The sequence below is a fragment of the Aromatoleum diolicum genome (assembly GCF_012910955.1).
In the GTDB taxonomy this organism is placed as follows: domain Bacteria; phylum Pseudomonadota; class Gammaproteobacteria; order Burkholderiales; family Rhodocyclaceae; genus Aromatoleum; species Aromatoleum diolicum.
Genome location: NZ_WTVQ01000034.1, coordinates 1 through 51,162, shown reverse-complemented (window position 1 = coordinate 51,162; position 51,162 = coordinate 1). Strand labels below are relative to the sequence as shown.

47 protein-coding genes are annotated in these 51,162 nt (G+C 63.0%); 22 read left to right on the top strand and 25 right to left on the bottom strand.

Annotation, left to right across the window (positions count from 1 at the left end; all coding sequences use genetic code 11):
• Nucleotides 1-2: 2 nt before the first annotated feature.
• The 4 genes from msrP to GPA25_RS24225 all read right to left on the bottom strand — a co-directional run bounded on the left by msrP (nucleotide 3) and on the right by GPA25_RS24225 (nucleotide 2,473).
• Nucleotides 3-947, bottom strand: a complete 945-nt coding sequence (gene msrP / locus GPA25_RS17495) for a protein-methionine-sulfoxide reductase catalytic subunit MsrP (protein WP_169261692.1) — start codon at nucleotides 945-947, stop codon at nucleotides 3-5.
• A gap of 99 nt (nucleotides 948-1,046) precedes the next feature.
• Nucleotides 1,047-1,823 carry an anti-sigma factor family protein gene (locus GPA25_RS17490; RefSeq protein ID WP_246265801.1) on the bottom strand — a complete coding sequence of 259 codons (777 nt, stop codon included), beginning with the start codon at nucleotides 1,821-1,823 and terminating at the stop codon, nucleotides 1,047-1,049.
• Entirely contained in the window at nucleotides 1,820-2,323 is a 504-nt protein-coding gene (locus GPA25_RS17485) for a sigma-70 family RNA polymerase sigma factor (protein ID WP_169261691.1), read from the bottom strand. The genes GPA25_RS17490 and GPA25_RS17485 overlap by 4 nt, the downstream gene beginning before the upstream one ends.
• A gap of 15 nt (nucleotides 2,324-2,338) precedes the next feature.
• Nucleotides 2,339-2,473: a hypothetical protein gene (locus GPA25_RS24225; protein WP_281357734.1), complete on the bottom strand. Its 135-nt coding sequence runs from the start codon at nucleotides 2,471-2,473 to the stop codon at nucleotides 2,339-2,341.
• A gap of 167 nt (nucleotides 2,474-2,640) precedes the next feature.
• Here GPA25_RS24225 and aroG point away from each other — a divergent pair, with 167 nt between their 5' ends.
• Nucleotides 2,641-3,726, top strand: a complete 1,086-nt coding sequence (gene aroG / locus GPA25_RS17480) for a 3-deoxy-7-phosphoheptulonate synthase AroG (RefSeq protein ID WP_169261690.1) — start codon at nucleotides 2,641-2,643, stop codon at nucleotides 3,724-3,726.
• Nucleotides 3,727-3,748: 22 nt separating this feature from the next.
• On the opposite strand, the gene GPA25_RS17475 is transcribed toward aroG, so the two are convergent.
• Entirely contained in the window at nucleotides 3,749-4,795 is a 1,047-nt protein-coding gene (locus tag GPA25_RS17475) for a cache domain-containing protein (RefSeq protein WP_169261689.1), read from the bottom strand.
• 62 nt (nucleotides 4,796-4,857) lie between these two features.
• Nucleotides 4,858-5,409 carry a cob(I)yrinic acid a,c-diamide adenosyltransferase gene (locus GPA25_RS17470; protein ID WP_169261698.1) on the bottom strand — a complete coding sequence of 184 codons (552 nt, stop codon included), beginning with the start codon at nucleotides 5,407-5,409 and terminating at the stop codon, nucleotides 4,858-4,860.
• Nucleotides 5,410-5,562: 153 nt separating this feature from the next.
• On the opposite strand from GPA25_RS17470, the gene alaS reads away from it, so the two are divergent.
• Nucleotides 5,563-8,184: an alanine--tRNA ligase gene (gene alaS / locus GPA25_RS17465; RefSeq protein WP_169261688.1), complete on the top strand. Its 2,622-nt coding sequence runs from the start codon at nucleotides 5,563-5,565 to the stop codon at nucleotides 8,182-8,184.
• 281 nt (nucleotides 8,185-8,465) lie between these two features.
• Here alaS and GPA25_RS17460 read toward each other — a convergent pair whose 3' ends face one another.
• The 5 genes from GPA25_RS17460 to GPA25_RS17440 all read right to left on the bottom strand — a co-directional run bounded on the left by GPA25_RS17460 (nucleotide 8,466) and on the right by GPA25_RS17440 (nucleotide 12,990).
• The gene (locus GPA25_RS17460) at nucleotides 8,466-9,857 is read right to left on the bottom strand and encodes a phosphomannomutase/phosphoglucomutase (protein ID WP_169261687.1); all 1,392 of its coding nucleotides are present in this window, start codon (nucleotides 9,855-9,857) and stop codon (nucleotides 8,466-8,468) included.
• A gap of 156 nt (nucleotides 9,858-10,013) precedes the next feature.
• Nucleotides 10,014-10,445, bottom strand: a complete 432-nt coding sequence (locus tag GPA25_RS17455) for a nuclear transport factor 2 family protein (protein ID WP_169261686.1) — start codon at nucleotides 10,443-10,445, stop codon at nucleotides 10,014-10,016.
• A gap of 91 nt (nucleotides 10,446-10,536) precedes the next feature.
• Nucleotides 10,537-10,737: a zinc-finger domain-containing protein gene (locus GPA25_RS17450; protein WP_169261685.1), complete on the bottom strand. Its 201-nt coding sequence runs from the start codon at nucleotides 10,735-10,737 to the stop codon at nucleotides 10,537-10,539.
• A gap of 13 nt (nucleotides 10,738-10,750) precedes the next feature.
• Entirely contained in the window at nucleotides 10,751-11,671 is a 921-nt protein-coding gene (locus GPA25_RS17445) for a branched-chain amino acid transaminase (RefSeq protein WP_169261684.1), read from the bottom strand.
• Nucleotides 11,672-11,784: 113 nt separating this feature from the next.
• Complete coding sequence (locus GPA25_RS17440; RefSeq protein WP_169261683.1) at nucleotides 11,785-12,990, bottom strand: citrate transporter; 1,206 nt, start codon at nucleotides 12,988-12,990, stop codon at nucleotides 11,785-11,787.
• 219 nt (nucleotides 12,991-13,209) lie between these two features.
• On the opposite strand from GPA25_RS17440, the gene GPA25_RS17435 reads away from it, so the two are divergent.
• The 3 genes from GPA25_RS17435 to mnmA all read left to right on the top strand — a co-directional run bounded on the left by GPA25_RS17435 (nucleotide 13,210) and on the right by mnmA (nucleotide 15,478).
• Complete coding sequence (locus tag GPA25_RS17435; protein ID WP_169261697.1) at nucleotides 13,210-13,665, top strand: NUDIX hydrolase; 456 nt, start codon at nucleotides 13,210-13,212, stop codon at nucleotides 13,663-13,665.
• 108 nt (nucleotides 13,666-13,773) lie between these two features.
• Nucleotides 13,774-14,364 carry a hypothetical protein gene (locus GPA25_RS17430; protein WP_343034988.1) on the top strand — a complete coding sequence of 197 codons (591 nt, stop codon included), beginning with the start codon at nucleotides 13,774-13,776 and terminating at the stop codon, nucleotides 14,362-14,364.
• 16 nt (nucleotides 14,365-14,380) lie between these two features.
• Complete coding sequence (mnmA, locus tag GPA25_RS17425; protein WP_169261695.1) at nucleotides 14,381-15,478, top strand: tRNA 2-thiouridine(34) synthase MnmA; 1,098 nt, start codon at nucleotides 14,381-14,383, stop codon at nucleotides 15,476-15,478.
• Between the two features lie 51 nt (nucleotides 15,479-15,529).
• On the opposite strand, the gene GPA25_RS17420 is transcribed toward mnmA, so the two are convergent.
• The 5 genes from GPA25_RS17420 to glnE form a co-directional block, all read right to left on the bottom strand.
• Complete coding sequence (locus GPA25_RS17420) at nucleotides 15,530-15,706, bottom strand: hypothetical protein (RefSeq protein WP_169261682.1); 177 nt, start codon at nucleotides 15,704-15,706, stop codon at nucleotides 15,530-15,532.
• 73 nt (nucleotides 15,707-15,779) lie between these two features.
• A complete protein-coding gene (locus GPA25_RS17415) occupies nucleotides 15,780-16,712 on the bottom strand; it encodes a hypothetical protein (RefSeq protein ID WP_169261681.1) in 933 nt (310 codons plus the stop codon).
• A 178-nt stretch (nucleotides 16,713-16,890) separates the two neighbouring features.
• The gene (locus tag GPA25_RS17410) at nucleotides 16,891-17,343 is read right to left on the bottom strand and encodes a SixA phosphatase family protein (protein WP_169261680.1); all 453 of its coding nucleotides are present in this window, start codon (nucleotides 17,341-17,343) and stop codon (nucleotides 16,891-16,893) included.
• Nucleotides 17,344-17,450: 107 nt separating this feature from the next.
• Complete coding sequence (locus GPA25_RS17405; RefSeq protein ID WP_169261679.1) at nucleotides 17,451-18,968, bottom strand: CYTH and CHAD domain-containing protein; 1,518 nt, start codon at nucleotides 18,966-18,968, stop codon at nucleotides 17,451-17,453.
• 125 nt (nucleotides 18,969-19,093) lie between these two features.
• Nucleotides 19,094-21,778 (bottom strand): bifunctional [glutamate--ammonia ligase]-adenylyl-L-tyrosine phosphorylase/[glutamate--ammonia-ligase] adenylyltransferase, encoded by a 2,685-nt coding sequence (gene glnE / locus GPA25_RS17400; RefSeq protein ID WP_169261678.1) that lies wholly within the window; start codon nucleotides 21,776-21,778, stop codon nucleotides 19,094-19,096.
• A gap of 141 nt (nucleotides 21,779-21,919) precedes the next feature.
• Here glnE and GPA25_RS17395 point away from each other — a divergent pair, with 141 nt between their 5' ends.
• From GPA25_RS17395 to tldD, 3 genes are all read left to right on the top strand, one after another.
• The gene (locus tag GPA25_RS17395) at nucleotides 21,920-25,825 is read left to right on the top strand and encodes a YhdP family protein (protein WP_169261677.1); all 3,906 of its coding nucleotides are present in this window, start codon (nucleotides 21,920-21,922) and stop codon (nucleotides 25,823-25,825) included.
• A gap of 4 nt (nucleotides 25,826-25,829) precedes the next feature.
• Complete coding sequence (locus GPA25_RS17390; RefSeq protein WP_169261676.1) at nucleotides 25,830-26,675, top strand: nitrilase-related carbon-nitrogen hydrolase; 846 nt, start codon at nucleotides 25,830-25,832, stop codon at nucleotides 26,673-26,675.
• Nucleotides 26,676-26,778: 103 nt separating this feature from the next.
• Nucleotides 26,779-28,224 carry a metalloprotease TldD gene (tldD, locus tag GPA25_RS17385; protein ID WP_169261675.1) on the top strand — a complete coding sequence of 482 codons (1,446 nt, stop codon included), beginning with the start codon at nucleotides 26,779-26,781 and terminating at the stop codon, nucleotides 28,222-28,224.
• 36 nt (nucleotides 28,225-28,260) lie between these two features.
• Here tldD and GPA25_RS17380 read toward each other — a convergent pair whose 3' ends face one another.
• From GPA25_RS17380 to GPA25_RS17365, 4 genes are all read right to left on the bottom strand, one after another.
• Nucleotides 28,261-28,632 (bottom strand): BON domain-containing protein, encoded by a 372-nt coding sequence (locus tag GPA25_RS17380; protein ID WP_169261674.1) that lies wholly within the window; start codon nucleotides 28,630-28,632, stop codon nucleotides 28,261-28,263.
• A 220-nt stretch (nucleotides 28,633-28,852) separates the two neighbouring features.
• Complete coding sequence (locus GPA25_RS17375; protein WP_169261673.1) at nucleotides 28,853-30,283, bottom strand: sigma 54-interacting transcriptional regulator; 1,431 nt, start codon at nucleotides 30,281-30,283, stop codon at nucleotides 28,853-28,855.
• A complete protein-coding gene (locus GPA25_RS17370) occupies nucleotides 30,280-30,855 on the bottom strand; it encodes a permease (protein ID WP_169261672.1) in 576 nt (191 codons plus the stop codon). The genes GPA25_RS17375 and GPA25_RS17370 overlap by 4 nt, the downstream gene beginning before the upstream one ends.
• A gap of 58 nt (nucleotides 30,856-30,913) precedes the next feature.
• Entirely contained in the window at nucleotides 30,914-32,317 is a 1,404-nt protein-coding gene (locus GPA25_RS17365; RefSeq protein WP_169261671.1) for a sensor histidine kinase, read from the bottom strand.
• 337 nt (nucleotides 32,318-32,654) lie between these two features.
• Between GPA25_RS17365 and GPA25_RS17360 the strand changes: the two genes are divergently transcribed.
• The gene (locus GPA25_RS17360) at nucleotides 32,655-33,281 is read left to right on the top strand and encodes a bactofilin family protein (protein WP_169261670.1); all 627 of its coding nucleotides are present in this window, start codon (nucleotides 32,655-32,657) and stop codon (nucleotides 33,279-33,281) included.
• 77 nt (nucleotides 33,282-33,358) lie between these two features.
• Here the strand turns inward: GPA25_RS17360 and GPA25_RS17355 are convergent, their stop codons facing one another.
• The 3 genes from GPA25_RS17355 to GPA25_RS17345 all read right to left on the bottom strand — a co-directional run bounded on the left by GPA25_RS17355 (nucleotide 33,359) and on the right by GPA25_RS17345 (nucleotide 36,233).
• Nucleotides 33,359-33,727 (bottom strand): PilZ domain-containing protein, encoded by a 369-nt coding sequence (locus GPA25_RS17355; protein WP_169261669.1) that lies wholly within the window; start codon nucleotides 33,725-33,727, stop codon nucleotides 33,359-33,361.
• A gap of 89 nt (nucleotides 33,728-33,816) precedes the next feature.
• A complete protein-coding gene (locus GPA25_RS17350; protein WP_169261668.1) occupies nucleotides 33,817-34,464 on the bottom strand; it encodes a lytic transglycosylase domain-containing protein in 648 nt (215 codons plus the stop codon).
• Nucleotides 34,465-34,484: 20 nt separating this feature from the next.
• Complete coding sequence (locus GPA25_RS17345; protein ID WP_169261667.1) at nucleotides 34,485-36,233, bottom strand: proline--tRNA ligase; 1,749 nt, start codon at nucleotides 36,231-36,233, stop codon at nucleotides 34,485-34,487.
• Nucleotides 36,234-36,462: 229 nt separating this feature from the next.
• Between GPA25_RS17345 and GPA25_RS17340 the strand changes: the two genes are divergently transcribed.
• The 7 genes from GPA25_RS17340 (at nucleotide 36,463) to coq7 (ending at nucleotide 41,666) form a co-directional block, all read left to right on the top strand.
• Nucleotides 36,463-36,993: an RNA pyrophosphohydrolase gene (locus tag GPA25_RS17340; protein ID WP_169261666.1), complete on the top strand. Its 531-nt coding sequence runs from the start codon at nucleotides 36,463-36,465 to the stop codon at nucleotides 36,991-36,993.
• A gap of 297 nt (nucleotides 36,994-37,290) precedes the next feature.
• The gene (locus GPA25_RS17335; protein WP_169261665.1) at nucleotides 37,291-37,884 is read left to right on the top strand and encodes a CBS domain-containing protein; all 594 of its coding nucleotides are present in this window, start codon (nucleotides 37,291-37,293) and stop codon (nucleotides 37,882-37,884) included.
• Between the two features lie 158 nt (nucleotides 37,885-38,042).
• Complete coding sequence (locus GPA25_RS17330) at nucleotides 38,043-38,462, top strand: rubrerythrin family protein (RefSeq protein WP_169261664.1); 420 nt, start codon at nucleotides 38,043-38,045, stop codon at nucleotides 38,460-38,462.
• 86 nt (nucleotides 38,463-38,548) lie between these two features.
• Nucleotides 38,549-39,895 carry a heterodisulfide reductase-related iron-sulfur binding cluster gene (locus tag GPA25_RS17325; RefSeq protein WP_211163191.1) on the top strand — a complete coding sequence of 449 codons (1,347 nt, stop codon included), beginning with the start codon at nucleotides 38,549-38,551 and terminating at the stop codon, nucleotides 39,893-39,895.
• Nucleotides 39,896-39,907: 12 nt separating this feature from the next.
• Complete coding sequence (locus tag GPA25_RS17320) at nucleotides 39,908-40,504, top strand: DUF3501 family protein (RefSeq protein WP_169261663.1); 597 nt, start codon at nucleotides 39,908-39,910, stop codon at nucleotides 40,502-40,504.
• Between the two features lie 32 nt (nucleotides 40,505-40,536).
• Nucleotides 40,537-41,025 carry a CNP1-like family protein gene (locus tag GPA25_RS17315; RefSeq protein WP_425486406.1) on the top strand — a complete coding sequence of 163 codons (489 nt, stop codon included), beginning with the start codon at nucleotides 40,537-40,539 and terminating at the stop codon, nucleotides 41,023-41,025.
• Nucleotides 41,026-41,045: 20 nt separating this feature from the next.
• A complete protein-coding gene (coq7, locus tag GPA25_RS17310; protein ID WP_169261661.1) occupies nucleotides 41,046-41,666 on the top strand; it encodes a 2-polyprenyl-3-methyl-6-methoxy-1,4-benzoquinone monooxygenase in 621 nt (206 codons plus the stop codon).
• An 89-nt stretch (nucleotides 41,667-41,755) separates the two neighbouring features.
• On the opposite strand, the gene GPA25_RS17305 is transcribed toward coq7, so the two are convergent.
• Complete coding sequence (locus GPA25_RS17305) at nucleotides 41,756-42,175, bottom strand: OsmC family protein (RefSeq protein WP_169261660.1); 420 nt, start codon at nucleotides 42,173-42,175, stop codon at nucleotides 41,756-41,758.
• 528 nt (nucleotides 42,176-42,703) lie between these two features.
• On the opposite strand from GPA25_RS17305, the gene rplM reads away from it, so the two are divergent.
• The 4 genes from rplM to erpA all read left to right on the top strand — a co-directional run bounded on the left by rplM (nucleotide 42,704) and on the right by erpA (nucleotide 45,141).
• Nucleotides 42,704-43,132 (top strand): 50S ribosomal protein L13, encoded by a 429-nt coding sequence (gene rplM / locus GPA25_RS17300; RefSeq protein WP_169261659.1) that lies wholly within the window; start codon nucleotides 42,704-42,706, stop codon nucleotides 43,130-43,132.
• Between the two features lie 13 nt (nucleotides 43,133-43,145).
• Nucleotides 43,146-43,538, top strand: a complete 393-nt coding sequence (gene rpsI, locus GPA25_RS17295; RefSeq protein WP_169261658.1) for a 30S ribosomal protein S9 — start codon at nucleotides 43,146-43,148, stop codon at nucleotides 43,536-43,538.
• Nucleotides 43,539-43,671: 133 nt separating this feature from the next.
• A complete protein-coding gene (gene argC / locus GPA25_RS17290; RefSeq protein WP_169261657.1) occupies nucleotides 43,672-44,700 on the top strand; it encodes an N-acetyl-gamma-glutamyl-phosphate reductase in 1,029 nt (342 codons plus the stop codon).
• Nucleotides 44,701-44,790: 90 nt separating this feature from the next.
• The gene (gene erpA, locus GPA25_RS17285) at nucleotides 44,791-45,141 is read left to right on the top strand and encodes an iron-sulfur cluster insertion protein ErpA (RefSeq protein ID WP_169261656.1); all 351 of its coding nucleotides are present in this window, start codon (nucleotides 44,791-44,793) and stop codon (nucleotides 45,139-45,141) included.
• 76 nt (nucleotides 45,142-45,217) lie between these two features.
• On the opposite strand, the gene GPA25_RS17280 is transcribed toward erpA, so the two are convergent.
• Nucleotides 45,218-46,618, bottom strand: coding sequence for a peptidoglycan DD-metalloendopeptidase family protein (locus GPA25_RS17280; RefSeq protein WP_425486405.1), 1,401 nt, complete (start codon nucleotides 46,616-46,618; stop codon nucleotides 45,218-45,220).
• Between GPA25_RS17280 and tyrS the strand changes: the two genes are divergently transcribed.
• Both tyrS and GPA25_RS17270 read left to right on the top strand, forming a co-directional pair.
• Nucleotides 46,617-47,816: a tyrosine--tRNA ligase gene (tyrS, locus tag GPA25_RS17275; protein WP_169261655.1), complete on the top strand. Its 1,200-nt coding sequence runs from the start codon at nucleotides 46,617-46,619 to the stop codon at nucleotides 47,814-47,816. The two genes, GPA25_RS17280 and tyrS, sit on opposite strands and share 2 nt — an antisense overlap.
• Before the next feature lie 188 nt (nucleotides 47,817-48,004).
• A complete protein-coding gene (locus tag GPA25_RS17270; RefSeq protein WP_169261654.1) occupies nucleotides 48,005-50,965 on the top strand; it encodes a bifunctional diguanylate cyclase/phosphodiesterase in 2,961 nt (986 codons plus the stop codon).
• Nucleotides 50,966-51,162: the final 197 nt, after the last annotated feature.

Sequence of the window (51,162 nt, the reverse complement as noted above, 5' to 3'; positions counted from 1 at the left end):
GGTCAGATGAATTTGCGCAAGTCCATGCCCTGATACAGGCTCGAGACCTGCTCGGCATAGCCGTTGAACTTCAGTGTCGGACGCTTGCGGAATTCTCCGATGCGGCGCTCGCTGGCCTGGCTCCAGCGCGGGTGATCGACGTTCGGATTCACGTTCGCGTAGAAGCCATATTCGTTGGCGGCGGCCTTGTTCCACGCGGTGGCGGGCTGTTTTTCGACGAGGCGGATCGCGACGATCGACTTGGCGCTCTTGAATCCATACTTCCACGGCACCACGATGCGCACCGGTGCGCCGTTCTGGTTGGGCAACACTTCGCCGTAAAGTCCAAGCCCGAGGATGGTCAGCGGGTGCATCGCCTCGTCGATGCGCAGGCCTTCGACGTAAGGCCATTCGAGTACTGGGCGGCGCATCATGATTTTCTCGTCGTAATGGCTGACGAACTCGACGTATTTCGCGCTGCCCAGCGGATCGACCTGCTTTAACAGTGTGGCGAGTGGAAAGCCGAGCCAGGGGATGACCATCGACCACGCTTCGACGCAGCGCAGCCGGTAAATGCGCTCTTCGAGCGGCGCGAGCTTGATCAGTTCGTCGATATCGAAAGTGCGTGGTTTGCCGGCGAGCCCTTCGACACGGAGGGTCCAGGGGCGCACCTGCATCTTGCCGGCATTGGCGGCGGGGTCTTCCTTGTCGGTGCCGAATTCATAGAAGTTGTTGTACGTGGTGACGGATTTGTAGCCGGTTTGCGTCTCGTCGGTGCTGAGTGGCGAGTGCGCCAGCGGGCCGAGCTTTGCTGCCGCAGCATGTGCGTCGTGCGGAAGCCCGAGCCATAGTGCGGTGCCGGCGGCGAGCGTTGCTCCGGCCGACTGGAGGAAGCGGCGGCGATCCTCAAACAGCGCGCGCGGCGTGATTTCCGACGGGAGAATGTCGCTGGGGCGAAGAGTCTGCATGGTGGAATTCCGGTGCGTAATGCGAAATGTTTTCATTTCGGCAGGTGCTGCGCGCCGAAGTTCCAGAAGCCGTGTGGTGCTGGTCAGACGATGGGCACGTCAGGGCGAAATCTGGTGATACACGGTGTTGGCGAGCGGCAGCAGCGCGTCGCGACCGAACTGGCCGGACAGTGCATAAGCGAAGCGGCCATCGACCCAGTAGAACACGCCGACGTCGTTTTCCTGAGCGTAGCGGAAGGCGGTGGTCGACGTGTCACCGTCGCGCACGCTGAGATACAGCGTCAGGCGCCGGCCGGCGTCGTCTTCGTACATGAACTGGGCGCTGGGCCCATCCGTCGCCGGTAGCAGTCGCCCGCCCAGCAGCGCGAAGCCGTGGCTGGCAAGATCCGGAATGCGCACCGGTGCGCCGAGCCGCTTGGTGAGCCAGGTGACGAGGTGTTGTTCCTGATCGGCGCCGACTTCCACCGGATGCTTGATCTCGGGTGAATACACTGCGTGTGCGACGGCCGCCTGGCGTGGCAGTGCGGCGAGCTCGTCGGCTGCGGCGGGCGAGGATTGACCGAGGCGGTAACCCAGACCGGTGCCGATGAGTGCCCCCACGGTGACCCAGGCTGCGACGGCGGCGGCGCGCACGGCACCGGGGCGGCGTCGCTGCTGTTCGACGATGGCGCGCAGCCGCGCCGGGACGGGTTCGTCAAGCACCGCATCGTAGGCCGCGTGGAGCAGTTCATTGCTCTTGCGCCACGCCTCGGCGCGCTCGACGCGTGCCGGATCTTCGGCGAGCCATGCCTCGACCTCGGCGCGACGGGCAGCATCGAGCCGGCCATCCACCCAGCTGTGCAAATCGTCTTCGGAGATCGGGCCGTGCATGCTCATTTCACCACTTTCAGATAATCGGGGACTGCCGTTTGTCCGCTGAGCACCTGGCGCAGGCGCTCGCGTGCCCGCGACAGGCGTGACATCACCGTTCCCACCGGAGTGCCGAGGACGCGAGCGGCCTCTTGGTAACTCAGGTCTTCGAGTCCGACCAGCAGCAGCACTTCGCGCTGCTCCGGTGACAGTTGTTGCAGCGCACGTTCAAGTTCGCGCACTTCTATGCCGTCCTGTTGTTGTGGCCGCACCGCGAGTTCGGGAAGGTCCTCGGGGGCGCGGTAGTCCAGTGCGCCTGCGGCGCGATACTGGTTTACAAACACGTTATGCATCATCGTCAGCAACCAGGCGCGCAGGTTGCCGGGGCGCCACAGACGCCCTTTCACCAACGCGCGTTCGAGCGTGTCCTGCACGAGGTCGTCGGCACGCGCCACGTCGCCGGTCAGCCCGCGGGCGTAGCGGCGCAGGCGCGGGATTTCGGCGAGCAGGGCGTCGTCCGAGAACATTTGTGCCGGCGACTGTCAGGGACGCGCCGTGTGCCAGACACTGTTCACGCCGTCGTCCATGCCGGAGGTGCCGCCATAGCCTTGCATGCCGCCACAGGCGCTCAGTACGAGGGCAAGCAGGGGGGGGCTCAGCTTGGCAATTGTGTTCATGATCCGATTCCTTCGCGCGTGAGAGGTATTACATGAACAGGCCGGCACCGGCAGTTATTCCATCGCAGACACGGAGTATCGCGGTGCGAGGCGGTGAGCGAGCGCGTCGGTGGTCGATCTTGGGCTAGAATCGAACGCTTGCCAACGTACCCCTGCAGAGTTTCGCCATGTCCGCCTCAGTCAAGATTCACATCGACGATGTCCGCATCCAGGAAATCAAGGAACTGGTGCCCCCTGCCCATGTGCTGCGCGAGTTTCCCGCGACGCCCAGGGCCGCGGAAGTCGCGTACGACGCGAGGCAGGTGATCCATCGCATCCTGTATGGCGCGGACGACCGCCTGCTGGTCATCATCGGGCCATGCTCGATCCATGATATCGACGCAGCGCTCGAATACGCGTCCAGGCTGAAGGCTGAAACTGACCGGTTCAAGGACGACCTGCTGATCGTCATGCGGGTCTATTTTGAGAAGCCGCGCACCACCGTAGGCTGGAAGGGGCTGATCAACGATCCGTATCTCGACAACAGCTTCCGCATCAACGAGGGGGTGCGCCTTGCCCGCAAGCTGTTGTGGGAGATCAACGAGTTGGGTCTGCCGGCGGGGACCGAGTTCCTCGACATGATCACGCCGCAGTACATGGGTGACTTGATCTCGTGGGGTGCGATTGGTGCGCGTACCACCGAAAGCCAGGTCCATCGGGAACTGGCGTCCGGCCTGTCGTGTCCGGTGGGTTTCAAGAACGGTACCGACGGCAACGTCAAGATCGCCGTCGATGCGATCAAGGCGGCGCAGTCGCCGCACCATTTCCTGTCAGTGACCAAGGCCGGCCATTCGGCAATCGTGTCGACGCTGGGTAACGAGGACTGCCACGTGATTTTGCGCGGCGGCAAGAACCCCAATTATGACGCTGCGAGCGTCGACGCCGCCTGCAAGGAGCTCGCTGCGTCGGGGGTTCCGGGCAAGGTAATGATCGACTTCTCGCATGCCAACAGCCGCAAGCAGTATCGCCTGCAGATCGATGTGGCGCGTGATGTCGCGACACAGATGGCGGCCGGCGACGACCGCATCATCGGCGTCATGGTCGAGTCGCACCTCAAGGAAGGTCGCCAGGATCTGGTGCCGGGCAAGGACTTGGAATACGGCAAGAGCATCACGGATGCCTGCATTGGCTGGGAAGACAGCGTGACCGTGCTCGAAATTCTGGCGGAAGGTGTGCGCCAGCGCCGCATCCGTCGAGCCGCCGAGTTGGAGTGACCGCGCTGACGCGCCCCGATCGCTAGTGTGGCGTGGGACTATCCTTGCGCGCGCTTTCCTGCAACGGGGCCCGTGCGCGGCGTGCGTGTACCATCGCCGAGTAAGTCCTGTCCAGCACACGGTTGGCGAGCAATAGCATCGCGGCGGCGACGAACAGTGTCGTCGTGATGACGATTGTCAGAATGAGCTGCTGACGTGCTTCCAGCGCAGTGATGTCGTGTGCCAGCAGGACAGTGCCGACGCTTCGCCCGGCGGCGTCGGTGAGTGGCAGGGAGCCGAATTCCACCGAACGGTCGTCCGCCGTGACGCGATGTTGACCGTCGAGCGCCGTTCCGCCGCGGGACGCGCCGGGATGTGCGAGGAGGAGCAGGTCCGAGGCCCTGCGGGTACGACCGGCGACCACCCGGTCGGGTAGAAGATCCCAGTTCTTCGCGTCCCCGAGCATCTCCATCCCTGACTCCCATTGCGGGCGGTCAAGGTGGCGCTTGTCTACTAGCAAATAGAGATCCACCCCAGTCAGCTCGTGCAACTGCGTCAACGTGTGGTCGATCTCCATACCCAACTCGATGTACCCCAACAGCACACCGTTCATGTCGCGCCATGGCTCGACGACGCGCAGGGTGAACAAACCCCGCTGTCCGAGTTCGAGTCCCGCCGCCGTCTGTCCGGTTTCGGCCGCACGCATCAGGGTGGTGCGTTCGACGATATCGCCGTGACTGCCCGGCCGCTGCACGCGCAGGAACATGCGGCGGTCGGTGCCGATGAAGTAGAAATGGGTGATGTTGTGGTCGCGCAGCAGTCCCGCGAAAAGCCCCTGCGTTGCCCTCAGCAGCGTGTTGCGTTCGCCGCCGACAAATGCGCTTCTGATGCTGTCGTTGTGTGTAATGGCCTTGAGCGTCGCGCCCAGCTTGTCCGAATCGCGGCTGATTGCCAGATCGAAAGCCTCGTGGACGGCCGTGTTGATCCGTGCGCGCGTAGCCGCGACGGATTGCTGCTCACGCAGCGACTCGGCGACAAGGAAAGTCGTCAGCAGCAACGCCATGCCGATGGCCAGAGGCACCAGCAGCACGCGTTTGTATTCCGCGCGCCGAGGCAGGGGGCGCAAGTTCATCAACGCGACGGAGCGACGGTTCAGGCGTTCTTGCGCTTCTGCCAGAGCACGTCGCCGCGGCCGCCGGCGCGGTTCAGCACGCGCCCGAGCACGAACAGCAGGTCAGAGAGGCGGTTCAGGTATTGGCGCGGGCCATCATTGACTGCTTCTTCAAGCGCCAGCGCCACCAGTGCCCGTTCAGCGCGACGGCACACGGTACGCGCGTGATGCGCCAGCGCCGCCGGGCGGGTGCCACCCGGCAGGATGAAATCCTTCAGCGGTTCCAGCGGTTCGTTGAGCCTGTCGAGTTCAGTTTCGAGCTTTTCCACCTGCTTCATGGTGATCATGCTCATGCCGGGGATGCATACCTCGCCACCAAGGTCGAACAGGTCGTGTTGCGCATCGGTCATTAGTGCGCGTACATCGTCGGGCAGCTCCTCGCACAGCAGCAGGCCGACCACCGCGTTGAGTTCATCGACTTCGCCCAATGCGTGGATGCGCAGGCTATTTTTGGAGACGCGCTTGCCGTCGCCCAGTCCGGTCGTGCCGGCGTCGCCGGTGCGGGTGTAGATTTTGGAGAGTCGGTGTCCCATGGATTGAGGCTCTGTTAGGGGTGGATTGGCGATTATAGGCGAAGCTGGCGGAACCCCGGCGGCGGTCCGCAGGTCGCCGCCAAACGTCATGATAAACTGCCATATTCGCCCGCGTGCCGGGTTTAACGCATCCCAGCCAGACACAGACTGCCCATGAAAAGCGCCGAAATCCGAGAGAAATTCCTCAAGTTCTTCGAGTCGAAAGGTCACCAGATCGTCGCCTCCAGTTCGCTGGTGCCGCATGAAGACCCGACCCTGCTGTTCACCAACGCGGGGATGAACCAGTTCAAGGACGTCTTCCTTGGCTTCGACAAGCGCCCGTACTCGCGCGCGACGACTTCGCAGAAATGCGTGCGCGCCGGCGGCAAGCACAATGACCTCGAGAACGTCGGCTACACGGCGCGGCATCACACCTTCTTCGAGATGCTCGGCAACTTCAGCTTTGGCGACTATTTCAAGCGCGACGCGATCACCTACGCGTGGGATCTGCTGACCGCCGAATTCAAGCTGCCGAAGGACAAGCTGTGGGTCACCGTCTATGCCGAGGACGACGAGGCGTATGACATCTGGACGAAGGAAGTCGGCGTGCCGGCCGAGCGCGTGATCCGCATCGGCGACAACAAGGGCGCGCGCTACGCCTCCGATAATTTCTGGATGATGGGCGACACCGGCCCCTGTGGCCCGTGCACCGAAATCTTCTACGACCACGGCCCGGAAATCTGGGGCGGCCCCCCGGGATCGCCGGAAGAAGACGGCGATCGCTACATCGAGATATGGAACAACGTATTCATGCAGTTCAACCGCGACGAGGCAGGCGTGATGCATCCGCTGCCCAAACCCAGCGTGGATACCGGCATGGGTCTGGAGCGCGTCTCGGCCGTGCTGCAGCACGTGCATAGCAACTACGAGATCGACCTGTTCCAGAACCTGATCCGCGCGGCCGCGCGCGAGACTCTGTGCGCGGATCTCGACAGCCCCAGTCTGAAAGTGATTGCCGATCACATCCGCGCCTGTTCCTTCCTGATTGCCGACGGTGTGATCCCGGGGAACGAAGGTCGCGGCTATGTGCTGCGTCGCATCATCCGGCGCGCGATTCGCCATGGTTACAAGCTCGGTGCGCGTGCGGCGTTCTTCAATCGTCTGGTCCCGGATCTCGTCACCGAGATGGGCGAGGCGTACCCCGAACTGAAGGCTGGCCAGGCGCGTGTCGTCGAGGTGTTGCGTCAGGAAGAGGAGCGCTTCTTCGCGACCATCGAGAATGGTATGGCGATCCTCGAGGCCGAACTCGCGGCGATGACTGCGGCCGGCAATCAAGTCTTCAATGGCGAAACAGCTTTCAAGCTGCACGACACCTACGGCTTTCCGCTCGATCTGACGGCGGATGTGTGTCGCGAGCGCGAGGTCATCGTCGACGCTGCGGCGTTCGACGCGGCGATGGCGCGTCAGAAGGAGCAAGCGCGCGCTGCGGGCAAATTCAGGATGGCGGCGAACCTGGAATACGAAGGTCCGGAGACCGCCTTCCATGGTTACGAGCGGCTCGAAGAGCGCGGCAATGTGCTGGCGCTTTACAGGGACGGTGCGCCGGTCAATGAATTGGTTGAAGGCGACATCGGTGTCGTGGTGCTCGACAACACCCCGTTCTATGCCGAGTCGGGCGGCCAGGTCGGGGATCGGGGCGAGTTGCGCGGTGGCGTCGGGATCTTCGCGGTCGAGGACACGCAGAAGATCCAGGCCGCGGTTTATGGTCATCACGGTGTTGTGAAAACCGGTCGCCTGTCGGTGGGACAGGGTGTGGCCGCGCGCGTCGATACGATCGCCCGTGCGCGTACCCAGCGCAACCATTCGGTCACCCATCTGATGCACAAGGCGCTGCGTGAGGTGCTTGGCGGTCACGTGCAGCAGAAGGGGTCGCAGGTCGATCCTGACAAGACACGCTTCGACTTCGCCCACAATGCGCCGCTGTCGGCCGAGGAAATCCGTGAGGTCGAGGAGATCGTCAATACCGAGATCCTGGCCAACATCGCTACTGATGCGCGCGTGATGCCGCTCGACGAAGCGCAGAAGTCCGGCGCGATGATGCTCTTCGGCGAGAAATATGGCGACGAAGTGCGCGTGATGGCGATCGGCTCGAGCAAGGAGCTGTGCGGCGGTACACACGTGGCGCGCACTGGCGACATCGGTCTCTTCAAGATCGTGTCGGAAGGCGGCGTCGCCGCCGGGGTGCGTCGTGTCGAGGCGGTGACCGGCGAGCGCGCGCTGCACCATGCGCAGGAGCAGGAGCGTCGCATGCAGGGCATTTCGGCTTTGCTGAAGGTGCAGCCGGACGAGGTGACCGAGCGCGTGGCCGGCATTCTCGATCACGTGCGTGCGCTGGAGAAGGAGCTGGCGCGCTTGAAGTCGAAGCTGGCGGCGAGCCAGGGTGATGATCTGGTGAGCCAGGCTGCCGACGTGAAGGGCATCAAGGTGCTGGCGGCGATGCTGGACGGTGCCGATGTCCCGACCCTGCGGGAGACGATGGACAAGCTGAAGGACAAGCTGAAGTCGGCGGCGATCGTGCTGGCGTCGGCGTCCGAGGGCAAGGTCAGCCTGATTGCCGGCGTGACTGCGGATCAGACGGGAAAGGTCAAGGCGGGCGAGCTGGTGAACTTCGTCGCGCAGCAGGTCGGTGGCAAGGGCGGTGGCCGGCCGGACATGGCGCAGGCGGGCGGCACGGAGCCGGCGAAGCTGCCGGGGGCGCTGGCGGCCGTGGCTGACTGGGTCGCGGCGAAGCTTTAAACGGACTTGTTGGTGTTGGTCGTTTGGCCGGCGGAGCTTCGAGGCGGCGTCGGGGCCTTCTCCGGGCAGGAGTTCGCGGCCCGTGGCTTTCCCGCCAAATAGTCCTCAGTGCGGGCGTCGGCGCAAACTCGGGCGCGATGCGCCCTCAGACATGCGCCGCCGTGTTTTCCCCGCGGCGGACCATTCGGCGGCGCTCTCGACAACCCGCAAAGGGAAGGCCCCGACGCCTGGCGTATGCCGGCGATCGGGGCCTTATCTTGAGGTGATATGGGTGCTGTGTCTTAGAACGGCAGCTCGAGGCCGGGCCACACCTGGTTGATGGCGCTGCGGAACGCTGCCTGAATGCGCGCGATCGCCTCTTCGCTGTCGGCTTCGAAGCGCAGCACGACGACCGGGGTGGTGTTCGAGGGGCGGGCGAGACCGAAGCCGTCGGTGTATTCGACGCGTACGCCGTCGAGCGTGATGATTTCGCCGGCCCCGTCGAAGCGGGCTGATTCCTTGAGGCGGCGCACCAGTTCGAAGGGTTCGCCTTCGGCCATCTTGATGTTCAGTTCCGGCGTGCTGACGGCATCGGGCAGCGCCTTCAGCACCGCGCTGGGGTCGGCGTGGCGCGACAGGATTTCCAGCAGGCGCGCGCCGGCGTACAGGCCGTCGTCGAAGCCGAACCAGCGTTCCTTGAAGAACACGTGGCCGCTCATCTCGCCGGCGAGCGGTGCGCCGGTTTCCTTGAGCTTGGCCTTCACCAGCGCGTGGCCGGTGTTCCACATCGTCGGTTTGCCGCCGTGCTGGCGGACCCAGCCGGCGAGATTGCGCGTGCACTTCACGTCATAGATGATTTCGCCGCCTGGCACGCGCGACAGGACGTCGGCGGCGAACAGCATCAGCTGGCGGTCGGGGAATATGATCTCGCCGTCTTTCGTGACAACGCCCAGGCGGTCGCCATCGCCGTCGAAGGCGAGGCCGAGTTCGGCGTCGGTTTCGCGCAACGCGCGGATCACGTCCTGCAGGTTTTCGGGTTTGGACGGGTCCGGGTGGTGGTTCGGGAAGGTGCCGTCCACGTCGCAGAAGAGTTCCACGAGTTCGCAGCCCAGGCGACGGAAGAGTTCGGGCGCGACGCCGCCGGCGACGCCGTTGCCGCAGTCGACGACGATCTTCATCGGGCGGGCGAGTTTGACGTCCGAAACCACGCGATCCAGATACGCATCGACGACCTCGGCCTCGCGCAGGCTGCCCGCGCCGTGCGCAAGGTCGTTTTCGACGATGCGGCGACGCAGGTCCTGGATCATCGCGCCGTACAGAGTCTGGCCGCCGAGCACCATCTTGAGGCCGTTGTAGTCGGGCGGGTTATGGCTGCCGGTGACGCTGACGCAGGAGTCGGTACCGAGCTGGTAGGCGGCGAAGTAGGTCAGCGGGGTGGGTACGCAGCCGATATCGACAACGTCGACGCCCGCCGCACGGATACCGTCCGCCAGTGCGCTGGCGAGTTCGGGGCCCGACAGCCGGCCGTCGCGACCCACCGCAATGGCGCGCTGCGAGCGGGCGCGCGCTTCGGAGCCGAGGGCGTGACCGATGGCGCGCACGGCGTCGGCGGTCAGCGTGCGATCGACGATGCCGCGTATGTCGTATGCCTTGAAAATTTCTGCCGCGGGCGCGGAATACGAAGTCGAAGTCATGTTCGATGCGTGCTTATCAGAGGTTGGAACGCAGAATGCAAGCGGCCGGCACAAGATGATTGCCGAACGTGCCAAGTGCGCGCAGATTACCGCAGTTCATCGCCGGGATGGCGCCGCAGCAGCGACAAAAGTATGGCAACGTGTTGCAGTGGGCGATCAGTGCACAACGCGGGGGGCGTCCTGGCCTGCAAGTTGCTGGACGTCGGGGGTCGGCGACGCGTGGTGCATGACGAGGCGCCAGCCGAGTGCGCCGCGCGCATAGACGTTGGTTGCGACCATCGGTGGGTGCAGTCGCTCATCGCCCTCGATGGCCACGTGTTCGATCACGTTGTGCACCGTGAGCAGCATGTTGGCGCTGACGACGCGGTGCGAAGTCTGGACCTGCAGGCGAACTCCGCCGGCGAACAGTTGACGCCAGGATTCGCGAATTGCGGCAAGGCCGACCAGACGTGGGCTGTCAGGGTGTATGCAGACTACCTCTTCGTCTTCCGACCACACCGACATCATGGCGTCGAGGTCCGAGCGTGCCAGGGCATCGTAGAAGCCAGCCTCGGCGTCGGCCGCGGAAGTGAAGATCGGTTTGCTCACGTGAGATGCTCTTTGTGGAGAGGCTTGCTGCGGAGATGCCATGGGGGCGTTTCCGCCCCCATGGATCGAACTGCGGCCGTTGTGGCGGCGCTCAGTGGTGGCCCGTCGGGCGCTCGCCGGTGAACACGTACTTGGCGCTGCAATACGGACACACCGCCTCACCGTCCGCCAGAACGTCGAGAAACACGCGCGGGTGTCGCGACCACAGCGGCGCGTCGGAGCGCGGGCAGTGCAGCGGCAGGTCGTGGGCCGTAACGGCGATGGGTTCGTTCTTGTCCTGGTTTTCAGCCATGGCAGGAGTTTCCTCAGACGTAGGTGAGCCAGCGCTCGTATTCGGGCGCGCGGCCATTGACGATATCGAAGAAGCGCGACTGGATCTTGGTCGTGATCGGGCCACGGCGCCCTTCGCCGATGACGCGGTTGTCGAGTTCGCGGATCGGTGTGACTTCGGCCGCGGTGCCGGTGAAGAAGGCTTCGTCGGCGATGTAGATGTCGTCGCGGGTGAGGCGTCGGGATTCGACCGTGTAGCCGAATTCGCGCGCGACCTGGATCACCGAGTCGCGGGTGATGCCGGTCAGTGCCGATGCGATCTCGGGTTCGTAGATTTTGCCGTCCTTGATCACGAAGAGGTTCTCGCCCGAGCCTTCGGCGACAAAGCCCTGGGTGTCGAGCAGCAGCGCCTCGTCATAGCCGTCTTCGGTGGCTTCGAGATTCGCGAGGATGGAGTTGGCGTAGCTGCCGGACATCTTCGCACGCGGCATCGTGACGTTGACATGGTGGCGCGAGAAGGATGACGTCTTGATGCGGATACCCTTTTCGAGACCTTCCTCGCCGAGGTAAGCACCCCACGGCCAGGCTGCGATGGCGACATGCACGGTGGCGCCGCGCGTCGAGATGCCCATCTTCTCCGAGCCGTAGAACGCAAGCGGTCGCAGGTAGCAGGACTCGAGCTTGTTGGCGCGCACGACTTCCTTCTGCGCTTCCATCAACTCGTCCTTCGAATAGGGGATCTCCATGCGGTAGATCTTGCCGGAGTTGATCAGGCGCTGGGTATGCTCGGGAAGACGAAAAATCGCGGGTCCCTTGGCGGTGTTGTACGCGCGAACGCCCTCGAATACGGCCAGGCCGTAATGCAGGGAGTGGGTCAGGACGTGTGTGGTTGCCTCGCGCCATGGCACGAGTTTGCCGTCCTGCCAGATGAAACCGTCGCGGTCAGCCATGGACATGGTGGGATTCTCCAGCGGATTTGAGTATTCAGGGGGCCGCCCCGCAGGGCGGAACGAATTCATAATTTTAGCGCAAACGGGAAGGGTTTGCGGGCCTTCAAGGGTGTTGCCGCTTACTGCGGATGCCAGCCCAGTACCAGCAGCATGACCGTGAAACCGGCGACATAGGCGATCGGGATGTGCCAGCCGTGGCGCAGCCATTGGGCGGCCGAGCGCGCCTCGGGGTACATGTTCGACAGAGCGACGCCGGCGGAGGAGCCAAACCACAGCATCGATCCGCCGAAGCCGACGGCATAGGCGAGGAAGCCCCAGTCGAAGCCGCCCTGGCGGATGGCAAGGGCGGTCAGCGGGATGTTGTCGAACACCGCCGAGACGAAGCCCAGCGCGAGCGCGCTCATCCACGAGGCAGGGGGCAATTCATTGACCGGCATCATCGACGCGCAGCCCACCAGCGCCAGCAGGAAGATCGAGCCGCGCGCCGTTTCCGGCAGGACTTCCCAGTCGTGTCGGCGCAGTTTTACGGTCAGCATGATCGCGACCCACACGGCGACGCCGATGAACGGGAAGCTGCTGGCGATGCTCGGTGCCGCGATATTGACGGTGACGTTGGTGCCGATGGCCAATCCGAGCATCAGCCCGACGATGGCGATCCGCGCCCAGTCGATATGCGTATGCTGGTGCGCATGCTTGTTGATCGGCGAGTGAGCGTGCTGCTGTTTGGCAGCGATGACGCCGAAAATGCACAGCGCGACGGCGGCGCCGAGGGCCGCTTCAAGCACCGCGAGGGGCGAGACGCCCGCGATCCACATCATCGTGGTGGTGGTGTCGCCGACCACCGAGCCCGCACCGCCGGCGTTTGACGCCGCGACGATGGCCGCGAGGTAGCCGATATGCACACGGGCGCGGAAAAGCTGGTGCGCCATGGCGCCGCCGATCATTGCGGCGGCGATATTGTCGAGAACCGCCGAGATGCAAAACACCATCACCAGCAGTGCGAAGGCGCCTTTCCAGTCATGCGGCAGATACTTCGGCAGGATCACCGGGACATGACTCTTCTCGAAGTGGCGCGCGAGGATCGCAAAGCCCATCAGCAGGCAGAACAGGTTGGCGAAGGTCACCCACTCGTGGCCGAGGTGGCTGAAATAGCCCGCCAGGCCAGCTCCGGTGGCAAAACCGGTGAAGATGATCTTGTACACGCTGATGACGGCAAAGCCGGTCAGCGCGACGTACAGGGTGTAATGATGAAAAAGTGCGACCCCGAGCAGGGTGGCGGCGAAGAGGATGAAGTCGATCGGGATGCCAGCGAGAGAGGGTGTCATGGTGAGGGGACGTCGAGCCTCTGCCGGGCGATTGGGCGCCCGCACGAAGCAGGGTGTTGTTGGTTTTAAGGAAGCGGCATGATAAGGCACTGTGCGTGCGCCGGTCACGGCCCACCGCGGGATTGTCGAACAAAACTCTGGATGACCCGGCACAGAAGCGGACTCGCCGGGTGTTTGACGGAGCGCGCTAGAATGCGAATTTTTTGCGGTATGGCGGCGATGGAGAGAATCTGGAAACCGAATGTGACGGTGGCGTCGGTGATCGAGCGCGATGGGCGCTTTCTGGTGGTCGAGGAAGAGACCGCGGATGGCTTGCGCTTCAATCAACCCGCCGGACATCTGGAAGCGGGGGAGTCGCTGATCGAGGCGGCTGCGCGCGAGACCCTGGAAGAGACCGCGCACGGGTTCGTGCCGGAGTATCTCGTGGGCATTTACCAGTGGCCGGTGCCGAATGGCGACATCACCTATCTGCGCTTTGCCTTTGGCGGCACTGCAGGGGCCGAGCAGGCGGGGCGGGCGCTGGATGCAGGCATCGTTCGCGCGCTTTGGCTTACCCCCGACGAGTTGCGTGACTGCCGCGCGCGCCATCGCAGTCCGCTGGTGATGCAGTGCGTCGAAGACTGGATTGTCGGGCGGCGCTATGCGCTCGAGCTGATCCGGCATTATTCGGCCTGATCGATGCCGATGCGTGCCGTCGTGATCGCCTGCGTGATGGGATGCTGTGGCGTAGCGCATGCGGGGGCGTCGCTGGAAGTGTGTTTCAACTATGGTTGCGCGAGTGCCGTGCCGGTGATTCTGGATGATGATCGGTTGGCCACTGCCGGCGAGGTGTTGCATGGGGCGTCCGATGCGGTGACGGAACGCACGGCCATTGCGCGTGCGGTAGGTATGTTGCATCGCCTGGCGGGGGAACAAACGCCGATCGTGGCGGACCGCGCCGGCAATTTTCTCGATAACGGGGTCGACGGGCGCATGGATTGCATCGATCACTCGACCAACACCACGCGCTTTCTCGAGCTGATGGCCGCGCGCGGCTGGCTGCGGTTTCATCGCGTGTTGCCTCCGGCGCGACGCGCGCTGTTGATCTTCCAACACTTTTCGGCGGCGATCGAGGAGCTTGACGTACCGCTCGCGGAGGCGCCCGTGTCGCCCCCCGTGGCGATTCCAGACTACGTGGCGACGATGCTGGCCCTGTGCGACTGCAGCGAAGTGCTGGCGGAGATTGCTCCGGCGGAACACGCGCAGACGCTGCTGCGGCAGGCTGAGCCGGGTGCGCGCTTTGTGGTCGATAGTTGGTTTGTGGATCATGGTGAGCCGGCGGTAGTCTTGCCGCTGGCCGAATGGCTGAATGGAGAAGGACCGAATGTCCAGTAAAACCGATCCGAACGGGATGAAAGTGGTCGTCGGCATGTCGGGCGGCGTCGACTCCTCGGTGACCGCGCTGTTGCTCAAACAGCAGGGCTACGAGGTCACGGGCCTGTTCATGAAGAACTGGGAAGACGACGATGACGACGAATATTGTTCCACGCGTCAGGATCTGGTCGATGTGGCGTCGGTCTGCGACGTGATCGGCATCGACCTCGAGGTAGTCAATTTTTCCGCCGAATACAAGGACCGCGTGTTCGCCGATTTCCTGCATGAATACGAGGCCGGACGTACGCCGAACCCCGATATCCTGTGCAATTCGGAAATCAAGTTCCGCTGCTTTCTCGACCATGCGATGCAGCTCGGTGCGGATCGCATTGCGACCGGGCACTACGCCGGCGTGCGCGAGTGGGTGAATGACGGACGCACCGAATTCCAGCTGCTCAAGGCCGAGGACGGCACCAAGGACCAGAGCTACTTCCTCTATCGCCTGAGTCAGGCGCAACTGGCGAAGACGCTGTTTCCGCTGGGCGGGCTGTATAAGCGCGAGGTGCGCAGGATCGCTGCCGACGCCGGCCTGCATGTCGCGGAGAAGAAGGACTCGACCGGGATCTGCTTCATCGGCGAGCGGCCGTTCCGCGAGTTCCTGATGCGCTACCTGCCGACAAAGCCGGGCGAGATTCGCAGCCTCGACGACGGTCGCGTGCTCGGCGAGCACCAGGGGCTGATGTATCACACCATCGGCCAGCGCAAGGGGCTGCACATCGGCGGCATCAAGGGCAAGCAGGACGAGGCCGGCGAGCACGAGGCCTGGTACGTCGCGGGCAAGGATGTGAAGGCGAACGTGCTGTACGTGGTGCAGGGGCACGAGCACCCGGCGCTGCTGAAGACGCGCCTGACGGCCACTGACCTGAACTGGATTGCCGGGCGCGACCCGCATACCCACTGGGTGTACACGGCCAAGCCGCGCTACCGCACGCCGGACATGCCGTGCGAAATCGATGCGCTGGCGGACGGCCGGGCGGAGATCGCGTTCGCCCAGCCGCAATGGGCGCTCACGCCGGGGCAGAGCGTGGTGGTGTATGAATCGAAGGTGTGCCTGGGCGGCGGGGTGATCGTCTAGACGTTTCGGGGAGGGCGCTCCGCTGCCGTGGCTGCGGCGGAGCGATGCGGATTACGTGGGGTTCTTGTCCGCAAGGCCCTTTTTCAGCAGTTTCTCGACGAGCGGATTGATGGCAACTCCGCCGCCGTTGGCGGTGTTGTCTTTACCGAAGCGGTTCGGCGTGCCGGCATTTTTCATGCGGTCGCGGATTTTCAGGCCATTGAGTTTTTCGAGGTCGGTTTTTTTCATCGGTGATATCCGGTGTCGGAAGAACGGCGGACATGCTGCCGCGGGGCAGGCTGTCGGGATGCCGGGTGGAGGATCAGGGGGCGAGCGGTGCGGGGTGGATGCGCGGGTGCAGGCCGCGGCGATAGTGCTCGCAACGCTCGATGTATTCACGGGTGGTCTTGGGCATCGGCACGCGCGCCCGCGTGATGTAGCTCACCAGATCGCGGCCCTGCAGGATCAGGTTCACCCCGTCCACGGCAAGCTGCAGGTCATGTGCCGTGGTCGCTCCCGCTAGCCGCGGGCTGGTGCTGCCGAGACGTTCGGCTGCGACGGCAAAATCGGCCCACACGTCGAAGATCGCCGGATCGGTGCGCAGCGTTTCGCACTTGACCTTGGCGGCTTCGGTGAAACGCAGCGTGGGGTCTTCGATGCCTTCGAAGTAGCGCGAACCGGCAAAGGTTTCCACCATCACGCCGCCGATTCGGTCGATGTCGCGCAGGGTTTGCGAAATCTTGATGTAACGGCTGTCGTAGAAGGCTTCGACCGGAATCGAGAAAGCGCGGAAGGGCTCGCCCCACAGTTCGTCGATACCTTCCTCGCCGCTGCGGTGGCGCACCATCTTGCCGAGATTCAGCGCTTCCTGAAGGCAGAAACCGCACTCGCGCATCAGCGCGTTGTCAGTCTGGATCTCGATGCCGAGTTCCTGCAATTCCATCAGTTTCGTGAAGATGTCGGTCGCGCGGTTGAACAGCGCGCCGGCGAGCATCGCGCCTTTGACGCGTTTGCGTTCCGGATCGGGCTCAACTTCGAAGGCTTGCCGGGCTTCGTCCAGCCGTTTGCCCGGGATGTTGATGCCGTGTTCGACATGGTTGAACAGGCGTCGGGTGAGACCCTCGATCAGTTGGCGTTTGGCGCGCAGGGTGTCGGCCGGCGGGTCATAGGCCTTGATCCAGTAGCCATCGTAGAAAACGCGTTCCACGCCGTCGATGAAACGCTTGGTGCCGTTGGCGGTGACGGATGTATTCATTGAAGGTGCTGCCCGGGCGAATTGTGCAGGAGGCGCGTGAGCGTAGGATCGTCTGTGCTGAAAGCCGAATCTTACGGCAAGCGTGCGTGGACGACGCTGCGCGTCCCGACAATTTTTTCCGCGACATGATTCGCATCCCGTCGATGGCGGGTGGCGCAAATGCGCTGCGGGCGGGGGCTCACACGAGGTCGGACGGTATGACGGCGCGCAGCACTGTCTGCGTTTCCCCGTCGCGGACGCGGTTGCTGAACCACCATAGTGCGCCCTTCTTGATCGTCCAGTCCGCTTCGACCCCCGACAGCAGCAGCGCGGCCATGCGTCCGAGCGCAGGCTGGTGGCCGACGACGAGGCAGGCGGTTCCCGAATCCGGCCAACCGGTCGCCGCGAGCAGGTCGGCAACATTGCCGTCCGGGCCGAGCGTCGGCACGACCTCGAAGCTGTCGCTGAAGGCCGTTGCGGTCTGGCGGGTGCGCACCGTCGGGCTGACGAGCACGCGCAGCTTCTTCGGGCGGCGCTGGTCCAGCCACGCGGCGACCTTCTGCGCCTGCCGCTGGCCACGCTCGGTCAGTTCGCGCGCGTGGTCCGGGCTGCCGTCGACCGCCTCGGCATGGCGCCATAGCAACAGGTCCATGATGTCCTCCTCCTTGAAAGGGGCGACAGCCTATGCGGTATCCATTGCGTCAGGATGACAGCCGTTCCGTGGTGTAGCCGAGCCGTGCAGTGTCGCGTGTGCGTGCTCTACTTGCCCCAAGGCTTTTTGCCGGGCAGCAGCCGGTCGAGGTCGCGCAGCGCACGGCGGCCGAGGCGGGCATAGTCCCGCCCGTGCCAGCCGCACACGAAGGCTGCGGCCGCGCGCAGTTCGGGTGTCTCGCCTGCCCACTGCGCAAGCCGGTCGCGGGCGACATCGACGTCATTGATGAAGCCAAGTGCATTTTGCGCCCGAACGACGGCGGCGAGGTAGGCCTTGCCTGCCTTGGCAGGCATCAACGGGGCGAAGAATTCGATGCCGTAGCGCAGCCGTTTGAGCGCGATGCGCAGGGCATGCAGGTGGGCGGGCACACGGTCGGCGGCCGCTGCATGGCGGCGGCGGACTTTCTTGAGCAACCGGTCCAGTTGCAGCCGGGCGAAGGTGCGCAGGTCCGTGGCACCGATCAGGCTGTTGGCAGGCAGCGCGTACAGTGCGGCGCTGAAACCGAACAGCAGGCGCCCCTGGGCGGCGGGATCGAGGCTGCGCAGGGCGTCCTGACGTGCCTGGTCGCGGGCGTCGCGGACACGCTCGGCAAGCCGGGCCACCGCCGCCGCTTCGCTGCCGCTGTGGCCGGCGTCGTCGGTGGTGACCGGTGCCAGAATTTCCTCGTACAGCACGTCAAGGTCGCGCGCTTCGGCAAAGGTGTCGGCGTTCTGGGCGAGACGCGCCTTCCAGTCGTCAACGAAATCGGCCGGCAGGGCCGGCGCGAAGAGATCCAGCAGCGAGCGCAGGCGCCTCAGCGCGACTCGCAACTGGTGGATGAATTCGGGTGTGCCCCCGGTCGCGGCACCCACGGCGTTGGCCTGCCACTGACGCAGGCAGGAAGACGCCAGGCTGCGAAAGGCTTCGACGGGCGTCTGGTTGGCGTCGATGGTCGAGGTTTCGGCGCGCAGCGGAGTGAGAGGCTCACCCAGATGCAGACGGAAGCCGCGTTCAGCCTTGCTCAGGTCGCCAGGCATCAACGGGATGTCGGCGGCGAGGCGACAGGCGAGCAGCAGCAGGTCGAGCGGCTGTCCCTCGACCAACTCGAGCTCGAGTTCGCAGATCGGTTCGCGGCGTTCTCCGGCGATAACCTCGCCGGTGTCAATCATCATCAGGATGCGTGCCGTGTCATCCTGCGTATAGAGACGGGTTTCGCGCCGGAACCGGGTTGAAAATACCGGTGCCAGGTCGGGCGAATGGCGCAACAGGAGTTTGCGTACCTTGGGCGCGTCGATCGCCGAGAAGTCAAAGGTGCCACTGAAGGCTTGTTCCCATTCCGGGCGCTGGGTGAGCCCGCCCGTGGATGCGGCTGCGCATTTGACGGTCTGCAGTTGCACGCGGCCATGACGGCGGGTGCGCACGGCGATCTTGCGCGCCTTGAGGGCCAGCTCCGGCGTGTCGAAATAGGTGTTGTCGAGCGTCACCGCATTACCCTGCTTCGCGGCGCCCGCGATCAGTGGATGGCGGCGCAGCGCCGGCAGGGCCTTGCGCGGCAGGGTGAGTTTGAGTTCGACTTCCTGGCTCATGGGGCTCGATCGCACTGTAAGGGTGCGTGGGATTGTAGTCGCCCGTTCAATCCCTGGTCATGCACGAAACCGTGAACTGAAATATTTCAGTCTGCCACGCATGGCCTGCTGTGATGTCGTGAGCGTCACTCTTCGCCGAACACCTGTTGCCACAAGCTGCGCACCGGTTCGCGCGCGAGCGCGACTTCGCCGGGTTCGACGCGTGAGGGCAGGTCGTTGAGGCGCTGGCGGTGTTGCAGATGGCGCAGCATGCGATAGCTGTCGCCGCCGCGCCCGGCGAGTCCGGCCGGGATCAGGCCGAGTTCGCCAGCGATGCGTAGCAGCGCGATGTTGCCGAGATTGCCGGTGAGTTGCGGATGCTGGTGGGCGTAACCGAGCACGAGGTACTGGACGAGAAACTCGACATCGATCAGGCCGCCGGCGTCGTGCTTGAGGTCGAACAGCTCGCTCTTGCCGGAATGGGCGTCGCGCATCTTGCGGCGCATTGCGAGCACTTCCGCTCGCAGTGTGTCGAGATCGCGCGGCTGGCGCAGCACTTCGCAGCGGATGCGTTCGAAGGCTTCGCCCAAGGCGGGGTCGCCGGCGGCGAAGCGCGCGCGGGTGAGGGCCTGGTGTTCCCATACCCAGGCTGATTCGAGCTGGTATTTGCGGAAGGATTCGAGCGAGCTGACGATCATCCCCGATTCGCCGTTGGGCCGCAGGCGCAGGTCGGTTTCGAACAGGATGCCGGCGGCGGTCTGGCTCGACAGCCAGGTGTTCAGCCGCTGGCCGAGACGCGCATAGACTTCGCTGGCCTCGGGGGCCTCGTCGTCGCTGAGGAACACCAGATCGAGGTCGCTGGCGTAGCCGAGTTCCTTGCCGCCGAGCTTGCCATAGGCGATGACCGCGAATTTAGGCACTTCGCGATGGCGGATCTTGATCTTGCGCCACACGGTTGGAATGCTCAGGTCGAGCATCAGGTCGGCGAGCGCGGAGAGGTGGTCGGCGAGCTTTTCCACCGTCAGCATGCCGGCAATGTCCTGCGTCAGCAGACGAAATACGAGGGCATGATGCTGCTCGCGCATCATGTCCATCTGCCGTTCCATGTCCGGTTCGGCGGCATCCAGCGCTTCGGCGATCTGCTTGCGCACTGCCGTCCAGTCCGGTTCGGACTGAAGACTGCGGTTGTCGAGCAGTTCGTCGAGCAGGATCGGGTGGCGGGTAAGGAATTGCGCCGCCCAGCGCGAGGCGCTCATCAGGTCGGCAACTCGGCGCAGCGCCTGCGGGTACTGTTGCAGCAACGCCAGATAGGCGCCGCGTCGGGTGATGGCTTCGAGCAGATCGAGACAGCGCGCGAGGGTTTCATCGGCGCCGGGAGTGCTGGCGGCTGCTTCCACGACGCGCGGAATCAGTGCATCGAGGCGACTGCGGATGTGGTTGGGTAGTTGCTGGTAGCGGTTGCCGGCATGGATTGCGGCGAGGCGATGCGCGGCAGCCGGCGGGTCGCGGTAGCCGAGTTTGGCGAGGATGGGTTCGGCCTGGCTTTCGTTTTCGGCGGCGGCCCACATGCCGTCGAGGGTGTGGCCTTCCTCCGCGGGGTCGCCGAAGACGTGCTCGAAGTACCGGCTGACGGCGGCGCGGTGGCGGTCGAGCACTTCGAGCATTGCTGCGTAGTCGGCAAAGTTCATCGCGCGGGCAATGCGCGCGCGGTCGTCGTCGTTGTCCGGCAGATCGTGCGTCTGGGCGTCGTCGAGGTATTGCAGACGGTGTTCCAGGCGCCGCAGGAAGTCATAGGCGTCGGACAGTTCCGCGACGGCCTCGGTGCTCAGCATGCCGCGTTCGGCGAGCAGTGCAAGCACCTTGAGGGTGGGCCGCAATTGCAGTGCGGTGTCGCGCCCGCCGCGGATCAGCTGGAAAACCTGGGCGATGAACTCGATTTCGCGGATGCCGCCGGGGCCGAGCTTGATGTTGTTGGCACGGTCGCGGCGCGCGACTTCGCGCCGGATCTGCGCATGCAACCCGCGCATGGCGTTGATCGCGCCGAAATCGAGGTACTTGCGGAAAACGAAGGGGCGGGCGATTTTTTCGAGTTCGCCAAAGCGCTCACCGGCCAGCACGCGCGCCTTGATCCACGCGTAACGCTCCCACTCGCGCCCCTGGCTGATGAAGTAGTTTTCCAGCATGTCGAAGGATCCGACCAGCGGGCCGGAGTCGCCGTTGGGGCGCAGTCGCATGTCGACGCGGAAGACCTGGCCGTGTTCGGTGACCTCGGCGAGTGCCTGGATCAGTTGCTTGCCCAGGCGCTCGAAGAATTCGAAGTTGCTGATGACCTTGGCGCCGCCGGTGTCGCCGTCCTCAGGGTAGATGAAGATCAGGTCGATGTCCGACGAGACGTTGAGTTCGCGGCCGCCGAGCTTGCCCATGCCGATGACCAGCAGTTCCTGTTCCCAGCCGCTTGGGGACACGGGGGCGCCATAGCGCTGGACGAGGTTTTCGCGCAGGACGTCGTGCGCCGTGCGGATCGTGACTTCGGCCAGCACCGTCATGGTCTCGGTGACTTCGGCGAGGTCGGCCATGCCGTTGAGGTCGCGCACGAGAACGTGGCATACGACCCAGGTCCGCAGTTTGCGCAGTGTGGCGCGCAGGCGCGCTTCGTCGAGACCGGCGTCGATCACGAAGGCCTGCATTGCGTCGGCATCGAGCCGCTGATGCAGCGATACAGCAAGCCGGTCGGCGAGCCACGGGCGCGAGTCGAGCATACGTTGCAGGAAGCGCGACAGGGACGCTGCGCAAGAAAGTGCTTCGGATGGCTGATTCGAGGCGACGGACATGGGAGGCGAGATCCGGAACGTTGGTAGAATGAGCGGTTCCAGACGCCTGATGGCTGTGCGGAGGCGGTGGATGCGGAGTGGATTGTAGCCAAGCCTGTCCGGATTCAGTCGTATCGTTCCCGGCTTCGGGCTTTTTTGCAGATGAACGCACCTCACGCTAATCCTCCTGACACTCGCATTGCACCGGAGCCCGCACGACGCGGCGGGCTGTGGCGTGCGCTGTCGATCGTGTTCGTGGTCGCGTGGTTTGTGTGTGGCCTGAGCTTTCTGCTGGTGCGTGAAGTGGTGGTGCCGCGCATTGGCGAATACCGGTTGCAGATTGCCGCGGCAATCGGCGACGCAGCGGGGCTGCCGGTTTCGATCGAGGCGGTGTCGGCTGACCTGTCGGGCCTGCGCCCGCGCCTGCATCTTTCCGGCTTCGAATTGCTGGACCGTGAGGGACGCCCGGCACTGCGCCTGGAGACCGTCGATGCGACGTTGTCGTGGTCCTCGATCCTGCGTGCCCAACCGCACTTTTACCGCCTCGAACTGAAGGCCCCCGAGCTGAGCATGCGCCGCGAAGCCGATGGTCAGATCTTTATTGCGGGCGTGCGCATCGACCCGGATGCGTCGGATACCACGCTTTCCGACTGGCTTTTTGAACAGCGCGAAATCGTCATCCGCGGCGCCCGCCTGAACTGGTCAGACGCCTTGCGCGGGGCGCCCGAGTTGCAACTCGAGCAGGTCGACTTCCGTCTTCTGCGCAACGGTCCGCGCTATCGCTTCGGCCTGCGTGCACAGGCGCCGGCCGAGCTTGCGCCAATGGTCGAAGTGCGCGGTGACTTGGCCAGCCGTGCCCCCGCGGATCCAGCCTCGTGGCTGGGACAGATCTATCTTGCCGCCGATGAGGCCAGTCTGGGGGGCTGGCGCACGTGGGTCGATTACCCGATCGGGCTTGCCGGTCAAGGCGGAGTGCGTGCATGGATTGCCGTGGGTCAGGGGCAGATTACGTCACTGTCGGTGAATCTGGCGCTTGCCGATGTGCGCACGCAACTCGGCGAAGGCTTGCCCGTGCTGGATCTGGAAAGCGTGCGTGGCCGTCTCGCCGGGCGCCGCACGGCGGCGGGCATGGATTTTCTGGCGCGCGATCTCGAATTGGTGACCGGCGACGGGGTGCGCATCGATCCGACCGACATCGAGTTGAGCTTGGGCGGGGTGGAGGACGGTACGCCGGACTTCGGCAAGTTCACCACCAATCGGCTCGATTTTGCGGCGCTGGCGCGGCTGGCTTCGCATCTGCCGTTCGAGTCGGGTGTGCGCGAACGCCTCGCAGCCTTTGCCCCGCGCGGAAGCGTGGATGACGTGCGCCTGGAGTGGCGCGGGCCACCCGAGCAGCCGGAAGCGTGGAAGCTCCGCGCCCGCTTTGCCGATATCGGCCTGAACCCGCAGGGGGTGTTGCCGGGGCTGTCCGGGATGTCGGGCGAAATTGATGGCGACGAGCGCGGCGGGCGTTTCCGCCTCGTCGGTCGCGACGCGGTGCTGGACTTGCCTGCGGTGTTCCCCGAATCGCGCATGGGTTTTTCCACCCTGCGCGCGGAGGGCGGCTGGACGCGGTCGGCCGGGAGGCTGGAGGTCGCGCTCGACAGTGCAAGTTTCGAGAACCCGGATGCAAGCGGCACGGCTTCCGGCCGTTACTGGCCGTCCGACACCGGACCGGGAGAAATCGACCTCAGCGCACGCCTGACGCGCGCCGAGAGTGAGTCGGTATGGCGCTATCTGCCGCGTGTAGTGAATGACGAGACCCGCATGTGGCTGCGTCACGGCATCGTCGGCGGCAAGGTGCCGGACGCGCGCCTGCGGCTGAAGGGGAATCTGAACGATTTTCCTTTCCGCGACGGCAAGTCCGGGCAGTTTCTGGTGTCCACGCGGGTGTTCGGCGCGCGGCTTGACTATGCGGAGGGCTGGCCCTCGATCACCGATATCGACGGCGAAGTGCGGTTCGAGGGGCCGGGCATGCGTATCACGGCGGACCGTGCGCGCATCTTCGACGTGGCACTCGCGGGCGTGGTGGCCGAGGTGCCCGATCTGGATTCGCCGGGCGGGGAAATCATGACGATTCGCGGTCGCGCCAGCGGTCCGACGGCGGATTTCCTGCGTTTCGTGTCGGAGAGCCCGGTGTCGCGGCGCATCGACGGCTTCACCGACGGGATGCGTGCCGAAGGCAGTGGCAACCTGGATCTGAAGCTGGAGTTGCCTCTGCGCAATATCGACGCGAGTACCGTCAAGGGGGAATACCGCTTCGCGGCGAATCGCCTGTGGGTCGTGAATGGCTTGCCGGCGCTGGACGAAGCCGCCGGCGCCGTGCGTTTCACCGAAATGGATCTGGCGATTCCCGAAGCGCGCGCACGGCTCTATGGCGAGCCGATGCGTCTGGTCGCGACGACCGCGAAGGATGGCGGGGTGAGTTTCGCCGCCACGGGTGCGGCGCGGCTGCAGGCGGTGCGCGAGGCCCACGACTGGCCCGTGCTGGCGCATCTGTCGGGGGCTGCGCAGTGGCAGGCGCAGATCGACGTGCGCGCGCACAGTGCCCGTGTAGCGGTGCAGTCGGAGCTTGTCGGCGTGGCATCGAGTCTGCCGGAGCCGATGAACAAGAGTGCGAGTGCGGCCTGGCCACTCAAGGTCGCGCTCGAGTTTCCCGCCGGTGGTGAAATCGAAAGTATTCATGTCGCTCTCGAAGGGCGGGCGGAACTCCAGATGGAACGCCGTCGCGTCGGTCAGACCTGGGAAATCGCGCGTGGTGGCCTCGGCGTGCTGACCTCTCCGCCGCCCTCCGAGCGGGGATTGGAACTGGCCGCCAAGCTTGACGTGCTCGATGTCGATGCCTGGCGCAAAGTCTTCGAAACGGCTGCCGACGGGCCCGTGCCGACAGGCACCGAGACGGCGACGAACCCCATGGCCGGGATCGCCGGGATCGATATGCGCGCGCAGCGCGTCAGCGCATTCGGACACACCCTGGCGTCCGCGCACTTGACGGCACGGGCCGATGCCGGGGGGTGGAAGGGGCGCATCGCCAGTCGCGAAGCCGAAGGCGAATTCGATTGGCGCGACAGCGGCGAAGGAACGCTGCGCGCGCGCCTGAAGCGGGTGGCGCTCGGCGCGGAAAAACCCGAGCCGGGCTCATCGGAGCCGGAGTCCGATCGTGACGATCCCGCCGCCGAGGAGTCGCCGCGCCGCTTGCCGGCGCTGGACATCGTTGTCGATCAGTTCGCGTTGCGCGGTACCGAGTTTGGCCGTCTCGAGTTGCAGGCGCGCAATCGGCGGGGAATGTGGTACCTGGATTCGGTGACGGTCGCCAATCCCGACGGACGCCTTGCCGGTTCCGGCCAGTGGCGGCCCGGCACGCGTCCGCAGACGGATCTGGATTTCCGTCTTGAGGCCCGCGACATTGGTCAGCTTGCTAGCCGCCTGGGGTATGGCGAAGTGGTACGTGGAGGCAAGGCGGTGCTGGCGGGCAAACTGGTTTGGCGCGGCGCGCCCACCCATATTCACTTCCCGTCACTAACGGGCACGATGATGGTGGAGGCCGAGGGTGGGCAGTTCCGCAAACTGAATCCCGGCATGGGACGCCTGCTCGGGGTGCTCAGCCTGCAGGCCCTGCCGCGCCGGTTGACCCTGGATTTTCGCGACGTGTTCAGCGAGGGATTCGCCTTCGACAGCATTTCCGGTAGCATCAATGCGTCCAGCGGAGTGATGCGGACCGACGATCTGCAGATCCGGGGGCCGGCCGCCAAGGTGTCGATGAGCGGCTCGGTGAATCTGGACGACGAGACGCAGAATCTGCGGGTAGTGGTGCAGCCCACGCTGTCGGAATCGGTGGCAATCGGTGCCGCGGCCGGACTCATCAATCCGGTGGCGGGCCTGGTGGCTTACGTGGCGCAGAAGGCGTTGAGCGATCCCATCGAGAAGCTGTTCGCCTTCACCTATTCGATCACTGGCAACTGGGCCGATCCCAGAGTCGAAAAACTGTCGGCCGCAGCGCCTGCCGCGGCTCAACCAGATCAGGAGTAAATGCGTGAGCAGTCCTGCCTCGCCCCGTCCTTCCGCTCCCGTGCGCATCGCCGCCGTGCAGACCGTATCCGGCCCGGATGTGGCGGAAAACCTGCGCGTGGCGGGCGAGCTGATTGCCGAGGCGGCGGGCGGCGGGGCGCAACTCGTCGCGCTGCCGGAATATTTTCCGCTGATTACCGCCGATGAAACCGCCAAGATAGCGATTCGGGAGGCCGACGGCAGCGGGCCACTGCAGGATTTTCTGCGCGAAACCGCGGCGCGCCATGGCATCTGGCTGGTGGGTGGCACTATTCCGATGTTCGCCGATGCCGACGGAAAAGTGCGTAACAGCACGCTCGTGTATGACGCGCGCGGCGAACGGGTCGCCCGCTACGACAAGATCCACCTGTTCGGCTTCCAGAGGGGCTGCGAGCGTTATGACGAGGCGGCGACCATCGAAGCCGGGCGCGAGGTTGTTACCTTCGATGCCCCCTGTGGTCGTGTCGGACTGTCGGTATGCTACGACCTGCGCTTTCCCGAACTTTTCCGTGCGATGGGGATGGTCGATCTGATCATCCTGCCTGCGGCCTTTACCTACACCACCGGGCGCGATCACTGGGAAGTGCTGCTGCGTGCCCGCGCCATCGAGAACCAATGCTACGTGATGGCGCCAGCACAGGGTGGGCACCACCCCAGCGGACGTGTCACGTGGGGCCACACCCTGATCGCCGACCCGTGGGGCCAGATTCTTGCCTGCCGCGAGGAGGGGCCGGGTGTCGTGTGGGCCGACATAGAACCCGCCCGTATCGCCGCCGTGCGCGACAGTCTCCCCGCCTTGCGTCACCGCTGTCTGGACGTTCCCGGCCGCTAGGTAACGGCTGTCCTTCGCGCCCGGCCGCGGCTTCTGCCGTGGGCTCTTTTGACCTTATTTGCGCTGACCATGTCCAACTGGACAACCCAATACTGGACGAACAATGAGCAAAGTACTGAACCCCCTCAAGGTTGCGGATCGCTATCTGCTTAGCCCCTACGATCTCGATGATGCCGCGGTCGAAAAGGTATTCCGCAAGCTGATGCGCCACCGCCTCGATTACGCCGACCTGTACTTCCAGTACCACCGTTCGGAGGGTTGGAGCCTGGAGGAAGGCATCGTCAAGTCGGGCAGCTTCAACATCGAACAAGGCGTCGGCGTGCGCGCGATCAGCGGAGAGAAGACCGCCTTCGCCTACTCCGACGATATCTCGCTGCCGGCCCTGACCGCGGCGGCGGAAGCCACCCGTGCGATCGCCGAGGCGGGCGGGCGGCGCAGCGTTGCGGTGAAGCCGCATGTGGCGAAATCGCGCTTGTATCGAGGCGAAGACCCCCTTGCGTCGCTTGACGATACGGCAAAGGTGCAACTGCTCGAGCGCCTCGAAGGTTTTGCGCGCGCCGAAGATCCGCGCGTGACGCAAGTAATGGCGCACATCGCCGGCACGTGGGAGGTCGTGATGGTTGCGCGTAGTGACGGGCACATGGCTGCAGATGTGCGTCCGCTGGTGCGCATATCGGTCACCGTCATCATGGAAGAAAATGGCAATCGCGAGCAGGGCAGCGCCGGCGGTGGCGGGCGTTTCGATTATGGCTATTTCGACGACGAGCGCCTGCGCGAATACGCGCATGCGGCCGTGCATCAGGCGAGCGTCAATCTCGATGCCGGTCCGGCGCCCGCGGGCACGATGACCGTCGTGCTCGGTCCGGGCTGGCCGGGCATCCTGCTGCACGAGGCGATCGGACACGGGCTGGAAGGCGACTTCAACCGCAAGGGCAGTTCCGCCTTCTCCGGGCGTATGGGACAGCAGGTCGCGGCGAAGGGTGTGACGGTCGTCGACGACGGTACCATTCCCGATCGCCGCGGTTCCTTGACCATCGACGACGAGGGCAACCCCACCGAGCGCACGGTGCTGATCGAGGACGGCATCCTCACCGGTTACATGCAGGACACGATGAATGCCCGCCTGATGGGTGTGAAGCCGACCGGCAACGGCCGTCGTGAATCCTTCGCCCACCTGCCGCTGCCGCGCATGACCAATACCTACATGCTGAACGGCGACAAGGCGCCCGAGGAAATCATCAAGTCGGTGAAGAAGGGCCTGTATGCAGCGAATTTCGGTGGCGGTCAGGTCGACATTACTTCCGGCAAGTTCGTATTCTCGACCGCCGAGGCTTATCTCATCGAAAACGGCAAGGTCACTCGCCCGGTGAAAGGCGCGACGCTGATCGGCAACGGTCCGGACGCATTGACCCGGGTGTCGATGATCGGCAATGACATGGCGCTCGATCCCGGTGTCGGCACCTGCGGCAAGGACGGTCAAAGCGTGCCGGTCGGTGTCGGCCAGCCGACACTGCGCATCGATGGCCTGACGGTCGGTGGCACGGGCTGAAACGCCCTGGCGCCGGTGATGTGACGTGGCGGAGTGTCAGTGCTCCGCCACTTCCAGGATATTTTCCACCTCGCGTACGCCGCGCACCGCCATCGCCGCGCGTTGCGCCCGGCCGCGCTGCTCGTCGCTGGTGACCACGCCGGCCAGAGTCACCAGCCCGGAATGGGCCGACACGGCGATATGCGAATTGCGCAAGCCCGGATCGGCACTGAGCGCAGTCTTGATTTCCCGCTGTACATGGCGGTCGCGCTCGTCGCTGATGATTGGTGTCGTAGCTTGCGCGGCTGCGGCAAGACTGGCGGCCTCGGCCGCGGTGCAGATCGAAAACGCAATCGCCGTGGTCGTGAGAACGGAGGCGACGGTCTGGCGCGCAATGGTTTGTCGACCGATGCTGCGGGAAATAATCATGCTGTGGCTCCTTCTGCGAGGTGCTGTGAGGTGTGGCGCTCATCGCGCCATGTCAGCGTTTCAGCAGATGCCGTGCCAGGCGATATTTCCCTATATTTTTCAGGATATTGCGCGGTTGCCAAAATCCTGGTGAGGCGCACGTGCCCGTCAGCGAGAGTCGGCGCGTGGAATCTGTCGGGGATTGGCGACAGATTCCACGGGTCCCGCACAAATCATTGATTCAGTGGTATTCCTGTTGTCGCTCACGGACGACGTCGGTTCCATCGCCGCGAAACAGGCTTGGTGTCAGCGCGTGACGTTGCAGCAGGCGGTAGAACTCGGTGCGGTTGCGATCGGCCAGTCGCGCCGCATCGGATACGTTGCCGTCCGTCAGTTTCAGCAGCTGGATCAGGTAGTTGCGTTCGAAGCGCAGTTTCGCCTCGGCGTAGCTGAGTGCCTCGATGCTGGGGCCGCGCAGCGCGCGCTCAACCAGCGCGAGCGGAATTAGCGGCGTAGTCGATAATGCGCATGCCTGTTCGACGACGTTCTGCAACTGGCGGATGTTTCCCGGCCATGCCGCGGCGGCGAGCGCCTCGAGGGCTTCGGGGGCGAATCCGCGCAGCCGTTTGTGGTACTTGCGCGCCAGTACATGCAGGAAGTGGTTCGCCAGCAAGGGAATGTCCTCGCGGCGCTGATCGAGCGTAGGCAGCGTCAGGCTCACTACATTGAGGCGGTAGAACAGGTCTTCGCGGAACTGCCCGTCGGCGAGCGCCAGCTCGAGGTCGCGATGGGTCGCGGACAGAATGCGCACATCGATCGGTTCGGAACGGCTCGATCCAACCGGCCGCACAGCCCGTTCCTGCAGTACGCGCAGCAGCTTGACCTGGAGCGCCAGGGGCATGTCGCCGATCTCGTCGAGAAACACGGTGCCGCGGTTGGCGGCCTGAAACAAGCCGGTATTGGCCGTTGCTGCGCCGGTGAAAGCCCCCTTCACGTGACCGAAAAGCTCCGATTCGAGCAGTTGCTCCGGAATCGCTCCGCAGTTGATCGCAATGAATGGTTCATCGGCCCGCGGGCTGGCTCGGTGAATGGCGCGCGCCAGCAGTTCCTTGCCGGTGCCGCTGTCGCCCCGAATCAGGATGCTGGCGTCGGACGCGGCAACCAGGCGCGCCTCGTCCAGCACCGTCGCCATATGGTTACTGTGACTGATGATCCCGTCGCGCCAGCTGATGTCGGTTCGCTCGTCGCAGGCATGTGTGGGGCCGCTGATCTGCAGTGCCTGCGCAATCTTGTCGAGCAGCGCCTTGCTGTCGAAGGGCTTCGTCAGATAACCGAAAACGCCGCGTGAGGTGGCCTCGACCGCGTCGGGGATGGTGCCGTGCGCGGTCAGGAGGATCACCGGCAGGGCGGGATAGGCGCGGCGTATGTCTTCGAAGAGCACCAGCCCGTCGCGGTCCGGCAGGCGCACGTCGCTGACCACGAGGCCGAAGCGTTCCACCGCCAGACAGGTCAGGGCCGCTTCGGCGCTCTCTGCGGTGCTGATGCGATAACCGCTGGCACGCAGGCGCATCGACAGCAGGCGCAGCAGGTCGGTGTCGTCGTCCACCAGCAACAGGTGAGCGCCGGCATGCGGAGCCGGGGTATTGCTTGTTGCGGGCTGGCTGGTTTTCATCGTGTTGTTCTCCGTTCGGCCGGCGTCTGCAGCGGAGCCGCAGGGGCGGCCGGCCGTATCGGCAGCGTGCGTTCAATCTCGGCCAGGGCGTTGAGTTTCTCCTGAAGCTGCTCGCCCTGTTTCTGGCTGTCCTTGAGTTGCTGTCCGGTGCGTTCAAGCTGCTGCGTCAGCCGATCGGCAGTGTTTTCGAGGCGCTGGCGTTCCTGCAACTGATCGGCAAGCAGACGGGCGAGCGGGTGTAGCGTGACCGCCTCCGGCTTGTCCGAATTGTTGATCGCATCGAGCAAGCTCAACGCCCGCGGCAGGCTGTTGCTGCCCTGGGGATGGCTCAACAGCATGGCCTGCTTGATTTGGCCCAATGGGGACACGCTACCCACAGTCTGCGTCGGCCGCTCGCGTGCCAGTTCACTTGCGCTCATGCCGCGTATCGACAGGTGGTAGGCCAGTGCGGCTCGCACCGTCTGCGCGGTACCGCTATGGCTGCTGACCAAAGGCGGCAGATCGGCGGCCACCGTGCGCCCGTTCGCGCAGCCGGCAAGTGCTGTGACCAATGCAACGATGAACAGCGTCACTGCTAAGTGTGGCCGGTTGTGTACCGACTCCGGCAAAGCGTGGTCTCGGAGCACGGGGTCAGCTTTCATTGGGCAGTTCGATCCGGAAATGGGCACCTCTCGCGGCCGCGAGCAGTTCTACTCGTCCACCATGAGCAACCACGAATTCGCGCACGATCGACAAGCCCAGTCCGCTGCCGTGTCGTGGCACCGACGGCTGGCGGCTGCCCTGGAAGAAGGGCTCGAAAATGCGTTCCGCTTCATCGACTTCAGCGCCCGGCCCCTGATCGATGCACTCGATGCGCACCTTGCCCGCGAGGTTGCGCAATGTCAGGCGGATCTCACCGTCGCGGGGGCTGAACGACACCGCATTGGCGAGCAGATTCGCCAGCACGATGCGCAGCTTGTCCGGGTCGGCGCTGAACTCGGGCGGGTCGCCGCGCAGCACCACCTTCAGGTTGCGGGTCTGGATCGGCAACTGCTGCTCCGCGATTACGACTTCCGCCAACGTGCGCAGTGACACCGGGCGCCGCCGCAGGCTGCGCGCGTCGAATACCGCGGCGTTATAGCCGAGCAGGTCTTCGATGCGCGCCTGCAGGCTGCGCGTGTTGTGTTCGAGAATGCTCACCACTTCCTGCTGTTCCCCGGTCAAGCCGCCGACGACGCCGTCTTCGAGCAGCGCGATGCCCTCGCGCAAAGAAGCGAGCGGCGTTTTCAACTCGTGCGACACATGTCGCAACACGCGATTCCGGTTGGCCTCAAGGTCGGCCAGCCGCAGACGCAACCAGTCCAGCCGGCGCCCGACGCGGCGCAGGTCGGCTGGGCCCGGGATGACGACCGGTTGGTCGAAGCGGCTCTCTCCCAATGCCTCGATGGCTTCCTCGACCCGATTCACCGGGCGCAACACCCACCACCCGGTCAGTGCCGCCAATGTGCAGGCCGCTACAATCGCGGCGAGCACGTGCCACGCGAGCCGGTTGCGGTTGGCATCGACTTCGTCGAGCAGTGCTTGCCCCTGATGATCAAGCTGTGCGCGCACCTCGTTTGCCAGTTGCTCATTGAGTGGTGGCAGACGGCTTAGCGCCGCGGTTGCCGGCTCGTTGTTCGTTCCGGCGAACAGGGCCTCTCCGGCGGCAGTCGCTGCACCACGCCATTGTTCGGTCAGCGACGTGATGCGCGGTGCCTGGAGTGCCGCGATATGTGCCAGTGCGACGAGTGATTCTTCACGTGCCTGCTCGAAACGCTCGCGCAACACCGGGTCATGCAGCACCAGGAACTGACGCGCGCTGCGCTCCATGTCCACACTGCGTTCGCCCAGTTGCTGCACTGCGGTTGAAAACCCCAGGGCGTCGCGTGCGCTCGCCCGGTGGCGCGCCGCAAAGTCTTCCAGCGCAAACAGCCCACCCAGCGCAGTGGCACCAAGGATCGCAGCGATCAGTAGAAAGCTCGCCAGCAGAGTGTGGCTGAAGGACAGACGGGACATTAGGGCAGTCGGTGCGACGCGGAGACCGGCCGCGCAGTTTAGGTTGTGCAACGGGGCTCCGGGCGTAAGGAAGTGCAAGCCCATGTTTCACGATGCAAGCATGTCGTCTCAGGGCGACGGATGAAAATCACATTAAAACAATAACTTGAATTATATTTGGACAAATGTTGTCACTAATCGGCGACACTTTTTGCCCATTTTGCCTGCGCCATTGCCATCGTAATAAAAAAATAAAAAGAAATTCAATGGCTTGCGTGCGTGGTACGGTGTTTGCGTGGCACTCTCCCGGGGGCGATGACTGTCGGCCCGGAAACGTTCACGGAATCAAGGAGAGAATATGTTCAACAAACCCGCCCTGTTCCCAAAAGTCGCAGATCCCCAGGTCGCGCGCGGTCCGCGCGTCGGTCCGGGTAGTCTGACCTCGGGTTCGGCGTCCAGCCTGTCACGCAGCGCGTCGGAGTCGGCTGTGTCGGAGAGCGAAGCTCCGACCGCCACGGTGGACGAGCGTTCGGCGACGGTTTCGGCCGCGCCGGCAACGGGAGCTGTTGGCGAGGATCCTGCGCGCGAGACCGGCAGCTGCTTGATTGTCGGCCCGGACGTCAAGCTCAAGGGCGCCGAGATTCTCGACTGCGACACGCTTGTCGTCGAAGGGCGGGTCGAAGCGACGATGGACAGCCGGGTCATCCGCATTGCGGAAAAAGGTTCGTTCTCCGGGACGGTCGGTATCGACGTGGCCGAGGTTCATGGCCGCTTCGAGGGTGAGTTGACCGCGCGCAGCCAATTGATCATTCACGCCACCGGCCGGGTCAGCGGCAAGATCCGTTACGGCAAGATACTGATCGAGGAGGGTGGAGAGATTTCCGGTGACGTGCAGTCACTGGCAACCGCGAAGGAGACGGCGCGGGATCCGGTGCGTTCAGTCGGACGCGACGATTCCCCGGTGAAGGTCGCCATCGGCGCCTGACACGTGGTGGGCGATCCGGCCCGACCGGATCGCCCAACTTGGTTCCGTTGCTCGCGGAAGGTCTGGGCCCCGGGGTTTCAGCCGTCGTAGTCCTCGTCTTCGTCCAGCCCGACGGTAAAACGCGACAACAACGCTTGAAGTGCTGCGCTGTTTTCCGGCTGATCGAGTTCGAATAGCCGAAAGCCGGTGCTGCAGAATTCGGGATTGGCATCCGCGCCGGACCACATCGCCTTGGCTGGCAACGTTACACTACGCGGTATGCCGTGATCGTCCGGCAGATCGATCCGCAGGCGGTAGATCCGGTCCGTCTGCAGGCGGTTGGGGCCATAAACCAGCAGTCCGCCCTTGCTGATGTCACCGATTCGTCCGATGAATCTGCCGTCGTCGTCATCGTAGACGCGAAAGGAAATTGCAATAGAGCGGCGGCGAAACAGGCGGCTTTCCATGTCGACTCCAGGTTCGGTGAATTCCGGTCGAGGCTCGGGCGATTATTCCGCGGGGGCAGGGGGGCGATAGTGCCTGGCGCGGGTGAGGCTCAGTTGGTGCGGCTGCCGCGTTCGTCCACAGCAAGTTTCACCGCTTGATACGCCCAATGGTTCTCCCAGGCGGCGCGCACCAGATTCGGGTACTCCGGTTTCCCCAGACTGCCGTTGTAGCGCCCCAACGCACGGAACAGGTCGCCCTTCTCGATGTCCAGGTAATGACGCAGGATCGTGCAGCCGTAACGCAGATTGGTCCGCAGGTGAAAGAGATTGTCTTCCGGCAGACCTATGGTCTTGACCCAGAACGGCATCACCTGCATGTAGCCGCGCGCACCGGCACCGGATACCGCGTATTTGCGGAATGCACTCTCGACCTGGATCAGCCCCAGCACCATCTGCGGATCAAGCCCCGCGCGGGTGGCTTCATAATGGACGGACGTCAGCAGCTCCTCACGATAGCTGCGATCCGGAATGCGTCGCTCCAGGCGGCGCGACATGTCCTGCAGCCAGCGCGTTCGCTCGCCCGCATCGGCAATCAGCAATTCGGGGGCACGGGCGTCACTCACAGCGGCATGCAGCGCCGCGCGCACGCTCGCAGCCATCGGCTGATAAACCTGGTTGCCGGCCACGGCCGCATTCCAGATGCCGGCAAGACCGGCCACCAGAGCGGCGCGCAGCAGGATGCAGCGGATGCGTATCATGCGTTTGTTATAGCTGACGCTTAAGCGCTGCGCAGTTTATCGGCGACGAAACCTGCCAGATCGGTGATCGCCACCTTTGTGGCCTCGGCGTCGCGCCGGCCCTGATATTCGGCCAGCCCCTCCTTCAAACCGCGCTCGCCGATCACCACACGATGCGGCACGCCGATCAGTTCCCAGTCGGCGAACATCACGCCCGGACGTTCGTCGCGGTCGTCGAGAATCGCGTCGACGCCCGCGGCGATCAGCCCTTCGTAAAGCTTCACTGCCTCGGCCCGCACGGCCTCCGACTTGCCCCAGCCGACAGGGCAGACGACGATGCGGAAGGGCGTGATCGCATCCGGCCAGATGATGCCGCGCGCGTCATGGTTTTGTTCGATCGCCGCGCCGACGATGCGCGTTACGCCGATGCCGTAGCACCCCATCTCGAAATGCTTCGGCTTGCCGTCCTCGTCGAGGAAGGTCGCATTCATCGCCTTCGAGTACTTGTTGCCGAGGTAGAACACGTGGCCCACTTCAATGCCGCGCTGGATCGCGAGCCTGCCCTTGCCGTCCGGGCTTGGGTCGCCTTCGATCACATTGCGCAGGTCGGCGACGAGATCGGGTTCCGGCAGATCGCGGCCCCAATTCGCGCCGGTGTAGTGGAAGTCCGCGTCATTCGCGCCGCAGATGAAGTCCGCCATATTGGCGACTGTGCGGTCGGCGACGATCTTGACCGGCTGCTTCATACCGATCGGGCCAAGGTAGCCGGGCTTGCAACCGAAGTGGGTGAGGATTTCCTCTTCCGTGGCGAAGCGGAACCCGCCCTTCAGGCCATCGACCTTGCCTGCCTTGACTTCATTCAGATCGTGATCGCCGCGTACCAGCAGCAGCCACACGGTGACCCCGGCCGGCTTGCCCTTTTCATCCACGTCGTCGGTCGCAAGCACCAGCGACTTGATGGTGGTGGCGAGCGCCACGCCGAGCAGCGTGGCGACGTCTTTACAGGTCGCCTTGCCCGGTGTCGGCGTCTTCTCCAGGCCGCGGGTCGGCGCTGCACGCGACGCTAACAGCGGCAGCGCCTCGGCCAGCTCGATATTCGCGGCGTAATCGGAATCCGGGCAGTAAACGATGGCGTCCTCGCCGGTATCCGCGATCACCTGGAATTCATGCGACCGGTCGCCACCGATCGCGCCGGTGTCCGCCGCCACTGCGCGATAAGTCAGGCCCAGTCGATCGAAAATGCGACAGTAGGTGGCGTACATCGTGTCGTAGCTGCGGCCCGCTGCATCCACGTTGCGATCGAAGGAGTAGGCATCCTTCATCGTGAATTCGCGTCCCCGCATCACGCCGAAGCGCGGCCGGCGCTCGTCGCGAAACTTGGTCTGGATCTGGTAGAAATTCTTCGGCAACTGGCGATAGCTCTTTAGCTCCTGGCGCGCAATATCGGTGACGACTTCCTCCGAGGTCGGCTGCAACGCAAAATCCCGTTCGTGACGATCCTTGAAGCGCAGCATCTCCGCGCCCATCTTTTCCCAGCGGCCCGTCTCGTCCCACAGCTCGGCCGGCTGCACCAATGGCATCGTCAGTTCGAGTGCCCCGGCACGGTTCATTTCCTCGCGAACGATATCCTCCACCTTGCGGATCACCCGCAGGCCGATCGGCAAATAACTGTAGATGCCGGCCGCAACCTTGCGGATGAAGCCGGCGCGCAGCATCAGCTTTTGGCTGATGATCTCGGCGTCGGAGGGGGCTTCCTTGAGGGTCGAAATGAAATACTGGCTGGCGCGCATTCTGGGGTCCGCGAGGGGTCGGTTGGGCAAACGCAGAATTTTAGCCTGTCGCGTGCCTCGCGGGTACGCGCATCGATGTTCCATGCCGCAATCCGGTGCCGTACCGCCGCGAGCGTCGTGAAGTCTGACCCCCACACCCGCATGCTCGGGAACGCAACGGCGGACGCGCCTTTCCAACGCAGGGTAAGTGTGAAAAAATCTGTTCAGTTCATGAATTAAAGGTTTCATCATGCTCGACCGTGAAGGCTATCGCCCGAACGTCGGCATCGTTCTGGTGAACACGCGCAATGAGGTTTTCTGGGGTAAGAGGATCCGCGAACATTCCTGGCAGTTTCCACAAGGCGGCATCAAGCACGGGGAAACCCCCGAGCAGGCGATGTTCCGGGAACTGTTCGAAGAAGTGGGTCTGCGTCCCGAGCATGTGAAGATTCTTGGCCGCACGCGTGGTTGGTTGCGGTACGACGTTCCGAAACACTGGATCAAACGGGAATGGCGCAATACCTACCGTGGGCAGAAACAGATCTGGTTTCTGCTGCGTCTGGTGGGGCGTGATTCCGACGTCTGTCTGCGAGCCAGCAATCATCCGGAGTTCGATGCCTGGCGCTGGAGTGAGTACTGGGTGCCGCTGGATGCCGTGATTGAATTCAAGCGGCAGGTGTACCAGCAGGCCTTGCTGGAGTTGTCAAAAACCTTGTTCCGGGTTCATCCCCGAGACTTGCCCGAAGCCTACCGGGTTGTGATCGACGCCGATCAGCCCTGAGTGCCGCATCCCTGCCGCCGCGACGTGCCCCGAGACGCATGGGGTCGCTCGCGGCGGTTTTTTTGTCCCCGCGATCCTGGCAAATGCCATTCGTCCGTTGTTACGTGGGAAAGTGGCATTTTCGCTGAACTCTGCGCATTCGCCGTTGTCCGATGGGCTATGCCGGCCGTCGTCGGCTGCGACGCCCCGGTGGGGCTGATCGCCGTGCGGGGCGTGATGCGATCACGGCGAATTCACGAGCTGCGACGCAATGCTCGATGCGCCCCTCTCGTTCATCATCCGCAATGGGAGGTGCTCATGAACCGGGACTTCGAACCGCTTCCGCAGGCCCGTTTGGCTGGCCTGCACTGCGAAGTGGCAAAAACCGACAGCAGCCGCAGGGTCACGCAACAGTCTCCCGCGATCGAGGTCATGACCGATCTCACTCGCATTCCCGCCGCAACAATCGCGGCCGACACACCCCTTGCCGACGCCAACCGCGCGATGATCCTGCGCGGCGTACGCCTGCTGCTGGTCACCGATTCGCGCCAGCAGGTGCGCGGAGTCATCACGGTTGCCGACCTGCTGGGCGAACGGCCAGTGCGTACGGCGCGCGAGCGCGGGCAACCGCTCGGGGAATTGACGGTCGAGGGTGTGATGACGCCGCTCGAAAAAACCGAAGCCGTCGAACTCGGTGAAGTCATGCGTGCCGATGTCGGGCACATCGTCGCGACGCTCAAGCGCTCCGGCCGTCAGCACGCGCTGGTGCTCGAACGGGAGGAGGGCGGTCGCGGATTGATCCGCGGAATCTTCTCTGCGTCGCAGATCGCGCGCCAGCTTGGCGAGCCGCAGCCGATGAACACCGAGATCGCCCGTACCTTCGCCGAGATCGAAGCCGCCATTGCCGCCTGATCGCGTCGGCGTGATTGTCGTAACACAGCCCATAGTCTGGCGCAATCAAATGCATAGAGGCATTCAATTTTCGGCCGCGGAAAATCCCTTCTACCCTTAGGGTAGCCCCGGCTCCCTGCCGGGACTTATCTCCGAAAACACAGAACGAGGAGAGCGCGATGCAACTGAAAGGCTCGAAAACCGAGGAAAATCTCAAGGCCGCTTTTGCCGGCGAATCCCAAGCCAACCGCCGGTATCTGTATTTTGCTGCCAAGGCCGACGTCGAAGGACAAAACGACGTCGCAGCGGTGTTCCGCTCGACCGCCGAAGGTGAAACCGGCCATGCGCATGGCCATCTGGAATATCTCGAAGCCTGTGGCGATCCGGCAACCGGTTTGCCCATCGGCGGTACGCGCCTCAACCTCGGCGCCGCGATCGCCGGCGAAACGCACGAATACACCGACATGTATCCGGGCATGGCCAAGGTCGCACGCGACGAAGGTTTCGACGAGGTCGCGGACTGGTTCCAGACGCTCGCAAAGGCCGAGCGCTCGCACGCCAACCGCTTCCAGAAGGCTCTGGACGCGCTCCAGGACTGATCGGCGCTGTCGCGCAAACGGGCGGTATGCCCCGCCCGATTTCTCTGCGGACACCGCGTCCGGCCGTTCGTCCGCGGTGAGGAGGAATGAACGTGTCCAAGCGGGAAGGCAGTCTCGACGCACCCAGCCGTCGCCCGATCGCGTGGCAGGACGCTGATTACTACGACGAAGCGTCACTCCACGGCGAGCTTGAGCGCGTGTTCGATATCTGCCATGGGTGTCGGCGTTGCGTCAATTTGTGCAACGCCTTTCCCACCCTGTTCGATCTGGTCGATGATGGCAAGACCGGGGAGGTGGACGGCGTCGACAAGCACGACTTCGGAAAGGTCGTAGATCAATGCTATCTGTGCGACCTGTGCTTCATGACCAAGTGCCCGTACGTGCCGCCGCATGTATGGAACGTCGATTTCCCGCACCTCATGCTGCGCGCCAAGGCGGTCAAGTTCCGCAAGGGCGAGGTGCGAATGCGCGACAGAATCCTCACCAGCACCGACGCGCTGGGCAAGCTCGCCGCCATTCCCGTGGTCGCCCAGACTGTAAATGCCGCCAACCACAACGGCGTCGCGCGTGCCGCGCTGCAATCGCTCCTTGGAGTAGACAAGCGGCGGGAACTCCCTCCTTACGCGCCGGTGAAATTTCGTGGTGCGGCCGATGTGCAGGATCGCTGGCCGGTGCGCGATGGCGAACGAACGCCGGGCAAGGTTGCGATTTTCGCGACCTGTTATATCAATTACAACGAACCCGGCATTGGCCACGATCTCGTAGCCGTGCTCGCTCACAACCAGATTCCGACGGTGCTCGCTCAGCAGGAAGCCTGCTGCGGCATGCCGAAACTTGAACTCGGTGATCTGGACGGTGTGCGCCGGCTCAAGGAACTCAATATCCCGGCACTCGCCGAACTCGCCCGCGAAGGCTATGGCATCCTCGCCGCCGTGCCGTCCTGCGCCCTGATGTTCAAACAGGAACTCCCGCTGCTGTTCCCCGACGATGCCGACGTCAAAATGGTCGCCGATGCGATGTTCGATCCCTTCGAATACTTCATGCTGCGCCACCGCGACGGCCTGCTGAAGACTGATTTCACGCAGGCGCTCGGCAAGGTTGCGTATCACATCCCCTGTCACGGACGGGTGCAGAATGTCGGGCAGAAAACGCGCGAGACCCTGCAACTGATTCCCGGCACCGAGATCACCACGGTCGAACGCTGCGCGGGCCACGATGGTACTTGGGGCGTGAAGAAGGAGTTTTACGAGCAGTCGATGAAGATCGGTCGTCCCGTATTTCGCCTGATGGCCCAGGTGCAACCGGACTTCATCAGCTCCGACTGCCCCATCGCCGGCCGTCACATCCAGCAGGGCATCCGTGACGGTGGCACCGACTTGAAAGCCGAAAAAGCCCATCCCCTTACCCTGCTGCGCAAGGCCTATGGACTGTAAGGATCTGCGACAATGAACGCCACGCACCCCATCTCCCGCGACAGTCTGCTGAGCCTCGAAGAATACGCCCGGCAGCGACCGGCCTTCCGCAACCGCGTCATCGCCCACAAGCAGGATCGCACGTTGCCTCTCGGCGATCACCTCACGCTGGTTTTCGAGGACGAACTGACGATCCGCTATCAGATCCAGGAAATGCTGCGCATCGAACGCACTTTCGAAGAGGCAGGCATCCGGGACGAACTCGAAGCCTATAACCCGCTCGTGCCGGACGGCAGCAACTGGAAGGCTACGATGATGATCGAATTCCCCGATGAGACTGAGCGACGCGCCTGGCTCGCGCGCCTGATCGCTGTCGAAGATCGCGTGTGGGTCCGGGCGGAGGGCTTCGATCCCGTCTTTGCGATTGCGGATGAAGACATGGAACGCGACAATGACGAAAAGACGTCGGCAGTACACTTCCTGCGTTTTGAACTTCCGGTCGCCATGATCCGCGCATTGAAGGCGGGGGCGGCCCTCGCGGTCGGGGTGGATCATCCGGCCTATTCGGTTGCCGTGGAGCATGTGCCAGAGGCCATGCGGCAATCCTTGTGTGGAGACTTGCGAGCTTGAACCCGGTGCAATGCGTCCTGCGCGGGGGCCTCGTGGCCCTCGTTTGTTTTTCGGTCCCCGTTTTCGCCGGGCTTTTTTCCGATCCCGATCCGGACTGGAAGGAGGGAGACTACACGATGCCCGCCGCCCCCCGCGATTTGAACCTGCGCGAATTCTTTGTCAGCAGTGCCTCGCCCAACCGCTTCCTCATCGACGAAGAGAGCCTCGCGGTGAGCGACGACGGTGTCGTGCGTTACGTCCTCGTGGTTCGCACTCCGGGTGGCGCCAGCAATGTCACCTTCGAGGGTATCCGTTGCGCGACCGGCGCGTGGCGCATCTACGCTACCGGTCGAGCCGGCGGCGAATGGTCGGCGGCACGCGATGCCAACTGGCAGCCGATCGTTGATACCACCTACAATCGCGTACGCGCCGCTCTTGCCAAGGATCACTTCTGTGACGGCCCGGTGCCACCGCGCAATCGCGACGAAGTGCTACTGCGCCTGCGCAGTACGGCCAGCAGATACGGACCTTCCGGAAACTGACCCAAGATAATGAGGCAATCATGATCGATCAGGCTATCATCGAATTCGATAAGGCGCTGCGCACGGTTTTCGCGCAGGCTCGCTCGGTCCGCCCGGTTCCTGGCGGCGAACTGCCCGATGCCCCGCTAACCGACGAAGAACGAGAGCACGTCGCCGCCCTGATGCGGGTCAATCACTGCGGCGAAATCTGCGCCCAGGCGCTGTACCAGGGGCAAGCCATGATGTCGCGTGACGAAAGCGTGCGGCGCGAACTGCAGCAGGCCTCGAATGAAGAAACCGAGCACCTGGCCTGGACTGAACAACGAATCGCGGAACTCGGCGGGCGCAAGAGTCTGCTCAATCCGCTGTGGTACGGCGGATCACTCGCTCTCGGACTGCTTGCCGGCAAGCTCGGTGACCGATGGAATCTCGGGTTTCTGGCCGAAACCGAACGCCAGGTCGAGGCGCATCTCAATGGCCACCTCGGGCAGCTACCGGCTGAAGATCGCAAGTCGCGCGAAATCCTCGAACAGATGAAAGCCGACGAGGCGCGCCATGCCGACACCGCAGTCGGTCTTGGTGCGCACGAGCTGCCCACCCCCTTCAAAGCGGCGATGAAGCTGATATCGCGAGTGATGACGACGACGGCCTTCCGAGTGTGAGGCCCGCAGGGGAGGGCGCGCGACCCATCTGCGCGCCCCCGCGCCCACTTTTTTGCTCACATGCGCAGCGGTAACGCGTTCGCCGTTCCTTATTCCACTTCGATGATGGACCACTCGTGCGTGATCTCGGCCGTTTTCGCGAGCATGATCGACGCCGAGCAATATTTTTCCGCCGATAGGTGAATCGCCCGTTCTACGGCGTCGGCTTTCAATCCCTTGCCGTGTACCGTGTAATGGAAAGCAATGCGCGTAAACACCTTGGGATCGCTCTCGGCGCGCTCGGCCGAAAGTTTCACTTCACAGTTGCGCACGTCCTGCCTGCCGCGTTTCAGAATCAGCACCACGTCGAAAGCGGTGCAGCCACCCGCGCCCGCCAGCATCAGCTCCATCGGTCGCGGAGCAAGATTGCGTCCGCCCGCTTCCGGTGCTCCGTCCATCGCCACCACGTGGCCGGTGCCCGTTTCGGCAAGAAAGGTCATCCCATCGACCCATTTGATCGTGCATTCCATCATTGACTCCGTTGTCGGCAGTATTACGGTCGCTATCGGTCGACCGGGCGCCGATTCTACCGGATCGTGCAGGGTAAGCTGCAGTGCTATCCCTAGCCGCTATTGGATGCTTTGATGCGGCGCAATAACAAAGTTCAAATGAATGAGAGCGAAAGTCTTTTAACACACCCGACAAGATCTGGAGGTATGGGGCAACTTGATAAAGATCAAATATTTACGTATGTATAAGCGCCACTTATCCTTCAATCAAAACATTTATAGTGCGATGCACAAGAAATGCTTGCCCGGTGATAAGCGGGTATGGATAATCGGTACCAGTCGGGTCGCTTTAGCCTCGCGATCCAAACGGTGTCTCCTCCACCCTCCTCCTTTGGTGTGGATTTAACGCAGTCCCGCAGGGGCTGCGTTTTTTTTGTATAGTCCACCTGTGATGCATCTGGATTTGACTTTGTGGTGGTGTTCCCGCTACCATCACGAGCTTTCCGTTTATTGGCCTTCGCCCCAGGCCGGACAAGATCGAGGATTCGAATGAAAACGTTTTCTGCCAAGCCGCACGAAGTCAAGCGCGACTGGTTTGTTGTCGACGCGGCGGATAAGGTGCTTGGCCGGGTTGCCGCCGAGGTTGCTCGCCGTCTGCGTGGTAAGCACAAGCCTATCTATACGCCGCACGTCGATACCGGTGACTTCATCGTCGTTGTTAACGTCGAGAAGCTGCGTGTCACCGGCAACAAGGCCCAGGATAAGAAGTATTACCGTCACACCGGTTTTCCGGGCGGAATCTACGAAACCAACTTCACCAAGCTGCAGCAGCGCTTTCCCGAGCGTGTACTGGAAAAGGCCGTGAAGGGCATGCTGCCGAAGGGGCCGCTGGGTTACGCCATGCTGAAGAAGCTGAAGTGCTACGCGGGTGGTGAGCATCCGCACGCCGCTCAGCAGCCCAAAGTTCTCGAGATCTGACAGGAGCCGATCAATGGCTGTTAGTTACAACTACGGCACTGGCCGCCGCAAGACTGCGGTTGCCCGTGTCTTCATGAAGCCGGGTACCGGCAACATCGTCGTTAACGGCAAGCCCGTGGACGAGTTTTTTTCGCGCGAAACCGGCCGCATGATTGTGCGCCAGCCGCTCGTGCTGACTGAAAACGACAACCGCTTCGACATCATGGTGAACGTCACCGGTGGCGGCGAGTCGGGTCAGGCAGGTGCGGTCCGCCACGGCATTACCCGTGCGCTGATCGAATACGATGAGGAACTGAAGCCGGTGCTGCGCAAGGCAGGTTTCGTGACCCGCGATGCGCGCGAAGTCGAACGGAAGAAGGTCGGTTTCCGCAAGGCCCGTCGCCGCAAGCAGTTCTCGAAGCGCTGATACTCAGGTATCTGCTGTCAGAAAGCCGCCTCTCGAGGCGGCTTTTTTGCATTTTGGCGCAGCGGAATGTGCGGTACCGGGTGCGATAATTACCCAATAGGTTTTGGGGTCAGAACCCCACAGAGGAGAAGACATGATCAAGGTTGGTGTGGTCGGAGGTACGGGTTATACCGGTGTTGAACTGCTCAGGCTGCTTGCGCGTCACCCCGGTGCGCAATTGCATGCGATTACCTCGCGTGGCGATGCCGGCATGCCCGTGTCCGACATGTTTCCGAGTTTGCGTGGGCGGGTCGATTTGCGCTTCGTGACCCCGGCCGAGGCCGCGCTCGATCAGTGCGATGTCGTATTTTTCGCCACCCCGAATGGTATCGCGATGCAGCAGGCAAGCGATCTCGTCAATGCCGGTGTGCGTGTCATCGATCTTGCTGCCGACTTCCGTATCCGCGACATCGCTGAGTGGGAGAAGTGGTATGGCATGCAGCACGCGGCGCCCGCGTTGGTTGCCGAGGCGGTCTACGGCCTGCCAGAACGCCACCGCGAGCAGATTCGCAGTGCGCGCGTGTTGGCGAATCCGGGTTGCTATCCGACGGCCGTGCAGTTGGGTTTCCTGCCGCTGATCGAGTCGGGTGCGGTGGATCTCTCATACCTGGTTGCCGACGCAAAATCGGGTGTATCCGGTGCCGGGCGTAAGGCCGAAGTGCATACGCTGTTTGCTGAAGCCGCAGATAGTTTCAAGGCCTACGGCGTGCCCGGTCATCGTCACTTGCCCGAAATTCGTCAGGGCCTCGTTGGCATGGCGGGAGCGCCGGTCGGTCTGACCTTTGTGCCGCATCTTACGCCGATGATTCGTGGCATTCATGCGACACTGTATGCGAAACTCACGAAGGACGTAGACGTTCAGGCGCTGTTCGAGAACCGTTACCGCAGTGAGCCGTTTGTCGACGTGCTCCCCCCGGGCAGTCATCCGGAGACTCGTTCGGTCCGCGCAAGCAATATTTGTCGCATCGCGGTGCATCGCCCACAGGGCGGTGACGTGGTCGTCGTGCTGTCGGTGATCGACAACCTTGTCAAGGGGGCTGCAGGTCAGGCCGTGCAGAACATGAACATCATGTTCGAATTTGACGAAATGCTCGGTCTTGACGTGGTGCCCGTCAGTCCCTGATGGAACCAATTGACTGCATCACCACTCTCATTTTGACGAAAAGGTATGCTCTGGCGCATTATGCGAGAACAGCCCCACAGAGGAGAAAACATGAACACTGCAGTCGACACCCCCGAACTGCTCGTCTTCACTGACAGCGCGGCCAGTAAGGTCAAGGAACTGATTGAGGAAGAGGGTAACCCCGAACTCAAACTTCGCGTCTTCGTCAGCGGCGGCGGCTGCTCGGGTTTTCAGTATGGCTTCACTTTCGATGAGGAGGTCAATGAAGACGACACATCGCTCGAGAAGAATGGCGTAACGCTGCTGATTGACTCGATGAGCTACCAGTATCTGGTCGGTGCCGAAATCGACTATAGCGAAGGCTTGGAAGGGTCGCAGTTTGTGATCCGTAATCCCAACGCAACGAGCACCTGCGGGTGTGGGTCGTCGTTCTCCGCCTGATCTGCCGGTTTCAGCGAGTCAAGAAAAACGGGATGCCTTGGCATCCCGTTTTTTTTCATGAACGAGCGACAGATCTTCAGTCGATCTTCGCGACGTCCGTGCGGCTGAGTAGAGCCAAGCGCTGAAACATTGCGCCGGTCTCGCGCTTGAAGGTCGCAAGTGCCTGCTTTTCCAGCGGCTGGGCCGAAGGTAGCGCAATCTTCATCGGATCCTCGGCGACGCCATTGACGCGGATCTCGAAATGCAGATGTGCGCCCGTCGACCAGCCGGTCGAGCCAACATAGCCGATTACATCCCCTTGGCGCACTCGTTCACCCTTGCGCAGACCGCTGACGAATCCGTTCAGGTGCGCATATGCGGTTTCGTAGCGGTCGCGGTGTTGCAGCACGACGATGTTCCCGTAACCACGCTGGCTGCCAACATATTCGACGGTGCCATTGGAAGCGGCCTTTACCGGGGTGCCGGTCGGCGCGGCAAAATCGGTACCGTTGTGCGCGCGCCAGCTCTTGTGAACGGGATGGAGCCGTCGTCCAAAATTTGACGAAATGCGCGAGAATTCAAGAGGATATCGCAGGAATGCCTGGTTGAGGCCACGACCGTCCGGCGTATAGTAGGTATCGGATCCATCGGCGTCCCTGTGTAGGACCACCGTATGGCTTTTGCCCTGATTGACGAACTCGGCCGCGAGAATGCGTCCTGCACGAGTTGCGATCCCTTGGTTGTGGATGGTTTCATAAACAACGCGGAACTCGTCTCCACGCCGCAGATCGCTACTGAAATCGATTTCAGTGCCGAAAATTTCAGCGAGCTTGGTCGCAACGCTGTCGGGGATCCCTGCGGCGTCGGTCGCGCCGAACAGTGTCTGGCGGATGGTTCCGGAGCGCATTTCAACGTGCGTTTCAATTGCTGCGGGATTCTCGGCTCGCGCTCGAAACCCCTCTGTGGTGCGTTCGATCGTGAATCGCGTATCGCCCCCGGATACTGGCAGGCTCAGCGATACCAGCCTTCCGTCCGCATTGACGACTGCAAAAAGCGAGCGTCCCGCACGCAGTTGCCGCTGTGCCTGCATGCCTTCCGTCTGATTCAGGAAGTCCAGTGCTTCTTGGTCGCTGACCCCGATACGGCGAAAAATCGTGTGAATGGTATCGCCTGGCAATACGCGCTCGTCGGATACAAAGGGCAAGTCCCGCTGTTCCACCGTTTCCACCTTGACCGGGCCGAGTTGTTCGATCACCGATTCGGCCGGGAAGGGCATTGGCGCGTCGCCAGGGACTACGGCGGTCGCGGCTACAACCCCGAGCATCGAGGCGCTGACGACCGCACCGAGTACCCATCCCCGGCGACGGGAAGAGGGAAGTTGATCGCTCAGTTCGGCTAGAATCCTGACTTTTCGTGCCTGCATGGGAATTTTCGGACAAAAAACTTTCGCGAGTGTAGCAAAGTTTTTAACCGTCCCGTAATGAATGGAGAGTCGCATGACTGACGTACAGGGAGCCCTCGAGCTGATCAAGCGGGGTGCCGACGAACTGCTGATCGAGGCGGAACTGATCGAGAAGCTCAAGTCCGGGCGTCCGCTCCGGGTCAAGGCCGGATTTGATCCCACGGCCCCGGACCTGCATCTTGGGCATACGGTCCTGATCAACAAACTGCGTCACTTCCAGGATCTCGGGCACAAGGTGATGTTCCTGATCGGTGACTTTACCGGGATGATCGGCGACCCGTCGGGCAAGAACGCCACGCGGCCGCCGTTGTCGCGGGAGCAGATCATGGAGAACGCTCGTACATATCAGGACCAGGTCTTCAAGATCCTCGACCCGGAAAAGACCGAAATCTGCTTCAACTCGGCCTGGATGGAGTCGCTCGGCGCCGCGGGGATGATCCGCCTTGCGTCGCGCAATACCGTCGCGCGCATGCTCGAGCGCGATGACTTTGCCAAGCGCTATTCCGGCGGTCAACCCATAGCAATTCACGAATTCCTCTATCCCTTGTGCCAGGGTTACGACTCGGTGGCGATGCGAGCGGACGTCGAGCTTGGCGGGACCGATCAGAAGTTCAATTTGCTGATGGGGCGGGAGCTTCAGAAGCACGACGGCCAGGCGCCCCAGTGCGTGCTGATGATGCCCCTGCTCGAGGGACTCGACGGTATCAACAAGATGTCGAAGTCGCTGGGAAACTATATCGGCATCGCTGAAGCGCCACGGGAAATCTTCGGCAAAGTCATGTCGATCTCCGACGATCTGATGTGGCGCTATTACGATCTGCTTTCGTTCCGATCGACGAGCGAAATTGGCGGACTTCGTCGTGAAGTCGGGTCAGGGCGTAACCCGCGTGACGTCAAAGTGCTGCTTGCCCAGGAGCTCGTCGCCCGTTTCCACGACCAGCGCGCTGCCGTCGACGCATTGACTGAGTTCGAGGCGCGTTTCCAGCGCGGGGTGCTTCCTGACGATATGCCAGAGGTTACAGTCGCGGTGGGAGCGGCAGGGCTACCGGTTTTTCAGGTCATCAAGCAAGCAGGATTGACTGGAACCACCTCCGAAGCGATGCGGATGATCGAGCAGGGTGCGGTGCGCCTGAATGGTGACCGAGTCGCCGACAAGGGGCTAGTGATGCAGTCTGGACAGACGGTCGTGCTACAAGTCGGGAAGCGCAAGTTCGCTGCCGTGCGCCTTGGTTGAGGCGCGCTCGCGTGGTCCGGCCGTCCGGATTTGCAGGGATTTGGGCGGCATGTTCAGGTGTAACATGTAACAATTCACGGCAAGGCACCGGGCACGATGGTCATGGAGCGGCGCAGGCCAAAACGAGCGTTGGTAGCATATGGCTGTCCCGCTGACGTGATGTTTAAGCGCTCGCAGGAGGTGTCTCCATGGCGATAGTGTCCCTGCCCGAGCGTAGTGCGTTGTTTCGGCCGCGTGTGATCGGACTTGCCGCGTTCTTGCTGGCGGCAGTCACGGCAGCGGTCCTCATCCTGCAATCAGAGCGGGAAGCGCGCCATGTCCGCCGGTCGGAGGTTGCCGACCTCATCGGCGACAAAGCACACGAAGTCGAAAACGCGGTCCATCATGGGTTGACGGCAACCTACGCTCTTGCCGCCTTGGTACGTCAGGGACGTGGCGCCGTGCCGGATTTCGAAGCGGTCGCCACCGAAATGCTGCGTTATTACCCAGGTGCAGATTCGCTGCAACTTGCGCCTGGTGGAATCATTCGCAGGGTCGTGCCTGTGGCGGAAAATGCCAAGGCGATTGGTCACGATCTCCTTGCGGATCCGGCTCGAACCAAAGAAGCTTTTCTCGCTCGTGATACGGGAAAGCTCACACTTGCAGGTCCCTTTACGCTCATGCAGGGCGGCATTGGCGCAGTGGGGCGCCTGCCGGTGTTCATTGATGATGAAAACGGCCACGCACAATTCTGGGGTTTTACTACCGTCCTGATCCGTTTTCCGGAGGTGCTCTCGAAGGCGCAGCTGCCTCAGCTCGTGAAACGCGGCTTTCATTACGAGCTCTGGCGGATTCACCCGGATACCGGCCTCAAGCAGATCATCGCTGCTTCCTCCCAGCAGCCCTTGGTTGATGCCGTCGACCGCACGCTAGGTATGCCTAACGGCACGTGGACTCTGAGCGTGGCGCCGATCGATGGATGGACGCATAAGTCGGATCTGGTGCTCAAGCTGCTCCTGGGGTTGGCCTTCAGTTCGCTCTTGGGATGGCTGGCCAAACAAATGGCGGAACTCAGGCTCCATAGGCGCCGATTGCAGGTGCTTGTTGATGAGCGCACGGCAGAGCTCGCAGCACGGGAGGCGAAACTTGCGGCGCTGATCGGATCCTTGCCCGACCTACTGTTCGTCATGGATGAGTCGGGTCGCATCACGGAACTCCATTCCCCGGATCCTTCCCTGCTTGTCGCGCCAGCGGAGCATTTTCTGGGGCGATCATACGAAGAGTCATTCCCGGCGGAAGTGGCGGGTGACATCCGGAGTGGCTTGATTGCGATCGAGCGGGACGGACAGCGGCGCGAAATCGAGTACTCACTCGATTTGCCTGGCGGACAGCGGCGGTTCAGTGCGTCCATGAGTCAGCTATCGCGCCTGGATGGGGGGCCGGCAGGTTTCATCGCGCTAGTTCGCGATGTTTCCGAGCGCAAGCTTGCGGAGGAACGCATGCGTGAGGCCATGGTCGTTTTCGACGCCTCGAGCCAGGGCATCATGACTGCGGACGCTGCGGGCGTCATCACTTCGGTAAATCCCGCCTTCTGTACCATCACGGGCTACTCGGTATCCGATGTGGTCGGACAAACGCCAGCGATGTTCAAGTCCGGACGCCACGATGACGGCTTTTACCAGAATATGTGGTCGACCCTTGAAAAGACCGGTAGGTGGGAAGGTGAGATCTGGAATAGGCGCAAGTCAGGCGACGTCTATCCGCAGTGGCTTACCATTTCCGCCGTGCGCGACGATGCTGGCAAGCTTATTAAGTATGTCTCCATCTTCAGCGACATGACGCGCCGCAAGCAGCGCGAAGAGGTTATCTGGCGCCAGGCGAACTTCGATGCGCTGACCGGGCTAGCCAATCGCAATTTATTGCACGATCGCCTGGAGCGCGCGCTCGCACACAGTCGTCGTACGGGCAAGAGGGCAGGGCTGATTTTCCTTGATCTTGACGGCTTCAAATGGATCAACGACACGCTTGGCCACGATGTCGGCGATGAAATGCTCGTCGAGGTTGCGGGCCGATTGCAGGAATGCATTCGCCAGCAGGACACGGTGGCGCGCCTCGGGGGCGACGAATTTACCCTCGTTGTCGAGGATATCGATGATGCAGAAGGATTGCAGGTCATTGGCGACAAGGTGCTCAGGGTGTTGCGCGCCCCGTTCCTGTTGGCTGGCGCAAATCGGTATGTTTCGGGAAGTCTCGGGATTACCGTGTTCCCTGACGACGGCGATAACGTTCAGACGCTGCTGCGCAATGCTGATATTGCAATGTACCAATCGAAGCAACTTGGCAAGAATCGTTGTCAGTTCTACGCTCAAGACATGCAGGAAGCGGCCCGCGCGCGCGTCCAGCTCGAGGCAGAACTGCGCTCCGCCATCGAACTGCAGCAGTTCGTCCTGTACTACCAGCCGATCATTCATGCGGCCAGTGGTACCGTTGCCGGCGCCGAGGCTCTGATACGCTGGCGTCACCCAGAGCGTGGGATCGTGGCTCCCGGCGAATTCATTCCGGTCGCCGAAGATACCGGGCTGATTGTGGCAATCGGCGAATGGGTGTTGTGCGAGGCCGTGCGCCAGTCCCGGCAGTGGCGTTCGCAAGGACTCCCATTACTGCGGATCGCAGTCAACGTCTCGGGCGTGCAGTTCCGCGAAGCCGGACTCGTAGGACTTGTTACGCGCCTGTGCGGAGAACATGGCCTGGAGCATTCCGAACTTATCCTTGAAATTACCGAATCGGTGCTAATGCAAAGCAGCGACCTCACTGAGGTGCGAATGCGCGAAATCAGCGCGCTTGGTGTTGGATACTCCCTCGACGATTTCGGTACCGGATATTCTTCACTCTCCTATCTCAAGCGCTTCCCTGTCGACGTCGTCAAGATCGACCGCAGCTTTGTGAATGACTGTCCCGATGATCGAAACGATACTCTCCTAGTCGAAGCCATCATCAATATGGCCCATAGCCTCGGCTTGCGCGTAACCGCTGAGGGTGTCGAGACGGAGGCCCAGCACGACTTTCTGCGAGCGCGCGGGTGCGACTATGTACAAGGCTTCCTTATTAGCAGGCCACTAACTGCTGACGATTTCGAGGCGTTTGCGCGGCGTCATGCGGCAAGTCGTTGATTAGATAATGCTTTACTGTCCGTGCAGACTGCCTGCTGTCGGCGCCTTGTTCCTCCCGTGCAATTTTCTCTTTTGGGAGCTTGACAGTATATTTTGGGTGTCTATAATTCGCCCCTCTTCGCGGCACTGGCGGTGGTTAGGCGGGTGAAGCGGGGGGTCGGGAAGAGGGGAAAAGGTTTTGCCGGTATTTGAAACGA

Bases quoted from the DNA above. Each gene is read 5' to 3' on its own strand.
- rplM (WP_169261659.1), top strand. From the start codon at position 42,704: ATGAAAACGTTTTCTGCCAAGCCGCACGAAGTCAAGCGCGACTGGTTT.
- GPA25_RS17435 (WP_169261697.1), top strand. From the start codon at position 13,210: ATGGAGAGAATCTGGAAACCGAATGTGACGGTGGCGTCGGTGATCGAG.
- GPA25_RS17360 (WP_169261670.1), top strand. From the start codon at position 32,655: ATGTTCAACAAACCCGCCCTGTTCCCAAAAGTCGCAGATCCCCAGGTC.
- GPA25_RS17350 (WP_169261668.1), bottom strand. From the start codon at position 34,464: ATGATACGCATCCGCTGCATCCTGCTGCGCGCCGCTCTGGTGGCCGGT.
- GPA25_RS17330 (WP_169261664.1), top strand. From the start codon at position 38,043: ATGCAACTGAAAGGCTCGAAAACCGAGGAAAATCTCAAGGCCGCTTTT.
- msrP (WP_169261692.1), bottom strand. From the start codon at position 947: ATGCAGACTCTTCGCCCCAGCGACATTCTCCCGTCGGAAATCACGCCG.
- tyrS (WP_169261655.1), top strand. From the start codon at position 46,617: ATGACTGACGTACAGGGAGCCCTCGAGCTGATCAAGCGGGGTGCCGAC.
- GPA25_RS17395 (WP_169261677.1), top strand. From the start codon at position 21,920: ATGAACGCACCTCACGCTAATCCTCCTGACACTCGCATTGCACCGGAG.
- alaS (WP_169261688.1), top strand. From the start codon at position 5,563: ATGAAAAGCGCCGAAATCCGAGAGAAATTCCTCAAGTTCTTCGAGTCG.
- GPA25_RS17365 (WP_169261671.1), bottom strand. From the start codon at position 32,317: ATGTCCCGTCTGTCCTTCAGCCACACTCTGCTGGCGAGCTTTCTACTG.
- GPA25_RS17415 (WP_169261681.1), bottom strand. From the start codon at position 16,712: ATGAATACATCCGTCACCGCCAACGGCACCAAGCGTTTCATCGACGGC.
- GPA25_RS17470 (WP_169261698.1), bottom strand. From the start codon at position 5,409: ATGGGACACCGACTCTCCAAAATCTACACCCGCACCGGCGACGCCGGC.
- mnmA (WP_169261695.1), top strand. From the start codon at position 14,381: ATGAAAGTGGTCGTCGGCATGTCGGGCGGCGTCGACTCCTCGGTGACC.
- GPA25_RS17340 (WP_169261666.1), top strand. From the start codon at position 36,463: ATGCTCGACCGTGAAGGCTATCGCCCGAACGTCGGCATCGTTCTGGTG.
- GPA25_RS17405 (WP_169261679.1), bottom strand. From the start codon at position 18,968: ATGAGCCAGGAAGTCGAACTCAAACTCACCCTGCCGCGCAAGGCCCTG.
- GPA25_RS17335 (WP_169261665.1), top strand. From the start codon at position 37,291: ATGAACCGGGACTTCGAACCGCTTCCGCAGGCCCGTTTGGCTGGCCTG.
- argC (WP_169261657.1), top strand. From the start codon at position 43,672: ATGATCAAGGTTGGTGTGGTCGGAGGTACGGGTTATACCGGTGTTGAA.
- tldD (WP_169261675.1), top strand. From the start codon at position 26,779: ATGAGCAAAGTACTGAACCCCCTCAAGGTTGCGGATCGCTATCTGCTT.
- GPA25_RS17420 (WP_169261682.1), bottom strand. From the start codon at position 15,706: ATGAAAAAAACCGACCTCGAAAAACTCAATGGCCTGAAAATCCGCGAC.
- GPA25_RS17280 (WP_425486405.1), bottom strand. From the start codon at position 46,618: ATGCGACTCTCCATTCATTACGGGACGGTTAAAAACTTTGCTACACTC.
- GPA25_RS17450 (WP_169261685.1), bottom strand. From the start codon at position 10,737: ATGGCTGAAAACCAGGACAAGAACGAACCCATCGCCGTTACGGCCCAC.
- GPA25_RS17320 (WP_169261663.1), top strand. From the start codon at position 39,908: ATGAACGCCACGCACCCCATCTCCCGCGACAGTCTGCTGAGCCTCGAA.
- GPA25_RS17355 (WP_169261669.1), bottom strand. From the start codon at position 33,727: ATGGAAAGCCGCCTGTTTCGCCGCCGCTCTATTGCAATTTCCTTTCGC.
- GPA25_RS17410 (WP_169261680.1), bottom strand. From the start codon at position 17,343: ATGGACCTGTTGCTATGGCGCCATGCCGAGGCGGTCGACGGCAGCCCG.
- GPA25_RS24225 (WP_281357734.1), bottom strand. From the start codon at position 2,473: ATGAACACAATTGCCAAGCTGAGCCCCCCCCTGCTTGCCCTCGTACTG.
- erpA (WP_169261656.1), top strand. From the start codon at position 44,791: ATGAACACTGCAGTCGACACCCCCGAACTGCTCGTCTTCACTGACAGC.
- GPA25_RS17380 (WP_169261674.1), bottom strand. From the start codon at position 28,632: ATGATTATTTCCCGCAGCATCGGTCGACAAACCATTGCGCGCCAGACC.
- coq7 (WP_169261661.1), top strand. From the start codon at position 41,046: ATGATCGATCAGGCTATCATCGAATTCGATAAGGCGCTGCGCACGGTT.
- GPA25_RS17460 (WP_169261687.1), bottom strand. From the start codon at position 9,857: ATGACTTCGACTTCGTATTCCGCGCCCGCGGCAGAAATTTTCAAGGCA.
- GPA25_RS17490 (WP_246265801.1), bottom strand. From the start codon at position 1,823: ATGAGCATGCACGGCCCGATCTCCGAAGACGATTTGCACAGCTGGGTG.
- GPA25_RS17440 (WP_169261683.1), bottom strand. From the start codon at position 12,990: ATGACACCCTCTCTCGCTGGCATCCCGATCGACTTCATCCTCTTCGCC.
- GPA25_RS17270 (WP_169261654.1), top strand. From the start codon at position 48,005: ATGGCGATAGTGTCCCTGCCCGAGCGTAGTGCGTTGTTTCGGCCGCGT.
- aroG (WP_169261690.1), top strand. From the start codon at position 2,641: ATGTCCGCCTCAGTCAAGATTCACATCGACGATGTCCGCATCCAGGAA.
- GPA25_RS17345 (WP_169261667.1), bottom strand. From the start codon at position 36,233: ATGCGCGCCAGCCAGTATTTCATTTCGACCCTCAAGGAAGCCCCCTCC.
- GPA25_RS17375 (WP_169261673.1), bottom strand. From the start codon at position 30,283: ATGAAAACCAGCCAGCCCGCAACAAGCAATACCCCGGCTCCGCATGCC.
- GPA25_RS17445 (WP_169261684.1), bottom strand. From the start codon at position 11,671: ATGTCCATGGCTGACCGCGACGGTTTCATCTGGCAGGACGGCAAACTC.
- rpsI (WP_169261658.1), top strand. From the start codon at position 43,146: ATGGCTGTTAGTTACAACTACGGCACTGGCCGCCGCAAGACTGCGGTT.
- GPA25_RS17305 (WP_169261660.1), bottom strand. From the start codon at position 42,175: ATGGAATGCACGATCAAATGGGTCGATGGGATGACCTTTCTTGCCGAA.
- GPA25_RS17485 (WP_169261691.1), bottom strand. From the start codon at position 2,323: ATGTTCTCGGACGACGCCCTGCTCGCCGAAATCCCGCGCCTGCGCCGC.
- GPA25_RS17325 (WP_211163191.1), top strand. From the start codon at position 38,549: ATGAACGTGTCCAAGCGGGAAGGCAGTCTCGACGCACCCAGCCGTCGC.
- glnE (WP_169261678.1), bottom strand. From the start codon at position 21,778: ATGTCCGTCGCCTCGAATCAGCCATCCGAAGCACTTTCTTGCGCAGCG.